Origin of the sequence: Streptomyces sp. NPDC046197 (assembly GCF_040646295.1) — a bacterium.
Lineage (GTDB): Bacteria > Actinomycetota > Actinomycetes > Streptomycetales > Streptomycetaceae > Streptomyces.
The window spans coordinates 528,448-569,881 of sequence record NZ_JBEYZY010000001.1 but is presented as its reverse complement, the minus strand read 5'-3'; the positions used below and the strand labels follow the sequence as shown (position 1 = coordinate 569,881).

Genomic DNA, 41,434 nt, shown 5'->3' with positions numbered 1-41,434 from the left:
GTTCGGATCACCGCGGCCTGATCCGAGGTGATCCGAACGACACCCCCTAGTCCGCCGACAGCACGAACGACGTATGCAGCTTCCCGTACCCGGGAAGCTGCGCCTCCACCAGATAGGTCCCCGCGCCGGCCGCCCCCGCCGGCGGCGTCGCACACTGCGGAGCGCTCGGCTTGCGGTCCCAGCGCACCGGGTACGTGATGCTGCTGCCCGCCGGCACCCGGTACAGCAGGCTCCCGGCCGTCCTGGGGCAGTCGGCCGACGACCAGTAGTCGGCGCTCTTGCCGGCCTGCGTGATGGTGACCACCGCGGCCTTCGGTCCGAGATCGACCTTGCAGTCGTTGCCGGAGGAGTTCTGCGCGGTCAGTTCGAACGTGGGCGTGTCACCGGGGCCGTAGGAGTTGCGGACACTGCGCAGGCTCAACTTGACCGCGCCGGAGGTGCAGTTGGGCAGCGTGGTGTCGGCCGGGAGCGTACTGCCGGTGCCACCGCCGCCCGTGCCACCGCCGGCCTTGGCGCCGTCGTCCGAACCGCCGGCGGCCCCGCCCGAGCCGCTGCCGCCCGCGCTCGTCCCGTCGGAGCCCCCGCCGCCGGACGATCCGGCACCGGACCCGCCGGATCCGCCGCCGCTCGACTCGTCGCGTCCGCCGGGGCGTTGGCTGATCGCGGGGCCGGAGCCGGAGGGGCCCGGTGTGATGGTGGAAGGGGCGGGATGCTTGCCGTTCGACCCGCCGCCGTTGTTCTTGTGGTCCCCGCCGCCCGAGGTGACGATCCAGGCGATCAGCAGCGCCAACAGGGCCAACACGGACAGCAGCACGACCCTCCGTCGCCAGTAGATGGAGGAGGGAAGCGGCCCGACCGGATTGCGCAGAGATCCCACGGCGCAAACTGTACGAGAGATCGGCGCGCTGCCTTGCCCCACCCGCCGCGCCGGCCACAACTTTTCCGGATCATCATTCCGGCAACGGCCATACGGACCAGCCCTCTTGCGTACCGCGCAACCGCGTGATAACGGTGCGTGACGACACCGGCCCTCGTCACCTCACACGACCTTCCACCCCCACGTGGCAGGATCGGAACCGCCATGACTGTGCCCACACTGCCCCCACACAGCAGCCCCACCGTCCGGGCCTCCGCGACCGGCAGCCGCCCCGAAGCCGGCCCCGAGGTCTCTGCCTCTCCGCTGGGAGAGACCCTGCACGCCCAGGTGATCACCTGGTTCGACGACAATGCCCGCGACCTGCCCTGGCGGCGCCCCGACGCCGGTCCCTGGGGCGTGATGGTCAGCGAGTTCATGCTGCAGCAGACTCCGGTGAGCCGGGTACTGCCCGTCTACGAGCAGTGGCTCGCCCGCTGGCCGCGCCCCGCCGACCTGGCCAAGGAGGCCCCGGGCGAGGCCGTCCGCGCCTGGGGCCGGCTCGGCTACCCGCGCCGCGCCCTGCGTCTGCACGGCGCCGCCCTCGCCATAACCGAACGCCACGGCGGCGACGTACCGACCGACCACGGGCAGCTCCTCGCCCTGCCCGGCATCGGCGAGTACACGGCCGCGGCGGTGGCGTCCTTCGCTTACGGCCAGCGGCACGCCGTCCTCGACACCAACGTCCGCCGCGTCTTCGCGCGCGCGGTCACCGGCGTCCAGTACCCGCCGAACGCCACCACCGCCGCCGAGCGCCGCCTCGCCCGCACCCTGCTGCCCGAGGACGAGCGGACCGCCGCCCGGTGGGCCGCCGCCTCCATGGAGCTCGGCGCGCTGGTGTGCACGGCGAAGAACGAGTCGTGCCAGCACTGCCCGATCGCCGGGCACTGCGCCTGGCGGCTGGCAGGCAAGCCGGAGCACGACGGGCCGCCGCGCCGGGGCCAGACGTACGCCGGTACGGACCGGCAGGTGCGGGGCAAGCTGCTGGCCGTGCTGCGCGAGGCCCACGCGCCCGTCCCGCAGGCGGTGCTCGACCGGGTGTGGCACGAGCCGGTCCAGCGGGCCCGGGCCTTGGACGGACTCGTCGCGGACGGTCTGGTGGAGCCACTGCCGGGCGGGCTGTACCGGCTGCCGCTGAGCTGACGCGGGGTCACCCCGCACAGCAGAATCACAGCTTCAGGGGTGGCGCGGGCGTCTGTGTAACGCGCCCGCGCATCACCTGACCTGGCAAATCGCCATGAAAACGCCCAAATCGGCTTACCGCTTTACCCCGTTCCGGCGTCCGTTACACAACCGACGCACAGCCGAGGGCTAGCCGCAGGCTGCTTCGGACAACGCCGTGACAACCCCTCCGTACCTTCGCTTGTGTGCCCGACAGGCACCGGACGACTGCCGACCACAGTCCGTCCGCATCACAGGCATGAGAACCGGCAGCAGGCGAGTCGGAAAACGGGGATCGGAGGCGGTTGAACATGGCGCAGGGCGAGGTGCTCGAGTTCGAGGAGTACGTGCGCACCCGGCAGGACGCGCTGCTGCGCAGCGCACGCCGACTGGTGCCGGATCCGGTCGACGCCCAGGACCTGCTCCAGACGGCGCTGGTGCGGACGTACGGCCGCTGGGACGGCATCGCCGACAAGCGGCTGGCGGACGCCTACCTGCGCCGCGTGATGATCAACACGCGGACCGAGTGGTGGCGGGCCCGGAAGCTGGAGGAGGTCCCGACCGAGCAGCTCCCGGACGCCTGCGTCGAGGACTCCACCGAGCAGCACGCCGACCGTGCCCTCCTGATGGATGTCATGAAGGTGCTCGCTCCGAAGCAGCGCAGTGTCGTGGTGCTGCGACACTGGGAGCAGATGTCCACGGAGGAGACGGCCGCCGCCCTCGGCATGTCGGCCGGAACGGTCAAGAGCACGCTGCACCGGGCGCTGGCCCGGCTCCGCGAGGAGCTGGAGGCACGCGACCTGGACGCACGTGCGCTGGAGCGTGAGGAGCGGGAGCGTTGCGCGGCCTGACCGGCGCGGGTCCCACCCGGGGCCAAGACACCTTCCAGGCGGCGATCACGGCGGTGGCCGTGCTCGCCGCCCTTGCCCTTTTGGTGTCCGCCTGCGGCACCGGCGGCACGGGCGCCCGCGACGAGGGGCCCGCCCACTCCGACTCGGTGGCGGGCGCCGCGACGTCGCCGTCACCGAGCCCCACCGACACGCCCAAGCATGTGGACGCGGTCCGCCTCCTCAAGGCCGACCCGAATGTCTCGGCCGCGGTGAAGCGCGACCTCAAGCCGTGCGTGGCCGACGAGTACCCCGTCGACGTGTCGTACGGCGACCTGACCGGCGCGGCCGTGGACGACATCGTCATCAACGTCTTGACCTGCGGCGACGCCGTGGGGGTGGGCGCCTATGTGTACCGCGAGCAGGGCAACGGGTACGAGAATGTCTTCAGGTCGGAGGAGCCTCCGGTCTACGCCGAGATAGACCGCGGCGACCTGGTGGTGACCAAGCAGGTGTACGAGAAGGGCGACGCGGTGTCGAATCCGTCCGGGGAGGACGTGGTCACCTACCGCTGGAGAGGCAACCGGTTCCTCAAGGAGTTCAGCACCCGCAACGAGTACAGCAAGACCGTCGGAAGCGACGCGTCGCCGGCGCCGGAGACCTGACGCACGGGCCTCCGGCGGCCGGGGGGCCGGGGAAGCCGCGGAAGAAATTCCTGGAAGAATTTCCGTCGGCGTGAACCGGGCGGTCCTGTCGGACCGATCTCCGGATGAAGGCGCCGCCGGTGAACGTATCCGGCGGCTGGTGCGTCCACACAGTGAGCGCAAAGCATCACCAGAGCGCACCCACAGAAGCACACGAGGACTGAGAGCACCGGGATGGCAGAGCAGACCCACGTCCTGTTCGTCGAGGACGACGATGTCATCCGCGAGGCCACCCAGCTCGCACTGGAGCGGGACGGCTTCGCGGTCACCGCCATGCCCGACGGCCTGTCGGGCCTGGAGGCGTTCCGGGCGAACCGGCCCGACATCGCGCTGCTGGACGTGATGGTCCCGGGCCTGGACGGCGTCAGTCTGTGCCGCCGCATCCGCGACGAGTCGACGGTGCCCGTGATCATGCTGTCGGCGCGTGCCGACTCGATCGACGTCGTCCTGGGCCTGGAGGCGGGCGCCGACGACTACGTCACCAAGCCGTTCGACGGTGCCGTCCTGGTCGCCCGCATCCGTGCGGTGCTGCGCCGCTTCGGCCACGCGGGCGGCGGCCAGGCGGAGGCCGACGACTCCGCGGTGGACGGCGGCATGCTGACCTTCGGTGACCTGGAGGTCGACACCGAGGGCATGGAGGTGCGCCGGGCCGGGCAGCCGGTGGGGCTCACCCCGACCGAGATGCGGCTGCTCCTCGAGTTCTCCTCCGCGCCGGGCACCGTCCTGTCCCGGGACAAACTCCTGGAGCGGGTGTGGGACTACGGCTGGGGCGGTGACACGCGCGTCGTGGACGTCCATGTGCAGCGGCTGCGGACGAAGATCGGCCAGGACCGCATCGAGACGGTCCGTGGCTTCGGCTACAAGTTGAAGGCCTGAGCGGGGCGGGTCATGCGGGGGACGATGCGGCGCCTGGTCCCGGGGCGCCTGGAGCAGACGGGCATCCGTACCGGACTGAGGTGGAAGCTCAGTGCGGCCATCGCGCTGGTCGGCGCGCTGGTGGCGATCGCGCTCAGCCTGGTCGTGCACAACGCGGCCCGGGTGTCGATGCTGGACAACGCGCGCGACCTCGCGGACGAGCGGATCCAGATCGCCCAGCGGGTCCTGGAGACCCCGGGGCGGCCGCACTTCCCCGGCAGCAAGATCGACGACCCGCAGCTCCCCCGGGCGCTGCACGACAAGGTCGACCAGGGCCGGCGCGCGACGTACGTGACCGACCATCACGGCAACGTGCCGGACATCTGGGCCGCCGTGCCGGTCAAGGGCGGGCACGTACTCTCCCTGCACAGCCACCTCACCGACCGCAGCACCAACATCCTCAAGGACCTCGACAAGGCCCTGTTCATCGGGTCGATCGCGGTCGTCCTCGGCGGCAGCGCGCTGGGCGTCCTGATAGGCGGCCAGCTCTCGGGCCGCCTGCGCAAGGCCGCGACCGCGGCCAACCAGGTCGCCAAGGGCGAGCCGGACGTACGGGTGCGGGACGCCATCGGGGGCGTCGTACGGGACGAGACCGACGACCTCGCCCGCGCGGTGGACGCGATGGCGGACGCGCTGCAGCAGCGGCTGGAAGCCGAGCGGCGGGTCACCGCCGACATCGCGCACGAGCTGCGCACCCCGGTGACCGGGCTGCTGACGGCGGCGGAGCTGCTGCCGCCCGGCCGTCCGACCGAGCTCGTCCTGGACCGGGCGAAGGCCATGCGCACGCTGGTGGAGGACGTCCTGGAGGTTGCCCGGCTGGACGGCGCCTCCGAGCGGGCCGAGCTGCAGGACATCGTGCTGGGCGACTTCGTCACCCGGCGGGTGGCGGCCAAGGACCCGGACGTCGAGGTGCGGGTGGTGCACGAGTCGGAGGTCACGACCGACCCGCGGCGCCTGGAGCGGGTGCTGTTCAATCTGCTCGCCAACGCCGCCCGGCACGGCAAACCGCCCATCGAGGTGACCGTCGAGGGCCGGGTCATCCGGGTACGGGACCACGGCCCCGGCTTCCCCGAGGCGCTGCTCGCCGACGGCCCCAGCCGCTTCCGCACCGGCAGCACCGACCGCGCCGGGCACGGCCACGGCCTCGGCCTGACCATCGCGGCCGGCCAGGCCCGGGTCATGGGGGCCCGCCTGACCTTCCGCAACGTACGCCCCGCAGGCGCCCCGGAACACATTCCGGCCGAGGGAGCGGTGGCCGTCCTGTGGCTGCCGGAGCACGCACCGACGAACACGGGCAGCTATCCGATGCTGCCCTCCCAGGGGAAGTGAGCCGGGGGTTTCCGGCCCTGGGCAGCGGACCCGCGGTGTCGGTCAGCGCAGCAGCGCCTCGGTGAGGCGGTCCGCGGTGGTGGCGTCGAGTGGGGCGTGGCCGAGCAGGAAGCGGTACCAGAAGACGCCGTAGACCTGGTCGACCATGAGGTCGAGGTCGTGGTCGGCGGACAGTTCGCCGCGCTCGCGCCCGCGTTCGAGCACCCGACGCAGGGCGGTGCGCCGCGCCTGGGTGAACGTCCGCATCAGCTCCGCGAGGTGCGGATCCCGGGCCGCCGTGCCGAGGCTGCGCGGCAACGGCTCGGTGACCCTGGTGACCGCGACCTCCTCCCGCGCGGCGTTCCCCGGCACCGCGGGCCTCGCCGCGATCAACGGAGCCCTGATGGTGCCGCCACTCGCCGCGGAGCTCGCCCCGCTGCGGGTCAATGCCGTCTCCCCGGGCGTCGCCGAACCCCGTGGTGGGACGCCGTGCCGCCCGAGCGGCGCCGGTCCCTCTTCGACGGGCTCGCCGTGACCACGCCGGTCGGCCGGGTGGGACGTCCCGACGACATCGCCCGCGCCGTCCACATGCTCGCCGCCAGCGGTTTCGTCACGGGCGGCGTTCTGGACGCCACGGGCGGCGCGAACCTGGCCACGGGCCGCTGACGGTGAAAGCCGGACGCCAAAGGTCAGACACCCGCAGGTCAGACGCCGAAGTCCTTGGAGAAGTCCAGCTCCTCGCTGCGCTCCACCCTCGGAGTCCCGTACCCCCGGAGTCCCGCATCCCCACGGCAGGGCGAAGGCCCCCGGGGCGGACACCAGCCGGGGGCCTTCGGTTCGTGGGGGCTCAGACGGCTTCCGTCACGCCTTCGCGCGCCGGGGCATCGCTCACGCCGTCCCGGTCCCCGGGCTTCGCCGCGGCCGGTCCGGCGCCCCTGAGCGGGACCTCCTTCACGAACAGCGCCGCGATCAGCACGATCACCGCGATCGCCGCACCCAGCAGGAACGCCGAGTGGGTACCGGCGGACACCCCGTGCTGGTAGGCGTCCCGGACCGGCACCGGCAGCTTCGCCAGGCTCTTCGCGTCCAGCTGCGCGGACTTCTCGGTGATGCCCTTGCCCAGCGCGCCGGCCCGCTCGGCCATGACGTGCTGGACCCGGTCGTTGAACAGCGCGCCCATGATGGCCACACCGAAGGACGAGCCGAGCGTACGGAACAGGGTGGTGGACGAGGAGGCCACGCCCATGTCCTTCATCTCCACGCTGTTCTGCGCCACCAGCATGGTGATCTGCATCAGGCAGCCCATGCCCAGGCCCAGCACGGCCATGTAGATGCCGGAAGTCAGCCGGGTCGTACCGGTGCCCATCAGTGACAGCAGGTACAGCCCGACGATCATCAGCGCGCCGCCGGCGATGGGGAAGACCTTGTAGCGGCCGCTGCTGGTGGTCACCCGGCCGGCGACCATCGAGGTCACGAGCATCGCGCCGAGCATCGGCAGGAGCAGCAGACCGGAGTTGGTCGCGGAGGCGCCCTGCACCGACTGCTGGTACAGCGGCAGGTAGAGCGTGGCGCCGAACATCACGAAACCGGTGATGAAGCCGATGAGGGACATCAGGGTGAAGTTGCCGCTCTTGAACATGTGCAGCGGCAGCACCGGCTCGACGGCCTTGGTCTGCCAGAACACGAACCCGATCAGCGCGGCGACGCCGATGCCGATCAGCTCCATGATCCGCGCGGAGGTCCAGGCGTACTCGGTGCCGCCCCAGGTGGTGACCAGCACGATCGAGGTGATGCCGATGGTCAGCAGCGTGACGCCCAGGTAGTCGATGCGCGCCTGCGCCCGCTTCTTGGGGAGGTGCAGCACGGCGCTGACCAGCGCCAGGGCCACCACACCGAGCGGCAGGTTGATGTAGAAGGACCAGCGCCAGCCCCAGTTGTCGGTGATGGTGCCGCCGACCAGCGGACCGCCGATCATCGCCAGCGCCATGACTCCGGCCATCATGCCGGTGTACTTGCCGCGCTCCCGCGGCGGGATCAGGTCACCGATGATCGCCATGACGCCGACCATCAGACCGCCGGCGCCGAGACCCTGCACGGCGCGGAAACCGATGAGCTCGCCCATGTTCTGGGCCATGCCGCTGAGCGCCGAGCCGATCAGGAAGATCACGATCGAGCTGAGGAAGGCCCCCTTGCGCCCGTGCATGTCACCGAGCTTGCCCCAGATCGGGGTGGAGGCCGCGGTGGCCAGGGTGTAGCCGGTGACCACCCAGGACAGGTGCTCCAGGCCGCCCAGATCGCCCACGATCGTCGGCATCGCCGTACCCACGATCATGTTGTCGAGCATGGCGAGCATCATCGCGATCATGAGGGCGAGCAGGACGACCCGCACACTCCTCGGTTGTTTGCCGGCCTGCCCGGTGCCCGTCTCGGCTATCGTTGTGTCCGCCATCGCTGTCCCCACTCCCCCACTTACGCCCACTTACTTGCCGACCGGCAAGTTGACTACACTGGGTGAAGGTAGACGTTCTACTAGCCGGGCGTCAAGTAAGTTTTGCCGGACCGGTCGGCCGGTAAGTTTCCCCGGAAGCGCTAGGAGTACGAGGATGGGCGGCACGATGGACGGCACCAGGCAGCAGCGCCGCGGAAACACCCGCCAGCGCATCCAGGACGTGGCGCTCGAACTCTTCGCGGAGCAGGGCTACGAGAAGACCTCCCTGCGCGAGATCGCCGAGCGCCTGGACGTCACCAAGGCGGCGCTCTACTACCACTTCAAGACCAAGGAAGAGATCCTCGTCAGCCTCTTCGCGGACCTGACGCAGCCGATCGAGGACCTGATCGAGTGGGGCAGCCGGCAGCCGCACACCCTGGAGACCAAGCAGGAGATCGTCCGCCGCTACAGCCAGGCGCTCTCGGGCGCGGCGCCCCTGTTCCGTTTCATGCAGGAGAACCAGGCGACGGTACGGGAGCTGCGCATCGGCGACACGTTCAAGGACCGCATGCGCGGCCTGCGCGACATCATCATCGACCCGGACGCGAGCCTGGCCGACCAGGTCCGCTGCATCAGCGCGCTCTTCACCCTGCACGCCGGCATGTTCGTCATGCAGGACCTGGAGGGCGACCCCGAGGACAAGCGCAAGGCCGTCCTGGAGGTCGCGACCGACATGGTGACCCAGGCCCACCGGGGCGCACAGGGGGCCTGAACGAAACCGCCGCCCACTGAGGACAGTTGGGCGGCGGCATGGCGAAACCTTCAGCCGGTCAGACGGTCACGCCGTGGGAGCGCAGGAAGGTGACCGGGTCGACGGCGGAGCCGTAGTTCGGGGTGGTGCGGATCTCGAAGTGCAGGTGCGGGCCGGTGGAGTTGCCGGTGCTGCCGGACAGGGCGATGTGCTGACCGGTGGCGACGATCTGACCGACCTGCACGTCGATCCGCGACAGGTGCGCGTACTGGGAGTACGTGCCGTCGCCGTGCTTGATGACGACGGCGTTGCCGTAGGCGGGGCCGTCACCGGCGCCGTTGGGGCCCGCCTTGACGACGGTGCCGCCGTGCGCGGCGAGGACCTCGGTGCCGGTCGGCACGGCGAAGTCCTGGCCGCTGTGCTTGTGCACCCAGTGGCTGCCGGCCTGGTCGAAGCCGGCGCTGAGCGTGTACCGCTTCACCGGGTCGATCCAGGAGGAGGCGGACGCGGCGCCCTTGGCGACGGTGGCAGTGGGAGCCGCCGCGGTGTCGGCGGCGGACGCGACCCCGGCTCCCAGGGCGACCGAGACTCCCAGGCCCGCGGCCAGGACGGCGGCGCGGGTACGGAGCTTGGAGGCGCGGGAGGAACGGGACGTGACGCGCTGGGACATCGAAACCTCTGCAGGTGGGGGACTGGAGAGCCGACCCGGCACACATGCATCCGCCGGACGGGCCAGACCTTGGTAACCCCCGTGGACAGCAGGCCACAAACAGTGCGCCTACGACGAGAGCTAGTACTTCGCCCTAAATCCCCAAAGTCATGAATAGTCCCCTCATTCGGGACAAATCATTACACGATGCTGGATAACCGGCCGTTGAACACCGGCAATCACCCTCCTCGACCACACCAAAGCCCCACTATTCGCCGTAGTACCTGACGAACCGCATGTGCGCCATGTCACCGACAGGCGGGGTATTCGGGCTTCTTGGTGTGACCGGCCTCATGTGACCTACCTCTCTGGGCAGTTACCGACCAGTAACCATCTGGTTCCCCTCCGGCCACCCTGTGGCACGAGCATGCTCACAACAACCCGCAGCGTTACGTACGCGAAAGGACCCCCACCGATGACCACAGGCCCCTGGACGCGTCGCATCGGCATGACCGCCCTCGCCACGGTCGCCGTCACGGCGCTGGCCGTCCCCGTCGGCGCACAGGCCGCCACGGACACGCCCACCACCACCACGACGGGCGCCACGGCCACCGCGTCCGGGAAGGTGGACTACGCAACCTGGCAGAAGGACTGCCAGGCCGTGATGGACCAGGCCCTGCCCTACCTGCAGCAGCGCATCGCGAACACCAGGCCGGGCGAGAAGCAGGCCATCGTGTTCGACATCGACAACACGACCCTGGAGACGGACTTCGGCTTCACCTACCCCCAGCGGGCCAACAAGCCCGTGCTGAAGGTGGCCCAGTACGCCCAGCAGCACGGCGTCGCCCTGTTCTTCGTCACGGCCCGTCCGGGCATCATCGAGGGGCCGACCGAGTTCAACCTCGAGTACGACGGCTACCGGGTGGACGGCCTGTACGTCCGCGGCCTGTTCGACCTGTTCAAGAACGTCGCCGACTACAAGACCGCCCAGCGCGCCGCGATCGAGTCCAAGGGCTACACGATCATCGCGAACATCGGCAACAGCGCCACCGACCTCTCCGGCGGCCACGCCGAGAAGGCCTTCAAGCTGCCGGACTACGACGGTCAGCTGTCCTGACCGTCCGCCTGGAACAAACCGAAAGGGGCTGCCCCGGGACCCAGTCCCGGGGCAGCCCCTTTATCGGCCTTACCGCGCCGAAGGCTTACGCGTTACGCGTCCTTGCTCAGGTTCGGCCCGGCTCCGCCGGCCGCCTGCTCGATCGGCGGGACGTCCGGCAGGGCCGCCTTCTCCTCACCGCGGAAGGTGAAGGTCTTGGTCTCGCCCTCGCCGTCCGTGTCGACGACCACGATGTGGCCGGGACGCAGCTCGCCGAAGAGGATCTTCTCGGAGAGGGAGTCCTCGATCTCGCGCTGGATGGTGCGGCGCAGCGGCCGCGCCCCGAGCACGGGGTCGTAACCCTTCTTCGCCAGCAGCTCCTTGGCGGACTGGGAGAGCTCGAGGCCCATGTCCCGGTCCTTCAGGCGCTCGTCCACCTTGCTGATCATCAGGTCGACGATCCGGAGGATGTCGGCCTGCGTCAGCTGCGGGAAGACGACCACGTCGTCGACGCGGTTCAGGAACTCGGGGCGGAAGTGCTGCTTGAGCTCGTCCGACACCTTGTTCTTCATGCGCTCGTAGTTGGTCTTCGTGTCACCCGAAGCCGCGAAGCCCAGGTTGAAGCCCTTGGAGATGTCCCGGGTGCCGAGGTTGGTCGTCATGATGATGACCGTGTTCTTGAAGTCCACGACCCGGCCCTGGGAGTCGGTCAGACGACCGTCCTCCAGGATCTGCAGCAGCGAGTTGAAGATGTCCGGGTGGGCCTTCTCGACCTCGTCGAAGAGGACGACCGAGAACGGCTTGCGGCGCACCTTCTCCGTCAGCTGACCGCCCTCCTCGTAGCCCACGTAGCCGGGGGGCGAACCGAAGAGACGGGAGACCGTGTGCTTCTCGCTGAACTCCGACATGTCGAGGGAGATCAGCGCGTCCTCGTCACCGAAGAGGAACTCGGCGAGCGCCTTGGACAGCTCGGTCTTACCGACACCGGAGGGACCGGCGAAGATGAACGAGCCACCCGGACGCTTCGGGTCCTTCAGACCGGCACGCGTGCGGCGGATCGCCTTGGACAGCGCCTTGACGGCGTCGTTCTGGCCGATGACCCGCTTGTGCAGCTCGTCCTCCATGCGGAGCAGTCGGCTGGACTCCTCCTCGGTCAGCTTGAAGACCGGGATGCCGGTGGCCGTGGCGAGGACCTCGGCGATCAGCTCGCCGTCGACCTCGGCGACGACGTCCATGTCGCCGGCCTTCCACTCCTTCTCCCGCTTGGCCTTGGCGGCCAGGAGCTGCTTCTCCTTGTCGCGCAGGGAGGCGGCCTTCTCGAAGTCCTGCGAGTCGATCGCGGACTCCTTGTCCCGGCGGACGGCGGCGATCTTCTCGTCGAACTCGCGCAGGTCCGGCGGTGCGGTCATCCGGCGGATGCGCATCCGGGAGCCGGCCTCGTCGATCAGGTCGATCGCCTTGTCCGGCAGGAAGCGGTCGGAGATGTACCGGTCGGCCAGGGTGGCGGCCTGGACCAGCGCCTCGTCCGTGATGGAGACGCGGTGGTGCGCCTCGTAGCGGTCCCGCAGGCCCTTGAGGATCTCGATCGTGTGCGGCAGCGACGGCTCCGCGACCTGGATGGGCTGGAAGCGGCGCTCCAGGGCCGCGTCCTTCTCCAGGTGCTTGCGGTACTCGTCCAGCGTGGTCGCACCGATGGTCTGCAGCTCACCGCGGGCCAGCATCGGCTTCAGGATGGAGGCCGCGTCGATGGCGCCCTCGGCGGCACCCGCACCGACCAGCGTGTGCAGCTCGTCGATGAACAGGATGATGTCGCCGCGGGTGCGGATCTCCTTGAGCACCTTCTTCAGGCGCTCCTCGAAGTCACCGCGGTAGCGGGAGCCGGCGACCAGCGCGCCGAGGTCCAGGGTGTAGAGGTGCTTGTCCTTGAGGGTCTCGGGCACCTCGCCCTTGACGATCGCCTGGGCCAGGCCCTCGACGACGGCGGTCTTGCCGACGCCGGGCTCACCGATCAGGACCGGGTTGTTCTTGGTACGGCGGGACAGCACCTGCATGACCCGCTCGATCTCCTTCTCGCGCCCGATGACCGGGTCGAGCTTGGACTCACGAGCGGCCTGGGTGAGGTTCCGGCCGAACTGGTCGAGGACCAGGGACGTCGAGGGGGTGCCCTCGGCAGGCCCGCCGGCGGTGGCGGTCTCCTTGCCCTGGTAGCCGGAGAGCAGCTGGATGACCTGCTGCCGCACCCGGTTGAGATCAGCGCCCAGCTTGACCAGGACCTGGGCGGCGACGCCCTCGCCCTCACGGATCAGGCCGAGCAGGATGTGCTCCGTGCCGATGTAGTTGTGGCCCAGCTGAAGAGCCTCGCGCAGCGACAGCTCCAGCACCTTCTTGGCACGGGGGGTGAAGGGGATGTGGCCCGAGGGGGCCTGCTGGCCCTGGCCGATGATCTCCTCCACCTGCTGGCGGACCGCCTCGAGCGAAATCCCGAGGCTCTCAAGGGCCTTGGCGGCGACACCCTCACCCTCGTGGATCAGGCCCAGGAGGATGTGCTCGGTGCCGATGTAGTTGTGGTTGAGCATCCGGGCTTCTTCCTGAGCCAGGACGACAACCCGCCGCGCGCGGTCGGTGAACCTCTCGAACATCGTTAATCGCTCCTCAGAGCGGTCAGGCAGTGGGGGGAACTTCCCCTCCCTGTCCTTCCGCAGCTTAGTCCCGCAAGCGGGGACCGCTCATTCCAACTGCCGACACCGTCCTTGGCCTCCTGACCCCGACTGCCGACATCCTGTCCAACCCGATGGTGCGAGACGATGTTCCCGCAGGCCAGGCAGTTACCCCAGTCGCCAGTACGCCGATGGCGAACGTGAGACTCCTTTGCCCGGGCGCCGCCTGCGTGTCGCCCCCTCCCACTAGGGATGTCTTACCCGTACCGGCGGACACTCCATGCCGCAGGCCCCGGGTTCCCTCAGCTACGGGCGAACAACCTTGCGCGCCCTCACCCGCCCAGGAGCCCTCTCATTCGCCACGCTGTGCACACGTGTCACCACGGAACGTAACCCGAGGTCTCTCCGGACAGTTGCACCTGGCATGGTCGGCCGCCTTCCTGTGCTCCCCGAGCCCCGTCAGCCGCTCGGCCCGGACGACCGGGTGCGGCACTGGTACGAGAACGAACTGGGCTGGGCGACGGTGCCCGGTCGGCCGGTACGACTTGTCGTGGGCCGCCGTTTCGATGTCCTGGACGTGCCGGCGGACGCGGGGCGCGCGGCGCTGCGTCACCTGGGGCCGGCCTCTCCGGTGGCCGTCCAGGGGGACCGGATCCGCCTGCTGGTGGCCGCGGGCACCAAGGAGGAACTGCCCGGGCTGCTGGAGTGGCTGGAGTGGGGGGCTGTGGCGCTGGACCTGGTGGCCCTGGGCCCGGGCGCGCTCATGGACGCGCCGGTGCCCCCGCGCGCGGGGTCTTCCGGGGCGCGGCCGCCGGCCCTCGCCCCCGGGCGCTGTGGTTCACAGGGGGCCGCCGTGTGGCTGCGGCCCCCCGGGACGGAGTGCGAGGTCGAGACCTCGCTGCCGACGTTGTCGGCCGTGGGGGCCGTTACGGGCGCCCCCGATCTCGTACGACTCGTGGACACGGTGGCCACACAGTGCCACCGGATCCGGCTGCGGCGCGCGTGCGCTCAGCCGTTGGCCTTCTCGTAGGCCTCGCGAATGGTCGCGGGAACACGGCCGCGGTCGTTGACCTCGAAACCGTTCTCCTTCGCCCAGGCGCGGATCTGAGCGGTGTCCTGGCTGCCGCCGGAAGAGGCACGGGCCTTTCCACGCGCACCCGAAGCACGGCCTCCGGTACGACGACCGCTCTTGACGTACGGCTCAAGAAGGCCGCGGAGCTTGTCCGCGTTGGCGGTGGTGAGATCGATCTCGTACGTCTTGCCGTCCAGCGCGAACGTCACGGTCTCGTCCGCCTCGCCACCGTCGAGGTCGTCGACAAGAAGGACCTGAACCTTCTGTGCCACCGGATTTCCTTTCATCGATAACGTGAGGGCCGGGGGTGGCCGGCGTCCCCGTTTCGCCGTCCCCTGTTATATGCAGTACTGCAGTACGCCGGAAAGCAAACCGCTTTTGCCGGAAAAACACAAACCCTCGGGAGAGACCGACCTGCCGTCCCGTAGGGAAAGATGCGCGTTTCGGACATAGGGAACGCGGGCATGCCCGGTCGGGCGGAATACTGGTTCCGTGACTCGGGCATCCTTGGCGATCACAGATGCAGAAGCATCCGGCTGTTGCCCAAGGTGTTCGGTTTCACTCGTTCGAGTCCCAGGAACTCCGCGACGCCCTCGTCATAGGAACGCAGCAGCTCCGCGTAGACATCGGCGTCGACGGGCGTCTCGCCGATCTCGACGAAGCCGTGCTTCCCGAAGAAGTCCACTTCGAAGGTCAGGCAGAAAACCCGTCGAACGCCGAGCCGCCGTGCGGTCTGCAGCAACTTCTCCAGCAACCGGTGGCCGACGCCGGCACCCTTCAGACCCGGCTTCACGGCGAGAGTGCGCACTTCCGCCAGGTCCTCCCACATGACGTGGAGTGCGCCGCAGCCCACCACCTCGGCGTTGTCGCCCCGTTCGGCGACCCAGAACTCCTGGATGTCCTCGTAAAGCGTCACCGTCGCTTTGTCGAGCAGGATGCCCTCCCGTACGTAGGCGTCGAGGAGCCGGCGCACGGTCGGGACATCGCCGGTCCGGGCCCGCCGGACCGTGATGGCATTTGCGGTGACTTCGGGGCGCTGTGCGGACATGGGCGGACGCTATCGCCCGCCGCCTCCCTGCGCCGAGCCGGGGTTCTCGTCCACGGTTTCGGCGCCTTCGGCGGTATCCGCGGCACGGCCCGCGCCTTCGACGGCGGCTTGGGCGGTGTGTTCGGCGGTGTCTTCGGCGGCCTCTTCACCACCGCGCGCGGATGCGCCTTCCGCGGCGCCTTCCCCGGTCGCTTCCGTGGCCCCTTCCGTGGTGCCTTCCCTGGTGCCTTCCGTGGTGGGTTCCGTGGTCGCTTCCTTGGTGCCTTCCACCATCCGTACGGCATCCCGCAGCGCCTGTCGCTGTTCCTCGCTCATCATCCCGAAGAAGGCGACGAGAGCGGCGGCGGCGTTGTCGCTCTGGGACCAGGCGTCGTTCATCAGTGCGGCGGCGTAGGCAGCCCTGGTGGAGACCGCCTCATATCGATAGGCCCGGCCCTCCGCTTCGCGCCGCACCCAGCCCTTCTGATGGAGATTGTCCAAAACGGTCATCACCGTGGTGTAGGCGATGGACCGTTCCCGCTGAAGGTCTTCCAGGACTTCTCGAACGGTCACCGGGCGGTTCCACTTCCACACCCGCGTCATGACCGCGTCTTCGAGTTCTCCCAATGGGCGAGGCACAGCTCAGAACAATAGTGGGAGACCTCGGCAATGGCGTGCCGAACGGGCACTTTCAGCCGCAAACAGGAACAAAAAGGGCGTACAGCTCCACGGCACGAGGGGTCCGTGCGGGAGCCGTACGCCGCCGAAGCCTGCCGCGTGCCCGTCTCAGGCGTCGGTGTGCGCCGTCTTTCCCGTGGCCTGGCGGGCGTTTTCCGCACGCGCGAGCGCGGCGTCGACGGCCGCGTCCTCCTTGGCCTTGTTGGCGCCGCCCTGGGACTTCACGATCACTCGGATGAGGCCGATGAAGAACACGGCCATGACGACCGGGGGCACGAGCGCGGAGACGTAGTCCATGGATCCAGAGTAGCCACGGCGGGCGGACAAACAGGGGCGGGGTGGCCCGGAGTGGCCCGGAGTGCTACACGACGGCCAGGTGCTGCTGCGGCTTGTCGGACGGAGGGGCCGGCTTGCGCCGCGGGAAGACCTCGCCGGGCGTGGGGATGGGGCGCCGCGCGGGCTTGGGGGGCTCGGGGGTGGGCCCGGCGGGAGCGGGGCGCTCGGCGGGTTTCGGTGCGGGCTTGCGGGCGGGTTCACCGCCCGTGGCGCCGGCCTGTCCCGCCCGGGCGCCCGGCAGGCCGCCAGGAAGGGCCTGAAGGGGGCTCCGGGAGGCCGGGACGGTCGGGGTGGACCCGGAGGCCGGGACCGCGGCCGCCCGCGCCTGACGGGCGCCCGCAGCCGCGTCCCGCCCGGCGATCGCCCGGCAGCGGTCCAGGAGGTCGGCGGCGGCCGGGGTGCCGCGCAGGGCGTGCAGCGCCGCGAGGTCGTCGGGGCCGGGCCGGTAACCGGCGCCCAGCGCCTCCGCCAGGAGCGCGAAGTAGCCGACGGCCGTACCGGGCAGGGCCTCCCGGTACCGGGCGAGGTCGGCCATCAGGAAGGCACGCAGCCGGGCACCCTCGCGCATCGCCTCGTCGAGCGACTCGGCGAGCCGGAGGCAGTCCTGCACGTCCTCGGCTGAGGCGGGACGGGGATGAACGGCGAGGGCGAGGGCGCGGCGGAGCACACGCAGCTCCTCCACGCCGAACGCCATGCCGCCGCGGGTTCCGTATGGCGTGGGCATAGGCCGACGATACGCGCTAATCAGACAAATCCGGCACAGTACAAGCCGTGACGCGCCCGAGCCACCCGGTTGGGGCCTGCGAGAGCGTCCGCCACGGCGCGGCCCCGGCCCCACGGACGTCCGAGCCGCGGCACGCCCCCGGCAGCCGGACCGGGACCGTCACGGGCGTGTCGGGTGTGCTCAGGTGCGGGACACGTTTCGTTCGTACACCAGTCGTAGGCCGATCAGGGTCAGCCAGGGCTCGTGTTCGTCGATCACTGACGCCTCCCCGAGCACCATCGGTGCCAGCCCGCCCGTCGCGATCACTGTCACGTCGTCCGGGTCGTCGGCCAGTTCCCGGGCCATGCGGTTGACGACGCCGTCGACCTGCCCGGCGAAGCCGTAGATGATGCCCGACTGCATCGCCTCGACGGTGTTCTTGCCGATCACGCTCCGCGGCCGGGCCACCTCGATCTTCCGCAACTGCGCGCCCTTGACGCCGAGGGCGTCGACGGAGATCTCGATACCGGGGGCGATGACGCCGCCGATGTACTCCCCGCGCGCGGACACCGCGTCGAAGGTCGTCGCCGTGCCGAAGTCCACGACGATGGCCGGGCCACCGTAGAGCTCGACGGCCGCGACCGCGTTGATGATGCGGTCCGCGCCGACCTCCTTGGGGTTGTCGGTCAGGATGGGCACGCCCGTCTTGACGCCCGGCTCGACCAGTACGGCCGGCACGTCGCCGTAGTAGCGCCGGGTCACCTCGCGCAGCTCGTGCAGCACCGACGGCACCGTCGCGCAGATCGCGATCCCGTCGATGCCGTCGCCCAGCTCGTCCCCGAGCAACGGGTGCATGCCCATCAGGCCCTGCAGGAGCACCGCCAGCTCATCGGCGGTGCGGCGCGCGTCCGTGGAGATGCGCCAGTGCTCGACGATGTCCTCCCCGTCGAACAGGCCCAGCACCGTTTGGGTGTTGCCGACGTCGATCGTCAGGAGCATGGCCGCTACTCCGCCTCGCGCAGATCCAGGCCGATGTCCAGGATCGGCGAGGAGTGGGTCAGGGCCCCCACGGCCAGGTAGTCGACGCCGGTTTCCGCGTAGGCCCGTGCGTTCTGCAGGGTCAGCCGGCCGGACGCCTCCAGCAGCGCCTGCCCGCCGACGATGCCCACCGCCTCCTCGCACTCCCCGGGCGTGAAGTTGTCCAGCAGGATCAGGTCGGCGCCGGCGTCGCGCACCTCCCGCAGCTGGTGCAGGGTGTCGACCTCGACCTCGATCGGCACGTCCGGGAACATCTCGCGCACCGCCTTGAACGCCTGCGCCACACCGCCGGCGGCCACCACGTGGTTGTCCTTGACGAGGGCCGCGTCGGACAGCGACATGCGGTGGTTGACGCCCCCGCCGCACCGCACGGCGAACTTCTCCAGCGACCTGAGGCCCGGGGTCGTCTTGCGGGTGTCCCGCACCTTCGCCTTCGTGCCCTCCAGGGCGTCCGCCCACGCGCGCGTGGCGGTGGCGATGCCGGACAGGCGGCACAGCAGGTTCAGGGCGCTGCGCTCGGCGGTCAGCAGGTCACGCGTGCGCGTGGTGACCGACAGCAGCTTCTGCCCGGCCTCCACCCGGTCGCCGTCCTCGACATGCCGCTCGACCTCGAACTCGTCCGTGCAGACCACCGAGAGCACGGCTTCCGCGACCCGCAGACCGGCCACCACGCCCGCCTCGCGCGCGGTGAAGTCTCCGGTGGCGACGGCCTCCTCGGGGATGGTCGCGACCGTGGTCACGTCCACGCCGTGGTCGAGATCCTCCTGGATGGCGACATGGGCGATGTCCTCGACCTCGAGGGGGTCGAGCCCGGCGTCGGCCAGCAGCTGGGCGAGCGCGGGGTCCAGCCCGCACTCCGCGTATTCGTCGTAGCCCGCGTCCGCGTCCGCGCCGCAGGCGCAGCCGTCGCCGCAGCCGCCGGTCGGGGCAAGGGGAAGGTCGTCGGTGCTCACGTGTGTCACTGCTCCTGGGAACGCTGGGGCGCGAGGGCCCCGGGGCGGGTCGGGGGGAAGTCTGCGGTGTCGGTGGTGTGCACGGCCAACGTGCGGTCCGGATTCAGCCGAACGACGATGTGGCGCCGCCACCGGGTGTCGTCGCGCTCGGCGCGGTCCTCGCGCCAGTGGCAGCCGCGGGTCTCCTCGCGCAGCCGTGCCGCGGCGACCAGGGCCCGGGCCACGCACAGGAGGTTGGTGGCCTCCCAGGTGTCGACGCCCGGCTCCGCCGTCTTGCCGTTCTCGTCGAGGGCGTCGCGGGCCTCGGTGTCCAGCTGCTGGAGCTGGTCGGCCGCCGTGCAGAGGGACCCGGCGGAGCGCAGCACGCCCGCGCCCTCCGTCATGATCCGCTGGATCGTGAACCGGGCCTCGGGGGCGAGCAGGGGGTACGCGGGCTTCTCCGCGTACGCGACGGGCTGCGGCACGCGCGCGTGGAGGCCGTTCTCCGACCGGTCCCGCGCGATGTCGGCGGCGATGCGCTCGGCGTAGACCAGGCCCTCCAGCAGCGAGTTGGAGGCGAGCCGGTTGGCACCGTGCACGCCGGTGCAGGCGACCTCGCCGCACGCGTACAGGCCGGGGACGGTCGTACGGCCGCGGGAGTCGGTACGTACGCCGCCGGAGGCGTAATGGGCGGCCGGCGCGACCGGGATGGGCTCGGTCACCGGGTCGACTCCGTTGGCGCGGCAGGCCGCCAGGATCGTCGGGAAGCGGTGCTCCCACATCTCGGCGCCGAAGTGCCGGGCGTCCAGGAACATGTGCTCGGCGTCCTGTTCCTGCATGCGGCGCAGGATGCCCTTGGCGACGATGTCCCGGGGCGCCAGCTCGGCCAGCTCGTGCTGCCCCACCATGAAGCGCACGCCGTCGGCGTCGACCAGGTTGGCACCCTCGCCGCGCACCGCCTCGGAGACGAGGGGCTGCTGGCCCTCCGCGTCCGGGCCGAGGAAGAGCACGGTCGGGTGGAACTGCACGAATTCGAGGTCGGAGACCTCCGCGCCCGCGCGCAGCGCGAGTGCCACGCCGTCGCCCGTCGACACGGACGGGTTCGTGGTCGCGGAGAAGACCTGGCCCATGCCGCCGGTCGCCAGTACCACGGCGGGCGCGTGCACGGCGCCCACACCGTCGTGCTGGCCCTCGCCCATGACGTGCAGGGTCACGCCCGCCGTCCGGCCGTCGGCGTCGGTGAGCAGGTCGAGCACGAGGGCGTTCTCGATCGTCCGCACCCCACGCGCGCGTACCGCCTCGACGAGCGCCCGGGAGACCTCCGCGCCGGTCGCGTCGCCACCGGCGTGCGCGATGCGGCGGCGGTGGTGGCCGCCTTCGCGGGTGAGCTGGATGCCGCCCTCCTCGTCGGTGTCGAAGTGCGCGCCGGTGGAGATCAGCCGCCGTACGGCGTCGGGGCCCTCGGTGACGAGGATCCGCACGGCCTCCTCGTCGCACAGGCCCGCGCCGGCCACCAAAGTGTCGTCCAGGTGCTGCTCGGGGGTGTCGCCCTCGCCGAGGGCCGCGGCGATGCCGCCCTGGGCCCAGCGGGTGGAGCCGTCGTCGAGGCGGGCCTTGGTCACGACGACGGTCGTCAGGCCGGCGGCCTCGCAGCGCAGGGCCGCGGTCAGGCCGGCGACGCCGGAGCCGACGACCACGACGTCCGCGGAGATGGACCACCCGGGCGCGGGCGCGTGCAGTCGTATGCCTGTGCTGGTCACGAAGCGGCTCCGAAGGTGAGGGGAAGGTTGTCGATCAGCCGGGTCGCGCCGACCCTGGCGGCGACGGCGAGGACGGCCTCGCCGGTGAAGTCGTCCTCGACCTCCGTGAAGTCGGAGGCGTCGACCAGGGCCAGGTAGTCCAGTTCGAGCGGCGGGTCCAGCCGCGCGGCCTCGTCCAGGACCAGGCGGGCGGCCGCGCGGACGGCGGCCGCGCCGCAGGCGGTGGACCGGCGCGAGGCGTCCTTGGCGGGGGCGGTGGCGGGCGACGGCAGGGACTTGGCGACGGCGGCCGCGTCGGCCGCGGCGCGGGACTCCCCGAGGGCGCTGAGGGCCTCGGCACGCGCGCGCGTGGAGGGCACCTCGCGGGCCCGCGCGCGCAGCGCCTCCTGTGCCGCGTGCCGGTCCCGGCCCGCAAACAGGGCCTGGGACAGGGCGAGGGCCGTGTGCCGCTCCTGCGGGGACAGGTAGCGGTTGCGGCTGGAGAGGGCCAGACCGTCGGATTCGCGCACGGTCGGTACGGCGACGATCTCCACGCCGAAGTTCAGATCCCGCACCATGCGGCGGATCAGGGCCAGCTGCTGGGCGTCCTTCTGGCCGTACAGGGCGATGTCGGGGCGGGTGAGGTGGAGCAGCTTGGCGACGACGGTGAGCATGCCGTCGAAGTGGCCGGGCCGCGAGGCGCCCTCCAGGCGTGCCCCCATGGGGCCGGCGGTGATGCGGACCTGGGGCTCGCCCCCCGGGTAGACCTCGTGCACGGACGGCGCGAACACGGCGTCGGCGCCCGCCTGTTCGGCGACCTTGAGATCGGCGTCCAGGGTGCGCGGGTAGCGGTCGAGGTCCTCCCCCGCGCCGAACTGGAGCGGGTTCACGAAGACGGTGACGACGACCTCGCCGTCGCCGCCCACGAGTTCGCGCGCGGTGCGGATCAGGGTGGCGTGGCCCTCGTGCAGAGCGCCCATCGTCATCACTGTGGCGCGGCGGCCGTGACGCACGCGTGCGTGCAGCTCGTCGGCGGTGCGCAGCAGGGCTGTGGTCATCGCACGTCTCCGTTCTCGGGCACCGGTGTCACCGAGCGGCCCTCCTCTGCGGTCGCGAATTCCGGCCGGCTCGTCGCCTGTCGTATGTGCTCCGGCCCGACCCGGCCCATGGGGCTCCCCGTTCGGGTCATCGGGCGCTCCCGGTGTTTCCGTCGTCCTCGTCGTTTCCGTCGTTTCCGTCGGTTCCGTCGGTTCCGTCGGTTCCGTCGGTTCCGTCGGTTCCGTCGGTCCCTTGGCGTCCTTTGGGTCCATCGGATCCTTCGGTCCCGTCGGCCAGCACACCCAGCAGATCCTCCGCCAGCTCGGGCTTCAGCAGGCCGTGGGCGAGCGCGCGGTCGGCGGTGGCGCGGGCCATGGCCAGGTATCCGGCGACGGTCTGGGGGGCGTGCCTTTGCAGCTCCGCGACGTGCGCGGCGACCGTGCCCGCGTCGCCGCGCGCCACGGGGCCGGTGAGGGCCGCGTCGCCGGAGCGCAGGGCGTTGTCCAGCGCGGCGCCGAGCAGCGGGCCGAGCATCCGGTCGGGCGCCTCGACGCCGGCCTCGCGCAGCAGCTCCATGGACTGGGCGACCAGCGTCACCAGGTGGTTGGCGCCGAGGGCGAGGGCGGCGTGGTACAGCGGCCGCTTCTCCTCGGCGATCCACTCAGGCTCGCCGCCCATCTCGATGACCAGGGCCTCGGCGGCCAACCGCAGCTCCTCGGGGGCGGTGACGCCGAAGGAGCACCCGGCCAGCCGCTGCACGTCCACGGGCGTGCCGGTGAAGGTCATCGCCGGATGCAGCGCCAGCGGGAGCGCGCCCGCGCGCAGGGCCGGGTCCAGCACCCTCGCGCCGTACCGCCCCGAGGTGTGCACGAGCATCTGTCCCGGCCGCACGGCGCCGGTCTCGGCGAGGCCCGCGACGAGGCCGGGCAGGGTGTCGTCCGGGACGGTCAGGAGCACCAGGTCGGCCCGCTGCAGCACCTCGGCGGGCGGCATCAGGGGCACGTCGGGGAGCATCAGTGCGGCCCGCCGCCGGGACGTGTCGGAGATCCCTGAGGCGGCCACCGGGCGGTGACCGGCGAGCTGGAGGGAGGCGGCCAGCGCGGGGCCCACACGGCCGGCGCCGACGACGCCCACGGTGAGCCTCGCGGGGCGGTCCCTGGGATCTGGCTGTTGGTTTGTACTCACTCGACGGCGGCCTTCCCGTTCCAGTCCGCTCCGGGTACCGGACGATTTCTCGTCATGTTAACGCTATCGGTCCGGGCGGCGTCCGGCCGTCCACAGGCTGTGGGTTCTCGCGGGCCACGCGCGCGGCCTTCGCGACGGGAGACACAGGTGCCCGCCTCGACGGGAAAACGCAGGTGCCCGCGAGGGCGGGCACGCGCGATGATCCGGGGCATGAGCGATACGACGGGGCAGGGCGCGGCACAGGCGGAGCACCGGGGCGCGACGCAGACGGAACACCCGGGCGAAGCACCGGCCGAACTCCGTGGCGAAGCACAGGCCGACCGGCAAGACGCGGCCCGGGGGGAACAGCCGACGGACGAGGAACGGCGCGCGAGCCTGCGGGAACGGCGCATAGGCGCGTACCGCAACGCGCGGCGCGTGCTCGCGCGCGCCGGGTTCCAGGCCACGCTCCGGGAGCGCCTGGCGCTGCTGGCGGAGGCCCAGGACCTGTACGACCTCGACGAGCCCTCGGACCTGTACGGCAACGGCATCGTGGCGGCCCTGGAGACGAAGGTCGCCGGGCTGCTGGGCAAGGACGCGGCGGCCTTCTTCCCGACCGGCACGATGGCCCAGCAGGTGGCGTTGCGCTGCTGGGCGGCCCGCACCGGCAACGCGACCGTCGCCCTGCACGCGCTGGCCCACCCAGAGGTGCACGAACGGCATGCCCTGAGTCAGGTCAGCGGTCTGCGGCCGGTGCGGGTGACCGGTGAGCCCCGGCTGCCGACCGCGGACGAGGTACGCGGCCTCGACGAGCCCTTCGGCGCGCTGATGCTCGAACTGCCCCTGCGGGACGCGGGTTTCGTCCTGCCCTCCTGGCAGGAACTCACCGAGGTCGTCGAGGCGGCGCGCGAGCGCGAAGCGGTGGTGCACTTCGACGGCGCACGCCTGTGGGAGTCGGCCACGCACTTCGGACGCCCACTGGACGAGATCGCGGACCTTGCGGACAGCGTCTACGTGTCGTTCTACAAGTCCCTCGACGGCTACGGCGGCGCCGCACTCGCCGGCCCCGGGGAGCTCGTCGAGGAGGCGAAGGCCTGGCGGCACCGTTACGGCGGCACCGTGTACCAGCAGTTCCCGACGGTCCTGTCGGCGCTCGCCGGCCTCGAGCGGGAGCTGCCCCGCCTGCCGGACTACGTACGGCACGCGCGCGTGGTGGCCGCCGCGCTGCGCGAGGGCTTCGCCGCGGCCGGGGTGCCATGGAGTCGCGTCCACCCGGACGAGCCGCACGTCAACGCCTTCCAGGTCTGGCTGCCGTACGACCCCGACGCGCTCGCGGAGGCCGCGATACGCACGGCCGGGGAGACCGGGACGATGCTCTTCACCAACGGGTGGGAGACCACGGGCCCGGGTCTCTCCTCCACCGAGGTCTACGTGCGGGCCGACGGGCTGGACTGGACGGCGGACGAAGTACGGGCGGCGGTCGCGGAGTTCACCGCACGGCTGGGCGACCTGTAGACGTCCCGGGGGGATCAGCAGGTGGAGCCCGGCCGCGGGCGCAGCCGTCGGCCTACGGGGTGTCGTTCGGATCACCGCGGATCAGGCCCCGGCGCATGGTGCGGTGTATCGCCGACCGGATCCGCCCGCGGGCCGGCCGCCCGGCCAGGACGGCCCGGAACCGCCGGTAGTCACGCAGTTCGCGCACGGCCCGCCAGTCGGCGGTGCCCGGCGCGGGCGGGGCCGCCCGACCGTGCTGCCGGGCGCGGTGGGCGTCGAGGAAGTACTGCTGGGTGATACTCATGGCGACTCGCTCTTCGGGACGTGTGACAGGGATCCGGAAGGCTCCGCGGCTGCCCCGGCCGTCCCAGACTGCGCCGGTACGGCGGCGAAGTCGCCTCGATTGACGGCCGCCGTCAATCGGCGGCCGCGTTGTCAGTGGCGGGGTGCACCATGAGTCCATGAGCGTGCGCATCGACATCACGGGGCTGCGGCCGGAGAGGGTCGCCGTCGTTCCCTCCCCCCTGGCCGAGCTCGGCATGGCGCTGCACGCGCTGTCCGAGCCGGGGCACCATCCGGGTCTCCAGGGCTGGGTGACGAGCGTGACCGCGCGTCTCGACTCCCACCTGGCCGACCGGATGTGCGAAGCCGACTTCCTGTGGCGGACGACTTTCTCCGACCTGTTCCTGCCGTTCGCGGGGATACCGGGTGGCACCGCGCTGCCGGGCCAGACGCTGGCCGAGGACCTGGACCTGCTCGACAAGCTCTCGGACGAGCAGTTCGTGGACGCGGCCCTGGAGTTCACCTGCGCGTTCCCGTACGGCACACCGGGTCCGGGCCCGCTCGCCGACCCCGAACTGCGCCGCCGCGCGCTGGAGCTGGCCGCCGCGCGCGGACCGCAGCAGGTGCGCTTCAGCGAGCGGCTGCTTGCCGACCCGCCCAGGATCCGGGCCTGGCTGCGGCAGTTCCTCCAGGACTGCGAGCAGGCCTTCTTCGCGGAGACATGGTCCCGGCTGCGCCACCAGCTCGCGGCGGACGCCCGACACAAGACGGAGCTCCTGCGCCGCAAGGGCCTGGCCGAGGCACTGACCGCGGTGTCCCCGGCGGTGGTGGTGGACGAGGCCGCCGGGCGGATCACGGTCGACAAGCTCGGCGAGGGCCGTACGGCCACGGCGGACGGTGGCCTGCTGCTCATGCCGACGAGCCTGGGCTGGCCGCACCTGATGGTGCTGCACCGGTACGGCTGGCAGCCGGTGCTGCACTATCCGGTCGGCTCTGCGGAACTCGCCGCCCCGCCCTCGGTCGAGCAGTTGACCCTGCGGATGACCGCCCTGTCCCACCCGGTGCGGATGCGGCTGTGCCGCAGCCTGGCCCGCAGCGCGTTCACCACCGGCGAGCTGACCCAGGTGCACGGGATGACGGCCCCGGAGATATCCCGGCACCTGAGCGTGCTGAAGAAGGCCGGCCTGGTCACCACCCGCCGCCGCGGACGGTACGTCTTCCACCAGCTGGACGTGGCCATGGTGGCCCGCCTGGGCAGCGACTTCCTCGAAGGAATACTCCGGTAGCCGAACGGCACCCCTGGGCGCCCGGCAGCCGTCCGACAGCCGCCGTCCGACAGCCACAAGGCAGCCGTCGGGCAGGGCGTGGGGCAGACGGCCGGTCAGTCGAACCGGATGTGCCGGAGGCCGATCCTGGCCTGCCTGAGCCGGGACCGCAGAGGACCTTCGCGGTTGGGTCTCAGCGTCAGGCCGGCCAGGACGGCGATCCGGTCCGCCGTCTTCGGCACGGTCGAGTGGTCCGTCCAGAGGTGCTCGGCGAACTCGGGCTCCCGCAGCCGCTCCAGACAGTGGTCGAGCTGCCGCACTGCCCAGGTCTCCCGCCCCAGGCCGGCATTCCTGCCACCGACGTACTGGAGCAGATGTCCGAAGCCTCGTTCCCGCAGCCGCCTGAGGACGGTCTCGCGCTCGGCGAGCAGCGTGAAGTGACGTACGTCATGGCCGAGTTCGCGCAGCCGGCCGACCGTCTCGGCGAAACAGCCGGAGTCGGTGACCGTCATGGGGGCGATCACGACGCCGTCGTGCCGGCTGAGGGTCAGGTCGAGGACCTCGACCACGCCCTGTCGCCAGGCCGCCAAGTCCTGGAAGTCACCGCGCAGTTCGGGCGGCAGCATGCGGTGCAGGCCGAAGCCGGCGTGCTCGGGGTCGCAGAGGACGCTGCCGGGCAGGCGGCGCTGCATCTCATGTGCGGTCTGTGTCTTGCCACCGCCGAAAGGGCCGTTGATCCACAGAAGCATGGGCCGACCCTACCGACGGCCGCGGGTGCCGGTCAGCCGTGTCCGCCGGCCCGCACGAGTCCCGTCTCGTAGGCGAGGACCACCACCTGTACCCGGTCGCGCAGGCCCAGTTTGGTCAGGATGCGGCCGACGTGGGTCTTCACGGTCGCCTCGGACAGCACGAGCCGGGCCGCGATCTCACCGTTCGACAGGCCCTGCGCGACCAGCACCATCACCTCGCGCTCGCGGTCGGTGAGCCGCTCCAGTTCCTTGTGCTCGGGTTCCGTGGCGCCGGAGGGCAGCATCGGCGCGAAGCGGTCGAGCAGGCGGCGGGTGGTGGAAGGCGCCACGACGGCGTCGCCGCTGTGCACGGCGCGGATGGCGGCGAGCAGATCACCCGGCGGCACGTCCTTGAGCATGAAGCCGGAGGCGCCCGCCTTGAGCCCGGAGAACGCGTACTCGTCGAGGTCGAAGGTGGTCAGGATCAGCACCTTCGGCGGGTTGGGTTCCTCGCAGACGCGCCGGGTGGTCTCCACACCGTCCAGCTTCGGCATGCGCACGTCCATGAGGATCACGTCGACCGCGGTCGAGCGCAGCACCTGGAGGGCCTCGACGCCGTCGCCCGCCTCGGCGACGACCTCCATGTCCGGCTGGGCGGCGAGCACCATCCGGAACCCGGTGCGCAGCAGCACCTGGTCGTCGACGAGCATCACGCGGATCGTCATCGGGGTCCTCTTCCGTTGGTCGTCAGGTCGTCAGGTCGTCAGGTCGTCAGGCCGTCAGGCCGTCAGGCCGGGGTCTCGGGTCGTCGGGTCGCCCGGCCGGCGGCGGGCCGGTGCACGGCGTGGCCGGGCCGGCCAGGGGGTCGGTCGTGGGGCCGCGTCAGTGCACCGGTTTGAGCGGGAGCAGGGCGCTGATGCGGAATCCTCCGCCTGGACGCGGGCCCGCGTCCAGCGTGCCGCCGACCATGCCGATCCGTTCGCGCATGCCGATCAGGCCGTGCCCCCGGCCGTCGGCGCCGCCCTCCTCGTACAGCTCGTGCGGGGCGCCCTTGCCGTCGTCCTCGACGAGCAGGCCGAGACCGTCGTCGAAGTAGACCAGGCGCACGCTCGCGCCCGCGTTCGGCCCGCCGTGCTTGCGGGTGTTGGTGAGGGCTTCCTGCACGATGCGGTAGGCGGTGAGCTCGACGCCGCTGGGCAGCGGGCGCGGGGTGCCCTCGATCCTGAAGTCGACGGGCAGTCCGGAGCCGCGGCACTGCTGGACGAGCTCCTCGATCTGCTGGACGTCGGGCTGCGGCACGTACTCGCCGCTCTCCTGGTGCTCCCCGGTACGCAGCACGCCCAGCAGCCGGCGCATCTCCGCCAGCGCCTGACGGCCGGTGGAGGAGATCGTCTCCAGGGCCTTCTTCGCCTGGTCGGGGGCGGCGTCGAGGACATAGGCGGCACCGTCGGCCTGCACCACCATCACCGACACGTTGTGCGCGACCACGTCGTGCAGTTCGCGGGCGATCCTGGCGCGCTCCGCGGCGACCGCCACCTTGGACTGCGCCTCGCGCTCCTTCTCCAGACGGGCGGCACGCTCCTCCAGCTGCGCGAAGTAGGCGCGCCGGGTGCGCATGGAGTCGCCGAGCACCCAGGCCAGGGCGAAGGGCACGGTCTGGAAGACGGCCAGGGCCACGTTGCCGAGGACGCTGGTGTGCTGCTGCGGCCAGCGGATCTGCGCCAGGGTCGCCGCGCACAGCCCGCCGACCAGGGCGAACCGGGAGGCCCAGCGGACACCGACCGCGGCCACCGTGTAGATGATCACCAGCATGGCGAAGTCGGCGACCGTCGTCTCGACGTTCAGCACGAGCTGCGCCGCGCCCGTCGCAGCCGCCAGCAGCAGCATCTGCTCCGGCATACGGCGGCGCAGCGCGATCACCAGGCACATGACGGCCGACACCCCCAGGGCCGCACCGACCGATCCGTGGTGGTCCGGCGCCCCGTTGACGCTCGATGCGCTCGCGCCGGAAAGCCCGAGCAGGACGAGGGCCCAGGAGCCGTCGACCCACATCGGGTGCCTGCGGAGGAAGTCATAGAGGCGCTGCACGTAACCCAGAGTAGGTAAGTGTGATGTGTGCAGGGGTCAACCGGAGGATCGATCCGTATCCATTCCTCGTACTCCCCAAGGTGGAGGCCGTGATCATCTGTGCGCTCAGGGGGTGTCGTTGGGATCGCCTCGGATCGGGCCCCGGGGTGATCCGAACGACACCCCTAGTCTGGCGGGGTGACGGACGACACAGGAGACGAGTGGCGCGACTGGCGTGCGGCGGCGGAGGACGCCCTGTACGGGCCGGGCGGCTTCTACCGGCGGCCCGAGGGACCGGCCGGGCACTTCCGTACGTCGGTGCACGCCTCCCCGCTGTTCGCGGTGGCCGTCGCACGGCTGCTGTGCCGGGTCGACGAGGCGCTGGGCCGGCCCACGGCGCTCGACTTCGTGGACATGGCGGCCGGGCGGGGTGAGCTGGTCGGCGGGGTGCTCGCCGCGCTGCCCGGGGACGTGGCGTCCCGCACGCGCGCGTACGCCGTCGAAGTCGCCGATCGTCCCCCGGGTCTCGATCACCGCGTCGAGTGGCTGACCGAGCCGCCCCGCGGGATCACCGGGCTGCTCTTCGCCAACGAGTGGCTGGACAACGTGCCGGTGCAGGTGGCGGAGGCGGACGCCTCAGGCGTACCGCGTCTGGTCCTGGTCCGGCGGGACGGGGCCGAGCGGCTCGGGGAGCCGGTCTCGGGGGCGCAGGCGCAGTGGCTGGCGCGGTGGTGGCCGCTGCCGGCCGAGCAGGGCTTCCGCGCGGAGATCGGCGCGCCCAGGGACGCCGCCTGGGCCGCCGCGGTCTCCCGCGTCGACCGGGGCCTGGCCGTGGCCGTCGACTACGGGCACACGGCCGGGGCACGACCGCCCTTCGGAACGCTCACGGGCTTCCGGGACGGCCGGGAGACGGCACCCGTGCCGGACGGATCCTGCGACATCACGGCGCACGTCGCCCTGGACGCGTGCGCCGCGAGTGCGCCCCCCGGCGCGCGCCTGCTCACGCAGCGCGACGCGCTCAGCTCCCTGGGTATCACCGGCGCACGTCCTCCGCTCGCGCTCGCCTCCACGCGCCCCGCGGAGTACGTGCGCGCCCTCGCGAGTGCCGGGGAAGCCGCGGAGCTCACGGCCACGGGCGGGCTCGGCGACTTCGGTTGGCTGCTGCAGCCGGTGGGAGTCCCGGACCCGCTCTCCCCGTGAGCCGCTCCCGTCCGGCGCGGGCCCCAACGGGCGCCGGCCGGCGGCCCCGCTGTTCGTCGATGCCCCGACCACCTGCCGAGGCCCCGACTACTTGTCGATGTCGCCGACCACGAAGAACATCGACCCGAGGATCGCCACCATGTCCGCGACCAGCGTGCCCGGCAGCAGCTCGGTGAGGACCTGGATGTTGTTGTACGAGGCCGACCGCAGCTTCAGCCGGTACGGGGTCTTGTCGCCCTTGCTGACCAGGTAGTAGCCGTTGATGCCGAGCGGGTTCTCGGTCCAGGCGTACGTGTGCCCCTCGGGCGCCTTCAGGACCTTCGGCAGCCGCTGGTTGATCGGGCCGGGCGGCAGCTCGGCAAGGCGGTCCAGACAGGCGTCGGCGAGGTCCAGGGCGTTGTGGGTCTGCTCCAGGAGACACTCGAAGCGGGCCAGGCAGTCACCTTCCCGGCGGGTGACGACCTTGAGCGTGTCCTGCAGCTCGCCGTAGGCCAGGTACGGTTCGTCACGCCTCAGGTCGAAGTCGACACCCGAGGCGCGCGCGATCGGTCCGCTCACGCCGTAGGCGTGCACGGCGCGGGGCGCGAGCGCCCCCACGCCCCGTGTGCGCCCCCGGAAGATCTCGTTGCCGAGCACCAGGTCGTCGAAGACGTCCATGCGCGAGCGCACGGCGGCGACGGCGGCACGCGCTCGCGTGGCCCACCCGGCCGGCAGGTCCTCCTTGAGGCCGCCGACGCGGTTGAACATGTAGTGCATCCGGCCGCCGGAGACCTCCTCCATGACGTTCTGCAGGACCTCCCGCTCCCGGAACGCGTAGAAGACCGGGGTGATGCCGCCGAGCTCCAGCGGGTACGAGCCGAGGAACATCAGGTGGTTCAGCACCCGGTTGAGCTCCGCGAGCAGCGTGCGCGTCCACACCGCACGCTCGGGCACCTCCATACCGAGCATCCGCTCCACCGCGAGGACCACGCCCAGCTCGTTGGAGAAGGCCGACAGCCAGTCGTGGCGGTTGGCCAGCATGATGATCTGGCGGTAGTCGCGCGCCTCGAAGAGCTTCTCCGCACCGCGGTGCATGTAGCCGATCACCGGCTCCGCGCGCGTGATGCGCTCGCCGTCCAGCAGGAGCCGCAGCCTCAGCACGCCGTGCGTCGAGGGGTGCTGCGGCCCGATGTTGAGCACCATGTCGGTGCTCTCCGCGGCGCCGCCGATCCCGACCGTGGTCTCCGTCGTAGGAGTCATGGACACAGTCTCTCCTACGTACCCTTGCCCCATGGAAACGGGGAGCGGGGGGAGCGCGCAGGCGACGGGCGAGCCGGTGTGGAACGCGCTGCCGCCAGGCCTGCTGCGGATGCGGCGGCTGTTGCTGGTGGTGTGGCTGGGGCTGCTCGCAGTGGCCCTCGGACTGCTGCTCGCGGTCCTCGCCGGGCTCGCCTGGGCCGCCTTCGCCCTGCTGCCGCCGGCGCTGATGGTGTGGGGCTGGGTGCTGCTCGGCCGGAACTGGCGCTCCTGGCGGTACGCGGAGCGGGCCGACGACCTGCTGATCAGCCGGGGCGTGCTGTGGCGGCAGGAAACCGTCGTGCCGTACGGGCGGATGCAGCTGGTCGAGGTCACCTCCGGGCCCGTGGAGCGGCACTTCGGGCTGGCCACCGTGCAGCTGCACACCGCGGCCGCGGCGACCGACGCGACCATCCCCGGCCTCGACCCGGCCGAGGCGGAACGGCTGCGTGACCGGCTCACGGAGCTGGGCGAGGCGCGATCGGCAGGCCTGTGACACCGGCGGGGGGCGAGGGCGCCGTGGCGAAGGACCCCGGGGACGGCGGGTACGGCGGCGAGGCGACCGGGCCGGAACGGGGGCCGGTGATCGAACGGCGGCTGCACCCCGTGACACCACTGCGCCGGGCGTGGGCGCCGGTCGCGGTGCTCGCGGGATGGGCCGTGCACGACCCCGACCAGGCCCGTGAACAGCTGACCCGGCTGACCACGACCACCGTGCTGATCGGGCTCGCGGTACTCGTGCCGGCGGCCGCCGTCCACGGCTTCTTGTCCTGGTGGTTCACCCACTTCGCGGTGACCGACACCGAACTGCGCATACGCACCGGCCTGTTGTTCCGCCGTACCGCGCACATCCGGCTCGAACGGATCCAGGCCGTCGATGTCAACCAGCCGCTGCTCGCGAGGGTCGCGGGGGTGGCGAAGCTCAGACTCGACGTGATCGGGACGGACAAGAAGGACGAACTGGCTTTCCTCGGACAGGACGAGGCACGTGCGCTCCGGGCCGAACTGCTCGCGCGTGCGGCCGGTTTCGCACCGGAGACCGCACAGGAGGTCGGCGAGGCACCCGCGCGGGAGCTCGTGCGCGTGCCGCCGCGCACGCTCGCCGTGTCCCTGCTGCTGACCGGCACGACCTGGGGCTCGCTGGTCGCCGCGCTCGTCGTACCGCCGGTGCTGTGGCTGGCCACCCACAGCGTGTGGACGGTGCTCGCGGCCGGGGTGCCGCTGCTCGGCACGGCCGGGGCGAGCAGCGCGGGGCGGTTCGTCGGGGAGTACGACTGGACGGTGAGCGAGTCGCCTGACGGGTTGCGGATCGACCGGGGGCTGCTGGACCGCACGCACGAAACCGTGCCTCCGGGGCGGGTGCAGACCGTGCGCATCGTGGAGCCGCTGCTGTGGCGGCGATGGGGGTCCCTCCGCTCGAGCAGAGCCGGGAGCGGGGGCGGCTGGGTGCGGGTGGAGCTGGACGTGGCCGGCTCGTCGAACTCCGTGCTGCTGCCGGTCGCTCCACGGAAGGTCGCCGAGTCGGTGGTCGCGCGTGTGCTGCCGGGGGTGACGGTGCCGGCGGCCTCCTCGGTGGTGCGCCCGCCGCGGCGCGCGCGGTGGTGCGCGCCGGTGTGGTGGCGTGGGTACGGGGTCGTCGTCACGGACGCGGTGTTCGCCGTGCGGCACGGGCTGCTGCGGCGCCGGCTGGCGCTGGTGCCGCACGCGAAGGTGCAGAGCGCGCGGTTGACCCAGGGACCTTGGAAGCGGCTGTGGGGCGTTGCCGACGTCCACGTGGACACCGGCGCCAACAAGACGGTCACCGCGAGGTTGCGGGACGCCGGGGAGGCGGCGGAGCTGTTGCGGGGGCAGGCGGAACGGTCGCGGACGGGGCGGCGCGAGGCTCGGCCGGACCGCTGGATGGCATGAGCGCGGCCCCCGGAGGGGCCGCGCCCGATGTGCCGCAAGGTCCTTGTACCGTCCTCAGGCGCTGCCGCCCCCAGGACGCCCCGCCCTCCTCAGGACGCCGCCGTGCGCAGACCCTGGACGTCGATCTGTTCGGTCTCGTCGTGGGCCGTCAGGTCGATGACCTGCCCCACCCCTCGGGCTTCCTCGTCGGCCGGCTTGAACTGCGACTCGGACTCGGCCTTGTGCAGCGCGAGGGCTTCCTGGCCGACGACGTCGGCGAGGTCCTCGTTCTGGACCGCCTCCAGGGCGTCGGACGGCGCGTCCTGCTTCGTACCGAAGAAGTCGAACCCGCCCTCGACCACCGGTCGTCGCACGGGTGCGGCCGGTACGACGGCCACCGCGGTCGGCACGGTGAAGTGCCCCGTGGGCTGCTGCGCGGGCTTGGCGGACCTGGCCGGGGACGTGGCGACCGCGTGCTCCTGCGCGTCGGCCGCCTCGGGCTGCCCCTGCGCTTCGTCCTCCCGCGCGGGCCCCGACTCGGCGGCGCCACCGTCGGAGGCGGCGGGCGCGTCCTTCGTGGGCTCGGTGTCCGGCGAGGCGTCGACCGAGGCGTCGGCCGGCGCACCGGCCTTCGCGGCCGTGTCCGCCGTGCCCGCCGCGGCAGCCGTGGCCGGCCGGTCGTCGTCCGCGTCGAAGCGTGCCAGCGCGGCCTTGGCCCGCAGGAAGAGGTGGGATCCCGCGGGCGAGAAGACCGCCGGAGCGGCCTGCCCCTTCTCGTCGTCCGGGGTCTCGGGGGCCTCGGCGGTCCCTGAAGTCCCCACGCTCTCCGAAGACTCTGCAGACTCTGCGGTCCCTGCGGACTCCGCGGCTTCCTCGCGGACGCGCCCGGCGGCCTCGGCCGTCGCACCCGTCATCGCCGCGGCCTCTTCCCGCACGCCCGCCGACTCCGCCCGGTCCTGCCTCGCGGGCGGCAGCGCGGGCAGGTCGGACGAGGTCTCGATCTCCAGCAGGCGGCGGCCCTCCAGAGCGCTCGCGCGCTCGGTCTCCGCCGTGGCGTACCGCCGCAGCAGCGCCGCGTGCTCGTTGCGCAGCCCCGCCAGCTCCGCCCGCTTCGCCCGGAGTTTGTGCTCCAGGCGGACGCGCAGCTCGCGCGACTCCTCCAGATCCGTCTCGAGTTCGGCGACCCGTTCCTCGAATCGCCACTCGTCGCTCACCCGTGCGCGGGTGAGATCGGCGACCTGCCTGCCGGCCTGTGTGTCCCAGCGGCGCAGGACGATCGCGCCGAGGACCGCGGTCGCCGCGGCGGCCGCGGCGAGCGAGCGCAGCACCATCGGTTCCGTGAACACCCAGGGGGCGAGGGCGCAGACGAGGGAGACGCCGGCGATCGCCGAAGGAGGCAGCAGCCTGTGCAAAGGTGGGGAATGGCGGTGACGTCCACGTGGCATGGCCAGAAACTTACCGCGCGTAGGCGAATCGTGGTGGCCCGCCCCGTAAAAAGCCAGCCACACCGAAACGTTCACACGACATCAGCAGCCCCGCCCCCTTTTCCCCCGGCGAAACGGGTGGGTTCACCCGTCGCCGGATCAACAAGATCGTTCAGCGTTCCGTCAGACGCCCGCTCATCCACTGCAGCGACGGCGGGATCTCCCGCATCCAGGTGTTGAAGTTGTGTCCCCCGCTGCCGAGGATGATCGACGAGATGCGGGTCTTGTTCGTCGCCTTCACCGCGTTGATGAACTGCACGGTGGGCTTGTAGTTGCTCTCCCCGTCCTTGCTGCTGGTGACCAGCAGCGAAGTGTCGGGCGCCGGCAGGTGCTTGATGCTCCACAGCAGGTCGGCACGATTCTGCAGATTCTTGTTCCCGTGGAACAGGTCGCCCGTGGTGGGGTCGGTCGGCGCCTTGTAGTAAGGGGAGAGGCCCACCCCGGCGGCGTAGGCCTCGGGATGGTGCACGGCGAGTTTCAGCGCGCAGTAACCGCCCGTGGAGTCACCGATGATGCCCCAGCTGCCCGCCGCCTTGCCGACCCGGTAGTGACCCGTCACGGCCTCGCGCAGATCCTTGGCGAAGAAGGTCTCGGTCTGCGGGCCGCCCGGAATGTCGACGCACTCCGTGTCACGCGGCGGGGCCACCGTGGGCCGCAGCATGACCAGGACCATCGGCTGCATCCGCCCCTTCTTGGCGAGATCCTGTGCCGTGGCCGGGTATTTCAGCTTGCTGACGAGCGCGTGGGCGGTGCCGGGGTACCCGGTGAGGACGACCGCGGCCGGGAACGTCCGCGCGCGGTACTGCGGCTGGAAGTACTCCGGCGGAAGGTAGATGTACGCGGGCGAGGCGATGTGCGTCGTCCGCCCCATGATGTCGACCTTCTGGATCTGGCCCGCGACCTGCGGCAGCGCCGCGCCGGACACCGGCACCCGCTGCGTGCTGACCACCTGGAGCGGTCCGCCCGAACCGCCGTTCGCCGACTGGTCGACGACGACACCCTGGTCGGTCTCCTGACCGAACAGGTCTGCCCAGCTGGCGTAGAACCCGAAACTCTGGTTGGCGTAGAGCCCCACGCAGGCGAACAGCGCCACCTGTGTGGCCAGCAGCAGGCCGATGCGCCCGCCGACGGCCCGCCAGTTGCGGCGTGCCAGGCGTGGCCAAAGCCACACCGTGCCGACGAACAGCAGGACGGCACACACGACCGCCAGCAGCAGCACTTTCTTACTTGTGAGACCCATGGACTCTTACCTGCCTGCACTTCCCGCCCGGACCCGTCACCAGCTTCTTGGTGACGACTTGCCCAGGCCTTTCCTTGGCCTTTGTCCCGACTTTCCGGCGGGGAGTGAACCTACCTCCCCGAGACACCGTCCTAGAGGGCGCAATGTCGCCGGATGCCCGGGTCGGCACCGGATTCAAGGTCTCTCGCAGAACTACGGGATGCGATGTCTGTCAGGATAGATGGGGAAATGTCAACCGAGGTTCCGGGCCGATCAAGCCGGGTGCGGCGGATGCTCCGCGGCCCCCGTCCCGAGGTCGTCCCCGCACTGGTCGGCAGGGCCTGCGCCGTCGTCGGCCTCCTGGACATTGCCGCGGGTGTCTTCCCGCGCTTCCGGCACAGCCGTATGCACGCCCTTGCGGAGGTACTGCCGGGCTCGTTCGGGCCCTTCGCCGCAGCCCTCTCGCTCAGCGCGGGCGTGCTGTTGCTGCTGCTCGCCCACGGTCTGAAGCGACGCAAGCGCCGGGCCTGGCGCGCGGCGGTGGCACTCCTTCCTGCGGGCGCCGCGGCGCAGTTCGTCTACCGGCACTCGACCGTGGGTCTGATCATCTCACTCGCGCTGCTGGCGCCGCTGCTGATCCACCGCAAGGAGTTCGCGGCGCTGCCCGACCCCCGCAGCCGGTGGCGGGCGCTCGCCAACCTGATCCTCATGAGCGCCGGTTCGCTCGCCCTCGGCATGGTGATCGTCAGCGTCCACCCGCACCGCATGGTCGGCAACCCGAGCCTCGCCGACCGTCTGACCCATGTCGTCTACGGCCTGTTCGGCTTCGAGGGACCCGTCGACTACCAGGGCAACGCCTCCTGGACCGTCGCCTTCTCCCTCGGCGCCCTCGGCTGGCTGACCGCGGTCACCACCATCTACCTCGCCTTCCGCCCGGAGCACCCGGCCGCGCGGCTGACCGAGGAGGACGAGGCACAGCTGCGCGCCCTGCTGCACAAGCACGGCAGCCGCGACTCCCTCGGCCACTTCGCGCTGCGCCGCGACAAGGCGGTCGTGTTCTCGCCCAGCGGCAAGGCGGCGGTGACGTACCGCGTCGTGTCCGGTGTGATGCTCGCCAGCGGTGACCCGATCGGTGACGTCGAGGCCTGGCCGGGCGCCATCGAGCGCTTCATGGACGAGGCCAAGGCGCACTCCTGGACGCCCGCGGTCGTGGGCTGCTCGGAGACCGGCGGTGAGGTGTGGACCCGCGAGACCGGGCTCGACGCCCTGGAGTTGGGCGACGAGGCGGTGGTGGACGTCGCGGATTTCTCACTCGCCGGACGCGCGATGCGCAACGTCCGTCAAATGGTCAAGCGCATCGAGCGGGCCGGCTACGAAACCCGGGTCCGGCGCATCCATGACCTCGGCGAGGCCGAGCTGGAGCGCATCCGGCGGGCCGCGGAGGACTGGCGCGGCACCGACACCGAGCGCGGCTTCTCCATGGCACTCGGCCGCATCGGCGACCCCTCCGACGGCGACTGCCTGATAGCCACCGCCCACAAGCAGGACGACGAGCCCGGCCCCTACGGCGACCTCAAGGCGATCCTCCACTTCGTGCCGTGGGGCACGGACGGCGCCTCCCTGGAGCTGATGCGGCGCGACCGCTCGGCGGACCCCGGCATGAACGAACTGCTGATCGTCGCCACCCTCCAGGCCGCCCCGAAGCTCGGCATCAAGCAGGTCTCGCTGAACTTCGCGATGTTCCGCTCGGCGCTGGCGCGCGGCGAGAAGATCGGCGCCGGCCCGGTGCTGCGCGCCTGGCGCGGACTGTTGGTCTTCCTCTCCCGCTGGTTCCAGATCGAGTCGCTGTACAAGTTCAACGCCAAGTTCCAGCCCCGCTGGGAGCCGCGGTTCCTCGTCTACCGCGCCTCCGGCGACCTGGCACGCATCGGCCTGGCCATCATGCAGGCGGAGGGCTTCGTCAACGTCGCCCTGCCGCTGCCGCGCTTCCTGCGCCGCCGCAGGACCGTGGAGCGGCCCTGCGCGCACGCGGTGGCGGAACGAGACGTCCGCGCTGCCTGAACCCCGGGCGGCCCGGGCAAGAGCCCGCTCCAGCCGGGGGCTTCCGCCCGGGCCGCCGGACGTCACGGCCGCACCCGGGGCCTACGCTGAACGTATGAGCAACCAGAGCGGGCGCGGCCGAGTGGCGGGCCTTCCGGCATGGGACCGCTGCGCGGTCATGGGGGTCGTGAACGTGACCCCCGACTCCTTCTCCGACGGCGGCCGCTGGTTCGACACGACCGCCGCCGTCAAGCACGGCCTCGAACTGGTGGCCCAGGGCGCGGACCTGGTCGACGTGGGCGGTGAGTCCACTCGCCCCGGTGCCACCCGCGTCGACGAGGCCGAGGAGCTCAGGCGCGTCGTCCCCGTCGTCCGCGGCCTCGCCTCCGAAGGCGTGACTGTCTCCGTCGACACCATGCGCGCCACCGTCGCCGAGCAGGCGCTCGCATCCGGCGCCGCCCTCGTGAACGACGTCAGCGGCGGACTCGCGGACCCCGCCATGGTCCCGGTGGTGGCGGACGCGGGCGCGCCCTTCGTCGTCATGCACTGGCGCGGCTTCCTCCAGGGCGGCAATGTCGGGGGGCGGTACGCCGACGTCGTCACCGAGGTCGTCGGTGAGCTGCACGCGCGCGTGCAGGCCCTTCTGGAGGGCGGCATCGCCCCCGACCGCATCGTCGTCGACCCCGGCCTCGGCTTCTCCAAGGACTCCGAGCACGACCTGGCGCTCCTCGCCCACCTCGACCGCCTGCTGGGCCTCGGCCACCCGGTGCTGGTCGCCGCGTCCCGCAAGCGGTTCCTCGGCCGTGTCCTCGCGGGCCCTGAGGGCGCGCCGCCGCCCGCGCGGGAGCGTGACGCCGCGACGGCCGCCGTCTCCGCGCTCGCCGCGCACGCCGGCGCGTGGGCCGTGCGCGTGCACGAGGTGCGCGCGACGGCGGATGCGGTACGGGTCGCACGGGCCGTGGAAGGAGCGCGCGCCGCCGCAGGCGCACCACGCAGCGCAGAAGGAGCCCGGTGAGCGCCCCCCACACCGACGTCGAACAGGTGGAGGCCGCCAACACCGCCTTCTACGAGGCGATGGAGCAGGGCGACTTCGAGGAACTGTCCGCACTCTGGCTCACGCCGTCCGACCTGGGCGTCGACGAGGGGTACCACGACCCGGCCGACGCAGGCGTGATCTCCTGCGTGCACCCCGGCTGGCCGGTACTCACCGGCCGCGGCGAGGTCCTCAGGTCCTACGCGCTGATCATGGCGAACACCGACTACATCCAGTTCTTCCTCACCGACGTGCACGTCTCGGTCACCGGCGACACCGCACTGGTGACCTGCACCGAGAACATCCTCAGCGGCGGCCCGGCCCCGCAGGAGGGCGAGGAGCTCGGCCCGCTCGTCGGGCAGCTCGTGGTCGCCACGAATGTGTTCCGGCGCACACCGCTGGGCTGGAAACTCTGGTCGCACCACGCCTCCCCGGTTCTGACCGAATCCGACGGGGACGAGGAAGACGAGACACCCGCCTGAGTGGGTAGGCGGCTCCGCAGGGACCAAGAAGTGGTTGGAATCACCTACCTCCGGGTAGGGGCGGCTACCGACGCATGAGCACCCGGGTTCCCCAGGGGAAACGCGTGATGAAACCTCCTGGGCCCGGCTCGGACCGCCGTCGCCGGGGCCCGGTTCTGTCCGTGCCCGCAGGTAGATTCATTCGAGGCCGGTGTGTCGCCCGCACACGGTACGGACCGGCCGTCACCGACGATTGCAGGAGTGATTCGCGTGGATCGTGTCGCGCTGCGCGGCCTGAGGGCCCGCGGGCACCACGGGGTGTTCCCCAAGGAACGCGAGGAGGGCCAGACCTTCATCGTGGACCTCGTTCTGGGGCTGGACACCCGCCCGGCCGCGGCCGACGACGATCTGGCGAAGACCGTGCACTACGGCGTCGTGGCCGAAGAGGTCGTGGCCGTGGTCGAGGGCGAGCCCGTGAATCTCATCGAGACGCTCGCCGAGCGGATCGCCCAGACCTGTCTGAAGCACGAGGGAGTCCAGGAGGTCGAGGTCTGCGTGCACAAGCCCGACGCGCCGATCACGGTCCCCTTCGACGACGTGACCGTCACCATCACCCGGAGCCGAGTATGACCGTACCCTTCACCCAGGGTCACAGCGACCCGACCGTACAGCCGGTGCCCGCCTCCGTCGTCGAGCAGGTCGACGCCGCCGACACCACCCTGCAGAACCCCAAACGGGCCGTGATCTCCCTCGGCTCCAACCTCGGCAACCGGCTGGAGACCCTGCAGGGAGCCGTCGACGCCCTTGAGGACACTCCCGGCGTGCGGATCAAGGCGGTCTCCCCGGTCTACGAGACCGAGCCGTGGGGCGTCGAGCCCGGCACCCAGCCGTCGTACTTCAACGCCATCGTGGTGCTCAGGACGACCCTGCCGCCGTCCTCCCTCCTGGAGCGGGCCCACGCCATCGAGGAGGCCTTCAACCGGGTACGGGACGAACGCTGGGGCCCGCGCACGATCGACGTCGACATCGTCAGCTACGCCGACGTCGTCTCCGACGACCCGTACCTCACTCTTCCTCACCCGCGGGCGCACGAGCGCGCCTTCGTGCTCGCCCCCTGGCACGACGTGGACCCCGAGGCGCAGCTTCCCGGCCGTGGTCCCGTGGCCGGCCTGCTGACCGTCGTCACCCGTGAAGGTGTCGAGCCGCGCGCGGACCTGGAACTCCGGCTGCCCGAGTAGTCGTTAAGGTCAAGGCGACGACGTCAGGACGACGTCGCCACCACGGGCACGACCAGAGACCTGGACGAGCCGCCCACGCCCACAGTCCGGGGGAGCTGAAGGACACCGTGAGAGAGCTGCGCATCCGGGTGCTGGCCGGCGTCTTCGTCGTTGCCGGAGTGCTGTCCTGGGCGGGCGCCCGCCTGTGGAACTCGGTGGGGACGCTCCCCAGCGTCCCCCTCGCCGCCCCCGTCGTCCTCGCCCTGATCGCCGTGGTCCTGCTGTCCACGGGGCTCTCCCTGCGCGCCCGGTTCAAGGCCCAGCGCGAGCGCCGTCCCGGTGCCAAGGGCGTCGACCCCCTGATGGCGGCCCGCGCGGTCGTCTTCGGCCAGGCCAGCGCCCTGGTGGCCGCCCTCGTCGCCGGCATGTACGGCGGCACGGGCGTCTTCCTGCTGGAACTGCTGGACCTGCCGGCCCGCCGCGACCAGGCCATCTACGCCGGTTTCTCGGTCCTCGCGGGTATCGCCGTGATAGCGGCGGCCCTGTTCCTGGAGCGCGTCTGCAAACTCCCCGAGGACGACGACGAGGACCACCCGGGCGCCGAACCGGTGGCGTGAGCCGCCGCCGGGTCGAGACGCCCTGACGG

The 41,434-nt window shown here is 71.5% G+C and carries 42 protein-coding genes; 20 read left to right on the top strand and 22 right to left on the bottom strand.

What is annotated here, in order from left to right; all coding sequences use genetic code 11:
- Window positions 1-46 precede the first annotated feature (46 nt).
- Window positions 47-877: a hypothetical protein gene (locus tag AB0A61_RS02620; protein WP_361284892.1), complete on the bottom strand. Its 831-nt coding sequence runs from the start codon at window positions 875-877 to the stop codon at window positions 47-49.
- Window positions 878-1,081: 204 nt separating this feature from the next.
- On the opposite strand from AB0A61_RS02620, the gene AB0A61_RS02615 reads away from it, so the two are divergent.
- From AB0A61_RS02615 to cseC, 5 genes are all read left to right on the top strand, one after another.
- Window positions 1,082-2,056 (top strand): A/G-specific adenine glycosylase, encoded by a 975-nt coding sequence (locus AB0A61_RS02615; protein ID WP_361284889.1) that lies wholly within the window; start codon window positions 1,082-1,084, stop codon window positions 2,054-2,056.
- Between the two features lie 329 nt (window positions 2,057-2,385).
- Window positions 2,386-2,925 carry a SigE family RNA polymerase sigma factor gene (locus AB0A61_RS02610; RefSeq protein WP_361284887.1) on the top strand — a complete coding sequence of 180 codons (540 nt, stop codon included), beginning with the start codon at window positions 2,386-2,388 and terminating at the stop codon, window positions 2,923-2,925.
- Entirely contained in the window at window positions 2,913-3,566 is a 654-nt protein-coding gene (locus AB0A61_RS02605) for a hypothetical protein (protein WP_361284884.1), read from the top strand. Before AB0A61_RS02610 ends, AB0A61_RS02605 begins: the two co-directional genes overlap by 13 nt.
- A 213-nt stretch (window positions 3,567-3,779) precedes the next feature.
- A complete protein-coding gene (gene cseB, locus AB0A61_RS02600; protein ID WP_361284881.1) occupies window positions 3,780-4,481 on the top strand; it encodes a two-component system response regulator CseB in 702 nt (233 codons plus the stop codon).
- 12 nt (window positions 4,482-4,493) lie between these two features.
- Window positions 4,494-5,849 (top strand): two-component system sensor histidine kinase CseC, encoded by a 1,356-nt coding sequence (gene cseC / locus AB0A61_RS02595; protein ID WP_361284878.1) that lies wholly within the window; start codon window positions 4,494-4,496, stop codon window positions 5,847-5,849.
- Between the two features lie 42 nt (window positions 5,850-5,891).
- Here the strand turns inward: cseC and AB0A61_RS02590 are convergent, their stop codons facing one another.
- Window positions 5,892-6,275 (bottom strand): TetR-like C-terminal domain-containing protein, encoded by a 384-nt coding sequence (locus AB0A61_RS02590; RefSeq protein ID WP_361284875.1) that lies wholly within the window; start codon window positions 6,273-6,275, stop codon window positions 5,892-5,894.
- A gap of 42 nt (window positions 6,276-6,317) precedes the next feature.
- Between AB0A61_RS02590 and AB0A61_RS02585 the strand changes: the two genes are divergently transcribed.
- A complete protein-coding gene (locus tag AB0A61_RS02585) occupies window positions 6,318-6,494 on the top strand; it encodes a hypothetical protein (RefSeq protein ID WP_361284872.1) in 177 nt (58 codons plus the stop codon).
- Between the two features lie 181 nt (window positions 6,495-6,675).
- On the opposite strand, the gene AB0A61_RS02580 is transcribed toward AB0A61_RS02585, so the two are convergent.
- Window positions 6,676-8,277: an MDR family MFS transporter gene (locus AB0A61_RS02580; RefSeq protein WP_361284869.1), complete on the bottom strand. Its 1,602-nt coding sequence runs from the start codon at window positions 8,275-8,277 to the stop codon at window positions 6,676-6,678.
- A 154-nt stretch (window positions 8,278-8,431) separates the two neighbouring features.
- On the opposite strand from AB0A61_RS02580, the gene AB0A61_RS02575 reads away from it, so the two are divergent.
- On the top strand, window positions 8,432-9,028 hold the full coding sequence (locus AB0A61_RS02575; protein ID WP_361284866.1) for a helix-turn-helix domain-containing protein: 597 nt from the start codon (window positions 8,432-8,434) through the stop codon (window positions 9,026-9,028).
- 58 nt (window positions 9,029-9,086) lie between these two features.
- Here the strand turns inward: AB0A61_RS02575 and AB0A61_RS02570 are convergent, their stop codons facing one another.
- Window positions 9,087-9,677: a M23 family metallopeptidase gene (locus AB0A61_RS02570; protein WP_361284863.1), complete on the bottom strand. Its 591-nt coding sequence runs from the start codon at window positions 9,675-9,677 to the stop codon at window positions 9,087-9,089.
- A 454-nt stretch (window positions 9,678-10,131) separates the two neighbouring features.
- On the opposite strand from AB0A61_RS02570, the gene AB0A61_RS02565 reads away from it, so the two are divergent.
- Window positions 10,132-10,773 carry an HAD family acid phosphatase gene (locus AB0A61_RS02565; protein ID WP_361284860.1) on the top strand — a complete coding sequence of 214 codons (642 nt, stop codon included), beginning with the start codon at window positions 10,132-10,134 and terminating at the stop codon, window positions 10,771-10,773.
- Between the two features lie 92 nt (window positions 10,774-10,865).
- Here the strand turns inward: AB0A61_RS02565 and AB0A61_RS02560 are convergent, their stop codons facing one another.
- Window positions 10,866-13,391, bottom strand: coding sequence for an ATP-dependent Clp protease ATP-binding subunit (locus tag AB0A61_RS02560; RefSeq protein ID WP_361284857.1), 2,526 nt, complete (start codon window positions 13,389-13,391; stop codon window positions 10,866-10,868).
- Window positions 13,392-13,833: 442 nt separating this feature from the next.
- On the opposite strand from AB0A61_RS02560, the gene AB0A61_RS02555 reads away from it, so the two are divergent.
- A complete protein-coding gene (locus AB0A61_RS02555; protein WP_361284854.1) occupies window positions 13,834-14,439 on the top strand; it encodes an SCO3374 family protein in 606 nt (201 codons plus the stop codon).
- Here the strand turns inward: AB0A61_RS02555 and AB0A61_RS02550 are convergent.
- The 10 genes from AB0A61_RS02550 to AB0A61_RS02505 all read right to left on the bottom strand — a co-directional run bounded on the left by AB0A61_RS02550 (window position 14,418) and on the right by AB0A61_RS02505 (window position 23,157).
- Window positions 14,418-14,753: an Lsr2 family protein gene (locus AB0A61_RS02550; RefSeq protein WP_361284851.1), complete on the bottom strand. Its 336-nt coding sequence runs from the start codon at window positions 14,751-14,753 to the stop codon at window positions 14,418-14,420. The two genes, AB0A61_RS02555 and AB0A61_RS02550, sit on opposite strands and share 22 nt — an antisense overlap.
- Window positions 14,754-14,995: 242 nt before the next feature.
- Window positions 14,996-15,529 carry an amino-acid N-acetyltransferase gene (locus AB0A61_RS02545; RefSeq protein ID WP_361284848.1) on the bottom strand — a complete coding sequence of 178 codons (534 nt, stop codon included), beginning with the start codon at window positions 15,527-15,529 and terminating at the stop codon, window positions 14,996-14,998.
- 9 nt (window positions 15,530-15,538) lie between these two features.
- Entirely contained in the window at window positions 15,539-16,111 is a 573-nt protein-coding gene (locus AB0A61_RS02540) for a BlaI/MecI/CopY family transcriptional regulator (RefSeq protein WP_361284845.1), read from the bottom strand.
- 183 nt (window positions 16,112-16,294) lie between these two features.
- Complete coding sequence (locus tag AB0A61_RS02535) at window positions 16,295-16,483, bottom strand: hypothetical protein (RefSeq protein WP_361284842.1); 189 nt, start codon at window positions 16,481-16,483, stop codon at window positions 16,295-16,297.
- Between the two features lie 64 nt (window positions 16,484-16,547).
- On the bottom strand, window positions 16,548-17,216 hold the full coding sequence (locus AB0A61_RS02530) for a hypothetical protein (protein ID WP_361285010.1): 669 nt from the start codon (window positions 17,214-17,216) through the stop codon (window positions 16,548-16,550).
- A 210-nt stretch (window positions 17,217-17,426) separates the two neighbouring features.
- On the bottom strand, window positions 17,427-18,224 hold the full coding sequence (locus tag AB0A61_RS02525; protein WP_361284839.1) for a type III pantothenate kinase: 798 nt from the start codon (window positions 18,222-18,224) through the stop codon (window positions 17,427-17,429).
- 5 nt (window positions 18,225-18,229) lie between these two features.
- Window positions 18,230-19,216 carry a carboxylating nicotinate-nucleotide diphosphorylase gene (gene nadC, locus AB0A61_RS02520; protein ID WP_361284836.1) on the bottom strand — a complete coding sequence of 329 codons (987 nt, stop codon included), beginning with the start codon at window positions 19,214-19,216 and terminating at the stop codon, window positions 18,230-18,232.
- A 5-nt stretch (window positions 19,217-19,221) separates the two neighbouring features.
- Window positions 19,222-20,955 carry an L-aspartate oxidase gene (locus AB0A61_RS02515; protein ID WP_361284833.1) on the bottom strand — a complete coding sequence of 578 codons (1,734 nt, stop codon included), beginning with the start codon at window positions 20,953-20,955 and terminating at the stop codon, window positions 19,222-19,224.
- The gene (gene panC, locus AB0A61_RS02510) at window positions 20,952-21,992 is read right to left on the bottom strand and encodes a pantoate--beta-alanine ligase (RefSeq protein ID WP_361284830.1); all 1,041 of its coding nucleotides are present in this window, start codon (window positions 21,990-21,992) and stop codon (window positions 20,952-20,954) included. Before panC ends, AB0A61_RS02515 begins: the two co-directional genes overlap by 4 nt.
- A gap of 127 nt (window positions 21,993-22,119) precedes the next feature.
- Window positions 22,120-23,157: a DUF2520 domain-containing protein gene (locus AB0A61_RS02505; RefSeq protein ID WP_361284827.1), complete on the bottom strand. Its 1,038-nt coding sequence runs from the start codon at window positions 23,155-23,157 to the stop codon at window positions 22,120-22,122.
- Between the two features lie 210 nt (window positions 23,158-23,367).
- Between AB0A61_RS02505 and AB0A61_RS02500 the strand changes: the two genes are divergently transcribed.
- Window positions 23,368-24,651 (top strand): beta-eliminating lyase-related protein, encoded by a 1,284-nt coding sequence (locus AB0A61_RS02500; protein ID WP_361284824.1) that lies wholly within the window; start codon window positions 23,368-23,370, stop codon window positions 24,649-24,651.
- A 52-nt stretch (window positions 24,652-24,703) separates the two neighbouring features.
- On the opposite strand, the gene AB0A61_RS02495 is transcribed toward AB0A61_RS02500, so the two are convergent.
- A complete protein-coding gene (locus AB0A61_RS02495) occupies window positions 24,704-24,934 on the bottom strand; it encodes a hypothetical protein (protein WP_361284821.1) in 231 nt (76 codons plus the stop codon).
- A gap of 157 nt (window positions 24,935-25,091) precedes the next feature.
- On the opposite strand from AB0A61_RS02495, the gene AB0A61_RS02490 reads away from it, so the two are divergent.
- Entirely contained in the window at window positions 25,092-26,198 is a 1,107-nt protein-coding gene (locus AB0A61_RS02490; protein WP_361284819.1) for a DUF5937 family protein, read from the top strand.
- Between the two features lie 95 nt (window positions 26,199-26,293).
- Here the strand turns inward: AB0A61_RS02490 and AB0A61_RS02485 are convergent, their stop codons facing one another.
- The 3 genes from AB0A61_RS02485 to AB0A61_RS02475 form a co-directional block, all read right to left on the bottom strand.
- The gene (locus tag AB0A61_RS02485) at window positions 26,294-26,926 is read right to left on the bottom strand and encodes an AAA family ATPase (protein WP_361284816.1); all 633 of its coding nucleotides are present in this window, start codon (window positions 26,924-26,926) and stop codon (window positions 26,294-26,296) included.
- Between the two features lie 32 nt (window positions 26,927-26,958).
- The gene (locus AB0A61_RS02480) at window positions 26,959-27,630 is read right to left on the bottom strand and encodes a response regulator transcription factor (RefSeq protein WP_361284813.1); all 672 of its coding nucleotides are present in this window, start codon (window positions 27,628-27,630) and stop codon (window positions 26,959-26,961) included.
- Window positions 27,631-27,787: 157 nt separating this feature from the next.
- Complete coding sequence (locus tag AB0A61_RS02475) at window positions 27,788-28,993, bottom strand: sensor histidine kinase (RefSeq protein WP_361284810.1); 1,206 nt, start codon at window positions 28,991-28,993, stop codon at window positions 27,788-27,790.
- Between the two features lie 177 nt (window positions 28,994-29,170).
- On the opposite strand from AB0A61_RS02475, the gene AB0A61_RS02470 reads away from it, so the two are divergent.
- Window positions 29,171-30,172, top strand: coding sequence for an SAM-dependent methyltransferase (locus AB0A61_RS02470; RefSeq protein WP_361284807.1), 1,002 nt, complete (start codon window positions 29,171-29,173; stop codon window positions 30,170-30,172).
- Between the two features lie 87 nt (window positions 30,173-30,259).
- On the opposite strand, the gene AB0A61_RS02465 is transcribed toward AB0A61_RS02470, so the two are convergent.
- Complete coding sequence (locus tag AB0A61_RS02465) at window positions 30,260-31,411, bottom strand: NADH-quinone oxidoreductase subunit D (protein ID WP_361284804.1); 1,152 nt, start codon at window positions 31,409-31,411, stop codon at window positions 30,260-30,262.
- Window positions 31,412-31,442: 31 nt separating this feature from the next.
- Here AB0A61_RS02465 and AB0A61_RS02460 point away from each other — a divergent pair, with 31 nt between their 5' ends.
- Window positions 31,443-31,943: a PH domain-containing protein gene (locus AB0A61_RS02460; RefSeq protein WP_361284801.1), complete on the top strand. Its 501-nt coding sequence runs from the start codon at window positions 31,443-31,445 to the stop codon at window positions 31,941-31,943.
- A gap of 23 nt (window positions 31,944-31,966) precedes the next feature.
- Window positions 31,967-33,355, top strand: coding sequence for a PH domain-containing protein (locus AB0A61_RS02455; protein WP_361284798.1), 1,389 nt, complete (start codon window positions 31,967-31,969; stop codon window positions 33,353-33,355).
- Between the two features lie 89 nt (window positions 33,356-33,444).
- On the opposite strand, the gene AB0A61_RS02450 is transcribed toward AB0A61_RS02455, so the two are convergent.
- Window positions 33,445-34,779, bottom strand: coding sequence for a hypothetical protein (locus AB0A61_RS02450; protein WP_361284795.1), 1,335 nt, complete (start codon window positions 34,777-34,779; stop codon window positions 33,445-33,447).
- A 151-nt stretch (window positions 34,780-34,930) separates the two neighbouring features.
- On the bottom strand, window positions 34,931-36,058 hold the full coding sequence (locus AB0A61_RS02445; protein ID WP_361284792.1) for an alpha/beta hydrolase-fold protein: 1,128 nt from the start codon (window positions 36,056-36,058) through the stop codon (window positions 34,931-34,933).
- A gap of 228 nt (window positions 36,059-36,286) precedes the next feature.
- Between AB0A61_RS02445 and AB0A61_RS02440 the strand changes: the two genes are divergently transcribed.
- The 6 genes from AB0A61_RS02440 to AB0A61_RS02415 all read left to right on the top strand — a co-directional run bounded on the left by AB0A61_RS02440 (window position 36,287) and on the right by AB0A61_RS02415 (window position 41,405).
- On the top strand, window positions 36,287-38,098 hold the full coding sequence (locus tag AB0A61_RS02440) for a phosphatidylglycerol lysyltransferase domain-containing protein (RefSeq protein ID WP_361284789.1): 1,812 nt from the start codon (window positions 36,287-36,289) through the stop codon (window positions 38,096-38,098).
- A 94-nt stretch (window positions 38,099-38,192) separates the two neighbouring features.
- Entirely contained in the window at window positions 38,193-39,092 is a 900-nt protein-coding gene (gene folP, locus AB0A61_RS02435; RefSeq protein WP_361284786.1) for a dihydropteroate synthase, read from the top strand.
- On the top strand, window positions 39,089-39,592 hold the full coding sequence (locus tag AB0A61_RS02430) for a nuclear transport factor 2 family protein (protein WP_361284783.1): 504 nt from the start codon (window positions 39,089-39,091) through the stop codon (window positions 39,590-39,592). Before folP ends, AB0A61_RS02430 begins: the two co-directional genes overlap by 4 nt.
- 249 nt (window positions 39,593-39,841) lie before the next feature.
- On the top strand, window positions 39,842-40,201 hold the full coding sequence (folB, locus tag AB0A61_RS02425) for a dihydroneopterin aldolase (protein ID WP_361284780.1): 360 nt from the start codon (window positions 39,842-39,844) through the stop codon (window positions 40,199-40,201).
- Window positions 40,198-40,809 (top strand): 2-amino-4-hydroxy-6-hydroxymethyldihydropteridine diphosphokinase, encoded by a 612-nt coding sequence (gene folK, locus AB0A61_RS02420; protein WP_361284778.1) that lies wholly within the window; start codon window positions 40,198-40,200, stop codon window positions 40,807-40,809. Before folB ends, folK begins: the two co-directional genes overlap by 4 nt.
- Before the next feature lie 107 nt (window positions 40,810-40,916).
- A complete protein-coding gene (locus AB0A61_RS02415) occupies window positions 40,917-41,405 on the top strand; it encodes a DUF3180 domain-containing protein (RefSeq protein ID WP_361284775.1) in 489 nt (162 codons plus the stop codon).
- The last annotated feature ends 29 nt before the right edge of the window (window positions 41,406-41,434 follow it).

Coding starts and splice junctions, on each gene's coding strand:
- AB0A61_RS02480 (WP_361284813.1), bottom strand. CDS start 27,630: ATGACGATCCGCGTGATGCTCGTCGACGACCAGGTGCTGCTGCGCACC.
- AB0A61_RS02450 (WP_361284795.1), bottom strand. CDS start 34,779: ATGCCACGTGGACGTCACCGCCATTCCCCACCTTTGCACAGGCTGCTG.
- AB0A61_RS02540 (WP_361284845.1), bottom strand. CDS start 16,111: ATGACGCGGGTGTGGAAGTGGAACCGCCCGGTGACCGTTCGAGAAGTC.
- AB0A61_RS02460 (WP_361284801.1), top strand. CDS start 31,443: ATGGAAACGGGGAGCGGGGGGAGCGCGCAGGCGACGGGCGAGCCGGTG.
- AB0A61_RS02500 (WP_361284824.1), top strand. CDS start 23,368: ATGAGCGATACGACGGGGCAGGGCGCGGCACAGGCGGAGCACCGGGGC.
- AB0A61_RS02485 (WP_361284816.1), bottom strand. CDS start 26,926: ATGCTTCTGTGGATCAACGGCCCTTTCGGCGGTGGCAAGACACAGACC.
- AB0A61_RS02445 (WP_361284792.1), bottom strand. CDS start 36,058: ATGGGTCTCACAAGTAAGAAAGTGCTGCTGCTGGCGGTCGTGTGTGCC.
- AB0A61_RS02525 (WP_361284839.1), bottom strand. CDS start 18,224: ATGCTCCTGACGATCGACGTCGGCAACACCCAAACGGTGCTGGGCCTG.
- AB0A61_RS02495 (WP_361284821.1), bottom strand. CDS start 24,934: ATGAGTATCACCCAGCAGTACTTCCTCGACGCCCACCGCGCCCGGCAG.
- AB0A61_RS02580 (WP_361284869.1), bottom strand. CDS start 8,277: ATGGCGGACACAACGATAGCCGAGACGGGCACCGGGCAGGCCGGCAAA.
- AB0A61_RS02490 (WP_361284819.1), top strand. CDS start 25,092: ATGAGCGTGCGCATCGACATCACGGGGCTGCGGCCGGAGAGGGTCGCC.
- AB0A61_RS02440 (WP_361284789.1), top strand. CDS start 36,287: ATGTCAACCGAGGTTCCGGGCCGATCAAGCCGGGTGCGGCGGATGCTC.
- AB0A61_RS02535 (WP_361284842.1), bottom strand. CDS start 16,483: ATGGACTACGTCTCCGCGCTCGTGCCCCCGGTCGTCATGGCCGTGTTC.
- panC (WP_361284830.1), bottom strand. CDS start 21,992: ATGACCACAGCCCTGCTGCGCACCGCCGACGAGCTGCACGCACGCGTG.
- AB0A61_RS02615 (WP_361284889.1), top strand. CDS start 1,082: ATGACTGTGCCCACACTGCCCCCACACAGCAGCCCCACCGTCCGGGCC.
- folK (WP_361284778.1), top strand. CDS start 40,198: ATGACCGTACCCTTCACCCAGGGTCACAGCGACCCGACCGTACAGCCG.
- cseB (WP_361284881.1), top strand. CDS start 3,780: ATGGCAGAGCAGACCCACGTCCTGTTCGTCGAGGACGACGATGTCATC.
- AB0A61_RS02555 (WP_361284854.1), top strand. CDS start 13,834: ATGGTCGGCCGCCTTCCTGTGCTCCCCGAGCCCCGTCAGCCGCTCGGC.
- AB0A61_RS02575 (WP_361284866.1), top strand. CDS start 8,432: ATGGGCGGCACGATGGACGGCACCAGGCAGCAGCGCCGCGGAAACACC.
- folP (WP_361284786.1), top strand. CDS start 38,193: ATGAGCAACCAGAGCGGGCGCGGCCGAGTGGCGGGCCTTCCGGCATGG.
- AB0A61_RS02610 (WP_361284887.1), top strand. CDS start 2,386: ATGGCGCAGGGCGAGGTGCTCGAGTTCGAGGAGTACGTGCGCACCCGG.
- AB0A61_RS02545 (WP_361284848.1), bottom strand. CDS start 15,529: ATGTCCGCACAGCGCCCCGAAGTCACCGCAAATGCCATCACGGTCCGG.
- AB0A61_RS02560 (WP_361284857.1), bottom strand. CDS start 13,391: ATGTTCGAGAGGTTCACCGACCGCGCGCGGCGGGTTGTCGTCCTGGCT.
- AB0A61_RS02570 (WP_361284863.1), bottom strand. CDS start 9,677: ATGTCCCAGCGCGTCACGTCCCGTTCCTCCCGCGCCTCCAAGCTCCGT.
- cseC (WP_361284878.1), top strand. CDS start 4,494: ATGCGGGGGACGATGCGGCGCCTGGTCCCGGGGCGCCTGGAGCAGACG.
- AB0A61_RS02465 (WP_361284804.1), bottom strand. CDS start 31,411: ATGACTCCTACGACGGAGACCACGGTCGGGATCGGCGGCGCCGCGGAG.
- AB0A61_RS02565 (WP_361284860.1), top strand. CDS start 10,132: ATGACCACAGGCCCCTGGACGCGTCGCATCGGCATGACCGCCCTCGCC.
- AB0A61_RS02530 (WP_361285010.1), bottom strand. CDS start 17,216: ATGGCGTTCGGCGTGGAGGAGCTGCGTGTGCTCCGCCGCGCCCTCGCC.